Source organism: Sphingomonas sp. RIT328 (assembly GCF_000632225.1).
Classification (GTDB): Bacteria; Pseudomonadota; Alphaproteobacteria; order Sphingomonadales; family Sphingomonadaceae; genus Sphingomonas; species Sphingomonas kyungheensis.
Genome location: NZ_JFYV01000055.1, coordinates 1 through 57,671, shown reverse-complemented (window position 1 = coordinate 57,671; position 57,671 = coordinate 1). Strand labels below are relative to the sequence as shown.

45 protein-coding genes and 2 tRNA genes (1 of these 47 running past the window's edge) are annotated in these 57,671 nt (G+C 67.4%); 22 read left to right on the top strand and 25 right to left on the bottom strand.

The annotated features are described in order from the left end of the window. Window positions 1-840, bottom strand: the 5' portion of a protein-coding gene (gene rnd / locus BW41_RS18730; protein WP_037536590.1) for a ribonuclease D. It extends 336 nt beyond the left edge of the window; only the first 840 of its 1,176 coding nucleotides appear in the window; it begins with the start codon at window positions 838-840; its stop codon lies beyond the left edge, outside the window. Between the two features lie 100 nt (window positions 841-940). On the opposite strand from rnd, the gene aspS reads away from it, so the two are divergent. From aspS to BW41_RS18700, 6 genes are all read left to right on the top strand, one after another. Next, window positions 941-2,773: an aspartate--tRNA ligase gene (gene aspS / locus BW41_RS18725; RefSeq protein ID WP_037536588.1), complete on the top strand. Its 1,833-nt coding sequence runs from the start codon at window positions 941-943 to the stop codon at window positions 2,771-2,773. A 377-nt stretch (window positions 2,774-3,150) separates the two neighbouring features. Continuing rightward, window positions 3,151-5,880, top strand: a complete 2,730-nt coding sequence (locus BW41_RS18720; protein ID WP_037536586.1) for a TonB-dependent receptor — start codon at window positions 3,151-3,153, stop codon at window positions 5,878-5,880. Between the two features lie 206 nt (window positions 5,881-6,086). Then, window positions 6,087-8,810, top strand: coding sequence for a TonB-dependent receptor (locus BW41_RS18715; protein WP_037536584.1), 2,724 nt, complete (start codon window positions 6,087-6,089; stop codon window positions 8,808-8,810). Window positions 8,811-9,126: 316 nt separating this feature from the next. Then, window positions 9,127-10,956, top strand: a complete 1,830-nt coding sequence (locus tag BW41_RS18710; RefSeq protein ID WP_037536582.1) for a methyl-accepting chemotaxis protein — start codon at window positions 9,127-9,129, stop codon at window positions 10,954-10,956. A gap of 38 nt (window positions 10,957-10,994) precedes the next feature. Beyond that, a complete protein-coding gene (locus BW41_RS18705; RefSeq protein ID WP_037536579.1) occupies window positions 10,995-12,026 on the top strand; it encodes a DUF2332 domain-containing protein in 1,032 nt (343 codons plus the stop codon). A gap of 57 nt (window positions 12,027-12,083) precedes the next feature. After that, on the top strand, window positions 12,084-12,857 hold the full coding sequence (locus BW41_RS18700) for a polyphosphate kinase 2 family protein (RefSeq protein ID WP_037536578.1): 774 nt from the start codon (window positions 12,084-12,086) through the stop codon (window positions 12,855-12,857). A 6-nt stretch (window positions 12,858-12,863) separates the two neighbouring features. Here the strand turns inward: BW41_RS18700 and BW41_RS18695 are convergent, their stop codons facing one another. From BW41_RS18695 to BW41_RS21665, 3 genes are read right to left on the bottom strand one after another with little or no spacing between them, the layout of a single operon-like run. Then, window positions 12,864-14,237 (bottom strand): glutamate--cysteine ligase, encoded by a 1,374-nt coding sequence (locus BW41_RS18695; RefSeq protein ID WP_037536576.1) that lies wholly within the window; start codon window positions 14,235-14,237, stop codon window positions 12,864-12,866. A 36-nt stretch (window positions 14,238-14,273) separates the two neighbouring features. Then, window positions 14,274-15,023 carry a 16S rRNA (uracil(1498)-N(3))-methyltransferase gene (locus BW41_RS18690; RefSeq protein ID WP_037536574.1) on the bottom strand — a complete coding sequence of 250 codons (750 nt, stop codon included), beginning with the start codon at window positions 15,021-15,023 and terminating at the stop codon, window positions 14,274-14,276. Further along, entirely contained in the window at window positions 15,020-15,193 is a 174-nt protein-coding gene (locus tag BW41_RS21665) for a hypothetical protein (RefSeq protein WP_037536571.1), read from the bottom strand. The genes BW41_RS18690 and BW41_RS21665 overlap by 4 nt, the downstream gene beginning before the upstream one ends. Before the next feature lie 93 nt (window positions 15,194-15,286). Here BW41_RS21665 and ubiA point away from each other — a divergent pair, with 93 nt between their 5' ends. After that, window positions 15,287-16,198 carry a 4-hydroxybenzoate octaprenyltransferase gene (ubiA, locus tag BW41_RS18680; RefSeq protein WP_037536568.1) on the top strand — a complete coding sequence of 304 codons (912 nt, stop codon included), beginning with the start codon at window positions 15,287-15,289 and terminating at the stop codon, window positions 16,196-16,198. A gap of 46 nt (window positions 16,199-16,244) precedes the next feature. On the opposite strand, the gene BW41_RS18675 is transcribed toward ubiA, so the two are convergent. After that, a complete protein-coding gene (locus tag BW41_RS18675; RefSeq protein ID WP_037536566.1) occupies window positions 16,245-17,144 on the bottom strand; it encodes a LysR substrate-binding domain-containing protein in 900 nt (299 codons plus the stop codon). Window positions 17,145-17,242: 98 nt separating this feature from the next. On the opposite strand from BW41_RS18675, the gene BW41_RS18670 reads away from it, so the two are divergent. From BW41_RS18670 to BW41_RS21130, 5 genes are all read left to right on the top strand, one after another. After that, on the top strand, window positions 17,243-17,950 hold the full coding sequence (locus BW41_RS18670) for an FMN-dependent NADH-azoreductase (protein ID WP_037536564.1): 708 nt from the start codon (window positions 17,243-17,245) through the stop codon (window positions 17,948-17,950). Between the two features lie 217 nt (window positions 17,951-18,167). Beyond that, window positions 18,168-19,517 (top strand): TldD/PmbA family protein, encoded by a 1,350-nt coding sequence (locus BW41_RS18665; RefSeq protein WP_037536745.1) that lies wholly within the window; start codon window positions 18,168-18,170, stop codon window positions 19,515-19,517. Then, on the top strand, window positions 19,510-20,298 hold the full coding sequence (locus BW41_RS18660; RefSeq protein ID WP_037536562.1) for a 3'(2'),5'-bisphosphate nucleotidase CysQ: 789 nt from the start codon (window positions 19,510-19,512) through the stop codon (window positions 20,296-20,298). Before BW41_RS18665 ends, BW41_RS18660 begins: the two co-directional genes overlap by 8 nt. A 74-nt stretch (window positions 20,299-20,372) precedes the next feature. Then, on the top strand, window positions 20,373-20,519 hold the full coding sequence (locus BW41_RS21135) for a lmo0937 family membrane protein (RefSeq protein ID WP_152542416.1): 147 nt from the start codon (window positions 20,373-20,375) through the stop codon (window positions 20,517-20,519). A 124-nt stretch (window positions 20,520-20,643) separates the two neighbouring features. Continuing rightward, window positions 20,644-20,790: a lmo0937 family membrane protein gene (locus tag BW41_RS21130; RefSeq protein WP_017978775.1), complete on the top strand. Its 147-nt coding sequence runs from the start codon at window positions 20,644-20,646 to the stop codon at window positions 20,788-20,790. Window positions 20,791-20,832: 42 nt separating this feature from the next. Here the strand turns inward: BW41_RS21130 and BW41_RS18655 are convergent, their stop codons facing one another. The 4 genes from BW41_RS18655 to ligA form a co-directional block, all read right to left on the bottom strand. Continuing rightward, window positions 20,833-21,630: a LytR/AlgR family response regulator transcription factor gene (locus BW41_RS18655; protein WP_037536559.1), complete on the bottom strand. Its 798-nt coding sequence runs from the start codon at window positions 21,628-21,630 to the stop codon at window positions 20,833-20,835. Continuing rightward, window positions 21,627-22,739, bottom strand: a complete 1,113-nt coding sequence (locus BW41_RS18650) for a sensor histidine kinase (RefSeq protein ID WP_037536556.1) — start codon at window positions 22,737-22,739, stop codon at window positions 21,627-21,629. The genes BW41_RS18655 and BW41_RS18650 overlap by 4 nt, the downstream gene beginning before the upstream one ends. 103 nt (window positions 22,740-22,842) lie before the next feature. Next, window positions 22,843-26,187 (bottom strand): TonB-dependent receptor, encoded by a 3,345-nt coding sequence (locus BW41_RS18645; protein WP_037536555.1) that lies wholly within the window; start codon window positions 26,185-26,187, stop codon window positions 22,843-22,845. 168 nt (window positions 26,188-26,355) lie between these two features. Further along, window positions 26,356-28,506 carry an NAD-dependent DNA ligase LigA gene (gene ligA, locus BW41_RS18640; protein WP_037536553.1) on the bottom strand — a complete coding sequence of 717 codons (2,151 nt, stop codon included), beginning with the start codon at window positions 28,504-28,506 and terminating at the stop codon, window positions 26,356-26,358. Between the two features lie 160 nt (window positions 28,507-28,666). On the opposite strand from ligA, the gene BW41_RS18635 reads away from it, so the two are divergent. Further along, the gene (locus BW41_RS18635; protein WP_037536551.1) at window positions 28,667-29,644 is read left to right on the top strand and encodes an SDR family oxidoreductase; all 978 of its coding nucleotides are present in this window, start codon (window positions 28,667-28,669) and stop codon (window positions 29,642-29,644) included. An 11-nt stretch (window positions 29,645-29,655) separates the two neighbouring features. On the opposite strand, the gene recN is transcribed toward BW41_RS18635, so the two are convergent. Together recN and BW41_RS18625 are read right to left on the bottom strand one after the other, a co-directional pair. Then, complete coding sequence (gene recN, locus BW41_RS18630) at window positions 29,656-31,314, bottom strand: DNA repair protein RecN (protein WP_037536550.1); 1,659 nt, start codon at window positions 31,312-31,314, stop codon at window positions 29,656-29,658. A 154-nt stretch (window positions 31,315-31,468) separates the two neighbouring features. Next, window positions 31,469-32,419: an outer membrane protein assembly factor BamD gene (locus BW41_RS18625; RefSeq protein ID WP_037536547.1), complete on the bottom strand. Its 951-nt coding sequence runs from the start codon at window positions 32,417-32,419 to the stop codon at window positions 31,469-31,471. A gap of 91 nt (window positions 32,420-32,510) precedes the next feature. On the opposite strand from BW41_RS18625, the gene BW41_RS18620 reads away from it, so the two are divergent. Both BW41_RS18620 and BW41_RS18615 read left to right on the top strand, forming a co-directional pair. Then, on the top strand, window positions 32,511-33,335 hold the full coding sequence (locus BW41_RS18620) for a class I mannose-6-phosphate isomerase (RefSeq protein ID WP_037536545.1): 825 nt from the start codon (window positions 32,511-32,513) through the stop codon (window positions 33,333-33,335). Between the two features lie 49 nt (window positions 33,336-33,384). Then, window positions 33,385-34,593, top strand: coding sequence for a glycosyltransferase (locus BW41_RS18615; RefSeq protein ID WP_051583680.1), 1,209 nt, complete (start codon window positions 33,385-33,387; stop codon window positions 34,591-34,593). Here the strand turns inward: BW41_RS18615 and BW41_RS18610 are convergent. The 4 genes from BW41_RS18610 to yajC are packed head-to-tail and all read right to left on the bottom strand — an operon-like array spanning window position 34,575 to window position 37,874. Beyond that, window positions 34,575-34,943 (bottom strand): MTH938/NDUFAF3 family protein, encoded by a 369-nt coding sequence (locus BW41_RS18610; RefSeq protein ID WP_037536544.1) that lies wholly within the window; start codon window positions 34,941-34,943, stop codon window positions 34,575-34,577. The genes BW41_RS18615 and BW41_RS18610 overlap by 19 nt on opposite strands. Window positions 34,944-34,952: 9 nt before the next feature. Next, a complete protein-coding gene (gene secF, locus BW41_RS18605) occupies window positions 34,953-35,927 on the bottom strand; it encodes a protein translocase subunit SecF (RefSeq protein ID WP_037536541.1) in 975 nt (324 codons plus the stop codon). 16 nt (window positions 35,928-35,943) lie between these two features. Further along, window positions 35,944-37,536 (bottom strand): protein translocase subunit SecD, encoded by a 1,593-nt coding sequence (gene secD / locus BW41_RS18600; RefSeq protein WP_037536539.1) that lies wholly within the window; start codon window positions 37,534-37,536, stop codon window positions 35,944-35,946. Next, window positions 37,536-37,874, bottom strand: coding sequence for a preprotein translocase subunit YajC (gene yajC, locus BW41_RS18595; RefSeq protein ID WP_037536538.1), 339 nt, complete (start codon window positions 37,872-37,874; stop codon window positions 37,536-37,538). Before yajC ends, secD begins: the two co-directional genes overlap by 1 nt. Window positions 37,875-38,079: 205 nt before the next feature. On the opposite strand from yajC, the gene BW41_RS18590 reads away from it, so the two are divergent. Continuing rightward, window positions 38,080-38,156: transfer RNA gene (locus tag BW41_RS18590), tRNA-Pro, on the top strand. An 82-nt stretch (window positions 38,157-38,238) separates the two neighbouring features. Here the strand turns inward: BW41_RS18590 and BW41_RS18585 are convergent. From BW41_RS18585 to BW41_RS18570, 4 genes are all read right to left on the bottom strand, one after another. Then, a complete protein-coding gene (locus BW41_RS18585) occupies window positions 38,239-38,895 on the bottom strand; it encodes a GntR family transcriptional regulator (RefSeq protein ID WP_037536534.1) in 657 nt (218 codons plus the stop codon). Window positions 38,896-38,979: 84 nt separating this feature from the next. After that, complete coding sequence (locus tag BW41_RS18580) at window positions 38,980-40,419, bottom strand: efflux transporter outer membrane subunit (RefSeq protein ID WP_037536742.1); 1,440 nt, start codon at window positions 40,417-40,419, stop codon at window positions 38,980-38,982. Window positions 40,420-40,426: 7 nt separating this feature from the next. Further along, on the bottom strand, window positions 40,427-41,989 hold the full coding sequence (locus tag BW41_RS18575; RefSeq protein ID WP_037536532.1) for an MDR family MFS transporter: 1,563 nt from the start codon (window positions 41,987-41,989) through the stop codon (window positions 40,427-40,429). Continuing rightward, window positions 41,986-43,164, bottom strand: coding sequence for an HlyD family secretion protein (locus tag BW41_RS18570; protein WP_037536740.1), 1,179 nt, complete (start codon window positions 43,162-43,164; stop codon window positions 41,986-41,988). The genes BW41_RS18575 and BW41_RS18570 overlap by 4 nt, the downstream gene beginning before the upstream one ends. 161 nt (window positions 43,165-43,325) lie before the next feature. Between BW41_RS18570 and BW41_RS18565 the strand changes: the two genes are divergently transcribed. Further along, a complete protein-coding gene (locus tag BW41_RS18565; protein WP_235199830.1) occupies window positions 43,326-43,700 on the top strand; it encodes a MarR family winged helix-turn-helix transcriptional regulator in 375 nt (124 codons plus the stop codon). Window positions 43,701-43,883: 183 nt separating this feature from the next. On the opposite strand, the gene BW41_RS18560 is transcribed toward BW41_RS18565, so the two are convergent. From BW41_RS18560 to BW41_RS18545, 4 genes are all read right to left on the bottom strand, one after another. Further along, a complete protein-coding gene (locus BW41_RS18560; RefSeq protein WP_037536738.1) occupies window positions 43,884-44,075 on the bottom strand; it encodes a YbdD/YjiX family protein in 192 nt (63 codons plus the stop codon). Beyond that, the gene (locus BW41_RS18555; protein WP_037536528.1) at window positions 44,072-46,123 is read right to left on the bottom strand and encodes a carbon starvation CstA family protein; all 2,052 of its coding nucleotides are present in this window, start codon (window positions 46,121-46,123) and stop codon (window positions 44,072-44,074) included. Before BW41_RS18555 ends, BW41_RS18560 begins: the two co-directional genes overlap by 4 nt. 77 nt (window positions 46,124-46,200) lie before the next feature. Further along, the gene (gene acs, locus BW41_RS18550) at window positions 46,201-48,138 is read right to left on the bottom strand and encodes an acetate--CoA ligase (protein WP_037536526.1); all 1,938 of its coding nucleotides are present in this window, start codon (window positions 48,136-48,138) and stop codon (window positions 46,201-46,203) included. A 120-nt stretch (window positions 48,139-48,258) separates the two neighbouring features. Next, entirely contained in the window at window positions 48,259-49,086 is an 828-nt protein-coding gene (locus tag BW41_RS18545) for an alpha/beta fold hydrolase (protein WP_037536524.1), read from the bottom strand. Between the two features lie 119 nt (window positions 49,087-49,205). Between BW41_RS18545 and BW41_RS18540 the strand changes: the two genes are divergently transcribed. Beyond that, window positions 49,206-50,936 (top strand): DUF885 domain-containing protein, encoded by a 1,731-nt coding sequence (locus BW41_RS18540; protein ID WP_037536522.1) that lies wholly within the window; start codon window positions 49,206-49,208, stop codon window positions 50,934-50,936. Window positions 50,937-50,964: 28 nt separating this feature from the next. Here the strand turns inward: BW41_RS18540 and BW41_RS18535 are convergent, their stop codons facing one another. Next, window positions 50,965-52,362: an MFS transporter gene (locus tag BW41_RS18535; protein WP_037536520.1), complete on the bottom strand. Its 1,398-nt coding sequence runs from the start codon at window positions 52,360-52,362 to the stop codon at window positions 50,965-50,967. Window positions 52,363-52,446: 84 nt separating this feature from the next. On the opposite strand from BW41_RS18535, the gene BW41_RS18530 reads away from it, so the two are divergent. Beyond that, window positions 52,447-54,555, top strand: coding sequence for a prolyl oligopeptidase family serine peptidase (locus BW41_RS18530; protein ID WP_037536518.1), 2,109 nt, complete (start codon window positions 52,447-52,449; stop codon window positions 54,553-54,555). Between the two features lie 20 nt (window positions 54,556-54,575). Here BW41_RS18530 and BW41_RS18525 read toward each other — a convergent pair. Then, window positions 54,576-54,665 (bottom strand) — tRNA-Ser (locus tag BW41_RS18525). A 142-nt stretch (window positions 54,666-54,807) separates the two neighbouring features. Here BW41_RS18525 and BW41_RS18520 point away from each other — a divergent pair. The 3 genes from BW41_RS18520 to BW41_RS18510 all read left to right on the top strand — a co-directional run. Further along, complete coding sequence (locus BW41_RS18520; protein ID WP_235199829.1) at window positions 54,808-55,803, top strand: lytic murein transglycosylase; 996 nt, start codon at window positions 54,808-54,810, stop codon at window positions 55,801-55,803. Between the two features lie 67 nt (window positions 55,804-55,870). Then, window positions 55,871-57,037 (top strand): D-alanyl-D-alanine carboxypeptidase family protein, encoded by a 1,167-nt coding sequence (locus BW41_RS18515; protein ID WP_037536736.1) that lies wholly within the window; start codon window positions 55,871-55,873, stop codon window positions 57,035-57,037. 10 nt (window positions 57,038-57,047) lie between these two features. Continuing rightward, a partial coding sequence (locus BW41_RS18510) for an AAA family ATPase (RefSeq protein ID WP_037536512.1) occupies window positions 57,048-57,671 on the top strand: 624 nt, incomplete at its 3' end.

Genomic DNA, 57,671 nt, shown 5'->3' with positions numbered 1-57,671 from the left:
CATCAGCCGGCCGCCGATGTCGTTCGACGCCCAGGTCGCCGACAGGCCGCGCACCTTGGCGAGATCGGCCTGTTTGCGCGGCGGATGGCCGGCGAGGTCGCCCAACGTCTCGTCCTTGACGATGCGTCCGCGCGGCAGGTCCTTCGACTGCGCCTCCAGCTCGCGCCAGCGCGCCAGCGCCTTGAGCCGCCCGAGCACGTCGGGCTTGCGGCCGGAGATGCGGACGCGCTTCCACGCCTGATCGGGGTCGTTGGCATAATTGGCGGGATCGGCGAGCCGCTCCATCTCCTGGTCGAGCCACACCCCGCGCCCGGTCTTGCGCAGCCGTTCGAGCATCCTGGGGAAGATATCGGCGAGGTGGGTCACGTCGCCGATCGCATATTCGATCTGCCGCGCGTCGAGCGGCCGCCGCGCCCAGTCGGTGAAGCGCGCGCCCTTGTCGACCTGGATGCCGAGCCAGCTGTCGACGAGGTTGGAATAGCCGATCTGCTCGCCTTGCCCCAGCGCCATCGCCGCGACCTGCGTGTCGAACAGCGGCTGCGGCGTCTTGCCGGTGAGATTGTAGATGATCTCGATATCCTGCCCGCCGGCGTGGACGACCTTGAGCACGTCCTGATTCTCGGTGAGCAGGTCGAGCAGCGGCGTCATGTCGAGCCCCGGCGCCATCGGATCGATCGCCGCCGCCTCGTTCACGTCAGCGATCTGGATCAGGCACAATTCAGGGTAATAGGTGCTCTCGCGCATAAATTCGGTGTCGACGGTGACGAAGTCGGCATTGGCGAGGCGGGCACACAGATTGGCGAGGGTCGCGCTGTCTGTAATCAACGGGTGGATATGCATGGCCTTGCCATAGCCACACGCGGCCGGGTTGACAAAGCCAAGTGAGACGGGGAAGCGCCACGCTTCACCCACATGCCCTTGCCGGCCGGAAGAAACGATCATGCACGCCTATCGCTCCCACACCTGCGCCGCGCTGTCCGCGAGCAACGTCGGCGAGACCGTCCGCCTGTCGGGCTGGGTCCATCGCAAGCGCGATCATGGCGGCGTGCTCTTCGTCGATCTGCGCGACCATTACGGCATCACCCAGATCGTCGCCGACAGCGATTCACCGGCGCTGCCGACGCTGGAATCGCTGCGCGTCGAATCGGTGGTGACGATCGACGGCCTGGTCAAGGCGCGGTCCGAGGCGACGCAGAACCCCAATCTCGCCACCGGCGCGATCGAGGTGTTCGCGCGCGCCGCGACGGTGCAGAGCCATGCGCAGGAGCTGCCGATGCCGGTCGCGGGCGATGCCGAATATCCCGAGGACATCCGCCTGCGCTATCGCTTCCTCGACCTGCGCCGGGAGCGGCTGCACCAGAATATCATGCTGCGCTCGAAGGTGATCTCCTCGATCCGCCAGCGGATGATCGGGCAGGGGTTCACCGAATTCCAGACGCCGATCCTCACGGCTTCGTCGCCGGAGGGGGCGCGTGACTATCTCGTCCCCAGCCGCGTCCATCCCGGCAAATTCTACGCGCTGCCGCAGGCGCCGCAGATGTTCAAGCAGCTGCTGATGGTCGCCGGCTTCGACCGCTATTTCCAGATCGCGCCCTGTTTCCGCGACGAGGATGCACGCGCCGATCGCAGCCCCGGCGAATTCTACCAGCTCGATTTCGAGATGAGCTACGTCACGCAGGAGGACGTGTTCGCCGCGATCGAGCCGGTGCTGCACGGCGTGTTCGAGGAATTCGCCGACTGGCAAGGCAAGGGGCGCAGCGTCTCGGCGCTGCCGTTCCGCCGCATCCCCTATCGCGAATCGATGCTGAGATACGGCAACGACAAGCCCGACCTGCGCAACCCGATCCTGATCAGCGACGTGTCCGATCAGTTCGTCGGCTCGGGCTTCGGCCGCTTCGCCTCGATCGTCGAGGGCGGCGACGTCGTCCGCGCCATCCCCGCGCCGGGCACCGCCGACAAGAGCCGCAAGTTCTTCGACGACATGAACGCCTGGGCGCAGTCCGAAGGCTTCGCCGGCCTCGGCTATGCGACGCGCAAGGGCGGCGAATGGGGCGGCCCGATCGCCAAGAACCACGGCGAGGGCAAGATGAGCGCGATGGCCGATGCGCTCGGCCTCGGCCCCGACGACGGCCTGTTCTTCGCCGCCGGCAAGGAGGCGCAGGCCGCCAAGCTCGCCGGCCTCGCGCGCACCCGCGTCGGCGAGAGCCTTGGCCTGATCGATCAGAACCGCTTCGAATTCTGCTGGATCGTCGATTTCCCGATGTTCGAATATGACGAGGACAACAAGAAGATCGACTTCAGCCACAATCCCTTCTCGATGCCGCAGGGCGAGATGGACGCGCTGGAAACCAAGGACCCGCTCGACATCCTCGCCTATCAATATGACATCGTCTGCAACGGCGTCGAACTGTCGAGCGGGGCGATCCGCAACCATCGTCCGGAGATCATGTACAAGGCGTTCGAGATCGCCGGCTATTCGCAGGCCGAGGTCGACACCAACTTCGCCGGCATGATCAACGCCTTCAAGTTCGGTGCGCCGCCGCACGGCGGCTCGGCGCCGGGTATCGACCGCATCGTCATGCTGCTCGCCGACGAACCCAATATCCGCGAGGTGATCGTCTTCCCGATGACGCAGAAGGCCGAGGACCTGATGATGGGCGCGCCCAATTTCGCGACGCCCAAGCAGCTCAAGGAACTCAACCTGCGCATCGCGCCGCAGGCGGGAGTCGCCGCGACCGACGTCGACAAGGCGGTCGCCCCGAAGGCGGGCTGATCCGCCGTCGCCGGGCCGTCGCGACGGCCCGGCGGCGTGACTGAACCTTTTCCGGATTTTCGGGATGTCGCCATCCCCCGATCCGATGGGCGCGCCGAGCGACGCCACCGCCGATGCGCTGAGCGTCGCTTTCCTCGGCGAAGCGCGCACCTACGGCGCCACGTTGCGCTCGCGCTTTTAAAGATGAGGGCGATACTGGCGCGGATCCGTCCTGCCCTGCCGGCGGATGATGCGTAATCTCAAATCGATAGACCAGGCTGATCGATGCTGGCGGACATTGCAGGCTCGTTTCTGCAGACCGATACTATAATTGGATTTACCATTTATTAATGTAATTCGCTTCTTCGGACCCCGAACATTGCTGAGGGGGACCAGAATTGCGCAAATTAGGATATCTGCTGGCGGCAGTCGGCTGCGTCGGAACGATCGGCCAGGCGCAGGCGCAGGGCCTGCGCGCGATCGCGCCGGCGACCAAGAACGACAAGGCCGCGACCGACACGCCGGTCGCGGAGAACACCACCGACCTGATCGTCACGGCGACGCGGCGATCGCAACGCCAGTCGACCGTGCCGATCGCGGTCAGCGCCTATGACACGGTGACGCTGAGCCGCACCGGCGCGACCGACATCCGTCAGGTCACGCAGCTCGCGCCGTCGCTGATCGTCTCGTCGACCGATTCCGAGGTAAGCGCCACTGCGCGGCTGCGCGGGATCGGCACCGTCGGTCAGAATGCCGGTATCGAAAGCTCGGTCGCGGTGTTCATCGACGGCGTCTACCGCAACCGCGCCGGCATCGGCCTCAACGACATCGGCGAAATCGACCGGATCGAGATCCTGCGCGGGCCGCAGGGCACCCTGTCGGGGCGCAATTCGTCGGCGGGCTCGATCAGCATCTACACCAAATATCCCGAATTCACCTTCGGCGGCTATGGCGAGGCGAGCTACGGCAATTACAATGCGCTGCGCCTCGCCGGCTCGGTCACCGGTCCGCTGATCAAGGACACGCTCGCCTTCCGCATCGACGGTGCGACCACCCGGCGCGACGGCTTCAACCATGACGTGGTCAACGATATCGACTTCAACAATCGCCGCCGCGCCTTCGTCCGCGGCCAGCTGTTCTACAAACCGCAGGACGATCTCTCGCTGCGCGTGATCGGCGACTATACGGTGCGCCGGGAGCGGTGCTGCAGCACCGTCTATCTCGATACGCGCGAGAAATACGACCCGACGCCGGGTCGGCCGGGTGACGTCGCCTTCGCTCCGGAGAACCGCATCGTCAAGCTGATGGGAGACATGGGCGCGGTGCTGCCGAGCAACGGCGATCCCTATAACCGCCTCTCCGCCATCTCGCGTGGTCAGGCCTATACCAACATCGTCAAGGATTACGGCGTCTCGTCGCGGATCGGCTGGACGATGGGGGCGGTGCAGCTCGTCTCGATCGACGCCTATCGCGAATATAAGGCCGGCACTGCCGGGGATTTCGACTTCGGCAGCCTCAATCTCGTCAATTACGACAAGGAGGCGACGCGTCAGTTCCACACCTTCTCGCACGAAACGCGGGTGAGCGGCGCGGCGTTGGGCAACCGGCTCGACTGGCTGCTTGGCGGCTATTACGCGCACGAGCGGCTGAACCTGTCCGACTCGCTGCGCTACGGGTCCGACTATGGTGCCTTCGCCGCGTGCAGCATGCTCGCCGCCTTCGATCCCAGCGGCGCGTTCCGCGATCCTGCCGCGCCCGCCTGCCTCAAGCCGATGGTCCACGACCTCGCCGTGGCGGCGGTCGGGCCGACGCTGATGGGCGGGCTCGACCGGCTGACGCTGCTGCACGATACGTCCAACGTCCATGACGTCTACCGGCAGACGAGCGACAATTTCGCCGTCTTCACGCACGATATCTATCGCCTCACCGATACGCTGAGCGTCACCGGCGGCCTGCGTTATACCAACGAACGCAAGACGATGCGCGCCGCCTTTGACAGCGGCAATACGATCTGCGGCGCGCAGCAGACCGCTCTGGCCGGCCTTTTGACCGACCCCAATCCGCAGATGCGTCAGGCGGCGATGATCATCATCCGGCAAAGCTGCCCGGGCAATTCGACCTCCGCCTACAATGGGACCCGGATCAGCGATTCGATGCGGGAGGGCCGGTTGAGCGGCACCGCGGTACTGTCCTGGCAGGCCCGGCCGAGCACGCTCTTCTATGCCTCCTACGCGCATGGCTATAAGGCGGGCGGATATAATCTGACCCGCGCCGGCTTCGCCGACAATGCGTTCGTCACGGCGCCGGCGGTGGCCAGCAGCCTGCGCTTCGATCCGGAGACGGTGCGGGCGATCGAGGTCGGCGCCAAGTACAATGCGCCGACCTTCAATGCGAGCATCGCGGCTTTCCGGTCGGATTTCAGCAGCTTCCAGCTCAACACCTTTAACGGGGCGGCGCTGGTCGTGCAGAATATCGGTGCCTGTCGCGATTCGCTGCACGGTGCCGACAGCGATCGGTCGCTGGGCAGCGGGCGGTGCACCGGGGACGTCGGCGCCGGCGTCGTGACCCGCGGGTTCGAGGTCGAGGCCGGTGTCTATCCCGTCAGGGATGTCACCTTCCGCGTCGGCTATACCTATGCGCGGGCGCGCTATGGCCACAATCTGGTCGGCAATGCGCAGGGCGCGCCGCTGAGCACCAGCCTGTTCCTGCTGCCGGGCAATCAGATGTCCAACGCGCCGACCCATGTCGTCACCGAGTCCCTGGCCTGGACGCCGGCCCTCGGCCGCAGCGGCCTGTCGGGGCTGTTCTACGTCGATAGCCGCCTGTCGAGCGACTATTCCACCGGCTCCGATCTGATGGCGGAGAAGCAGCAGCCGGCCTATGTCCTGGTCAATGCGCGCATCGGCCTGCGCGGCCGCGACGAGCGCTGGGCGGTCGAATTCTGGAGCCAGAACCTGCTCGACAGCCATTATGCGCAGATCGCGGTGGCCGCCTATCTGCAGGGGAATGGCAGCCTGTCGCAGGTCCAGCGGTTCGGATACCCACGCTACGCCGTCGGTAATGCGCTGACCGTCGGCGTGCCCGGCGAACCGCGCACCTATGGGCTGACCGTGCGTTCGCGGTTCTGACACCGGCGACGGGGTGGCGCCGGAGGCCCGGCGCCACCTCGTCGTCCCCGTTCGACGACCGCGGCATCACGCGGTCGAAGCCCCAAAACTTTAAACCGTCTTATTTCCGAGATATGGTATCATTCGGCCAATATCCTGTTCCGGGATTAACTTTTCATTAGCGATGTCGCGGCCAATCGCTCCCGGCAAACAGTCAGGGGGCGAATATGCGGACATTGGGATATCTATTGGCGGCGGTCGGCTGTGTCGGCGTGACCGCGCCGGTCGCGGCGCAGGGGCTGCGCGGGCTGCCGCCCACCGCCAGGAGCGATGCGGACAAGGCGCCCGTCGCCGAGAATACGTCGGACATCATCGTCACCGCGACCCGCCGGTCGCAGCGCCTGTCCGACGTGCCGATCGCGGTGAGCGCTTATGGCACCACCGCCCTGCAGAATTCCGGCGCGACCGATATCCGCCAGACCGCGCAGCTCGCACCGTCGCTGATGGTCGCGTCGTCGGGGTCGGAGGCGAATGCGACCGCCCGGCTGCGCGGCATCGGCACCGTCGGCGACAATCCCGGGCTGGAAAGCTCGGTCGCGATGTTCATCGACGGCGTCTATCGCAACCGCACCGGCAACGGCCTCAACGACATCGGCGAGATCGAGCGGATCGAGGTGCTGCGCGGCCCGCAGGGGACGCTGTCGGGACGCAATTCGTCGGCGGGCGCGATCAGCATCTACACCAAATATCCCGAATTCACCTACGGCGGCTATGGCGAGGCGAGCTACGGCAATTATCAGGCGATAAGGCTCGCCGGCGCGATCACCGGCCCGTTGGTCAAGGACGTGCTCGCCTTCCGCATCGACGGCGTCACCGCCAGGCGCGACGGCTTCTATCACGACGTCGTCAACGACACCGACTATAACGATCGCCGCCGCGCCTTCGTCCGCGGCCAGCTGTTCTTCAAGCCGCAGGACGGGCTGTCGCTGCGCCTGATCGGCGACTATACCTACCGCAACGAGAAATGCTGCGGCGCGGTCTATGTCGACACGCGCGAGAAATATGATCCCACTCCCGGTCGGCCGGGCGATGTCGCCTTCGCGCCCCGCAACCGGATCGTCACGCTGATGAAGGACATGGGCGGCGTGCTGCCGAGCGACGGCGATCCCTACAATCGCCAGATCGCGATCACCCCCGGCCGCGCCTATGGCAATATCGTCAAGGACTATGGCCTGTCGTCACGCATCGGCTGGACGTCGGGCGACGTCCAGCTCATCTCGATCAGCGCCTATCGCGAATATAAGGCGGGGACGGCGGGAGACTTCGACGGCACCAATCTCGACATCGCCTATCGCGGCAAGGATGCGTACCGGCAATTCCACACCTTCACGCAGGAAACGCGGCTGAGCGGCACGGCCTTCGGCAATCGCCTCGACTGGCTGGTCGGCGGCTATTTCGCGCATGAGACGCTGCGTTCGGTCGAATCGCTGCACTTCGGATCGCACTATGGCGTCTTCGCCGCGTGCAGCATGCTCGCCGCCTTCGATCCGGCCGGGGCGGTGCGCGATGTCCGCGCGCCCGGCTGCATCAAGCCGGCGATCCGCTCCACCGCGATCGCCAATATCGGCAGGCCGCTGATCGCCGGGATCGATCGGCTGACCGCGTTGCACGACGTCACCAACGCGCACGATATCTTCCAGCAGACGAGCGACAATTTCGCTGTCTTCACCCATAATATCTATCGCATCACCGATAGGCTGAGCGTGACGGGCGGAATGCGCTATACCCATGAGCGCAAGACGCTGCATGCGGCGCTCAATAGCGACAACGTCACCTGCGGGGTCCAGCAGTCCAGCCTCGCCGGCCTGTTCTCGAACCGCGATCCACGCGTCCGGCGAGCGGCGGCGGCGATCATCCGGCAGAGCTGCGCGGGCAATTCGACCACGGCGTTCAACGACACGCCGATCGCCGATGCGAAGCGCGAGGGGCAGGTGACCGGCACGGCGGTCCTGTCCTGGCAGGCGCGGCCGCACACACTGTTCTACGCATCCTATGCGCATGGCTATAAGGCAGGCGGCTACAATCTTGCCCGCGCAGGGCTGGCCGACGACGCCTATACGACGCCGGCGGCGGCGGGCAGCAGCCTGCGCTTCGATCCCGAGACGGTGCGCGCGGTGGAGGTCGGCGCCAAGTACAGCGGCGCCGCCTTCAGCGCGAACATCGCCGCCTTCCGGTCGGATTTCAGCAACTTCCAGCTTAACACCTTCAATGGCGCGGCATTCGTCGTGCAGAATATCGGCGCGTGCAGCGAATCGCTTCACGGTACCGACATCGATCGGCTCAGGGGTTCGGGGCGCTGCACCGGCACCGTCGGCGCCGGCGTGGTGACGCGGGGTATCGAGATCGAGGCCGGGCTCTATCCCCGCCGCGATGTGACGGTCACCGCCGGCTACACCTATGCCTATACGCAATACCGGCATAATCTGGTCGGCAGCGCCGAGGGCGCCCCGCTTAGCACCAGCCTGTTCCTGCTGCCGGGCAATCAGCTCTCCAATGCGCCGCGTCACGTCGTCACCGAATCGGCGAGCTGGACACCGGCGTTGGGCGACACGGGCCTGTCGGCGCTCTTCTACGTCGATAGCCGGCTGAGCAGCGACTATAGCGCCGGCTCCGACCTGTTCGTCGAGAAGCGGCAGCCGGCCTATCTGCTGGTCAATGCCCGGATCGGCGTGCGGGGACGCGACCAGCGCTGGTCGGTCGAGCTGTGGGGACAGAATGTCCTCAACGCGCGCTACGAACAGGTCGCCTCCTCCGCCTATCTGCAAGGCAACGGCAGCCTCTCGCAGGTCGAGCGGTTCGGTTACCCGCGCTACGCGGTCGGCAATGCGCTGACCATCGCCATGCTGGCCGAACCCCGCACCTACGGCCTGACGCTCCGCTCGCGCTTCTAGCGCGCGTCCGCGGCGGCGCCGGATCGGCCAGGCGCCGCCGCTCCGTCGAAAGAATGGGGTTGTGAGACGCATGAGCGTCGGATCGGACCTATAATGCGAACACCGACCTTCGCGGGGGCGGCCGGCGCCCCGACGAGTGGGGCGACGCCGTCACTGCAGCGTATGCCGGGGGTAAGATGAACGCATTACTGGCCGATCCGACCGAGCGGTCGGCGATCCACCCGGCATATCGGTACGCCGAGCCGTGCATGGAGCGTTCCAGCACCGCCCGGTCGCGACGCCACCCCTGTTTACCGCTTCTGGAGGTCCGACGACCATGAAGATCCCGCGCAAGCTCGGCTTGTCGTTCCTCGCCATCAACGCCACCGCGGCGATCGTCATGCTGGTGTTCTTCCTGAACATCCAGTCGATCGAGCGGTCCACCGCGCGCAACAACATCAGCCAGACGATCTATGCCAAGGCGCTGACGCTCGAAACCTCGATGCTGCGGCAGAACAGCCAGTTCCGCGGCTTTCTCGTCACCGGCGACCCGTCCTACCTCAAATCCTACAACGAGGGCGCCAAGGCCTATGACGATACCGCGGCCGAGCTCGAGGACCTGCTGCGCGGTGACGCCGATAAGCTGGACCGGCTGCATATCGCCAATCGCGAGGCGCTGGCGTGGCGCCGCGACTGGGGCGACCGGCTGATCCAATGGGTCAGGGACGGCCGGCGCGAGGCTGCCGAGGCGGCGGTGCGCGCCGCGGGCGAGAAGGTGCTGGTCAGCAAGGTCGCGCTGCCGCTGCGCGACCTGCGCAACGTCGAGACCAAGGAGATGGAGGCCAATGCCGCGCAGCAGGACCGCGCGATCCATCATGCCGTGGTGGTGCTCATCATCGGTTCGATCGCACTGATGGGACTGGCGTTCACCCTCGCCAACGTGCTCGGCCGCCAGATCGCCCGGCCGATCACCGCGCTGACCGGCGTGATGACCGACCTCGTCGCCGGCCGCAACGATGTCGATGTACCCGCGACCGATCGCGACGACGAGCTCGGCGCCATGGCGCAGGCGGTCACCGTGTTCCGCGATACCGCCAAGGCCAAGGTCGCGGCGACGATCGAGCGCGACGCGGCGGCGGCGAAGATCGGTGACGGTCTACGGCGGCTCGCCGCGGCGGATCTCACCGTCCGCATCGAGGGCATGCCCGACAGCTATCTGAGCTTCGCGGACGATCTCAACCACGCCGCCGAAAGCCTGTCGCGCACCGTCGCCGAGGTGCGCGCCGGCGCCACGGCGATCCTGCACAATACGGACGAGATCAGCCGCGCCACCCAGCATCTCTCGCAACGCACCGAGCAGCAGGCGGCGGCGATCGAGCAATCCGCCGCGGCGCTCGACGAGGTCACCCGCTCGATCCATGACGGTGCCGGCGCCGCGATCGGCGCGAGCCGCTCGATGAGCGAGGCGAAGGGCGAGGCGGAGCAGGGCGGTACGGTGGTGCGCGAGGCGATCGCCGCGATGCAGGGGATCGACAAGGCGAGCAAGGAGATCGCCGATATCATCGCGCTGATCGACGGCATCGCCTTCCAGACCAACCTGCTCGCGCTCAACGCCGGTGTCGAGGCGGCGCGGGCGGGGGAGGCCGGGCGCGGCTTCGCGGTCGTGGCGCAGGAGGTGCGCGCGCTCGCGCAACGCTCCGCCAATGCCGCCACCGAGGTCAAGCAGATGGTCAATTCCGCCGCGGCGCATATCCGCACCGGGGTCACCCGCGTCGACGAGACGGGGCAGGCGCTCGCACGGATCATCGATCGCGTCGCCGCGGTCAGCGTCGCGATCGAGGCGATCGCTCAATCCTCCGACCAGCAGGCGCGCAGCCTCGCGCAGGTCAACACCGCGATCGGCGAAATGGATACGATGACGCAGGAAAATGCCGCGATGGTCGAACAGACCTCGGCGGCGGCGCGTCAGCTCGCGGACAAGGCGGAGGCGCTCGATCGATCCGTCGATTCGTTCAGGATCGATGCCGCGGCCGCGGTACCGCCACCGCCGCCGGCACCGCCGTCGCGCCCGGTGCGCGTGCTCACCCCGACCAAGACGGAGGCGGACATGCCGAAGGAGCCGGGACGGCCGCGGCTCGTCGCCAATGGGGATTGGGATACGTTTTGACCCTGTCAGCGTCGGCGCGGATCACGGCTGATCGATCGTTGCCCCAGCCGGGTCCGCTCGCCTCCCATGCCGAGGTCGTGCGCGCCCTCGGCTCGACCTTCGTCCCGGCGGTGCTCGAGGCCACGGAGCGGCAATTGCACCATGCGCCGCGCACCGCCGCGCTGATCGCGGCATGGCCGCGCGATGTCGCCGCCGATGCGCTGGCGATGCGCGTCAATGCGGCGCTGCACGCGCTCGCCCGCAGCGAGGCGATCCCGGCGCTCACCGCGCTCTACCGGACGCAGCGCGGCGATTTCGACGCGGCGATCGGCGAGGCGCTGGCGCAGGGCGATGCGATGATCGTCGACTGGCTGCGCGATCCGCCGCAGACCAACGAAGTCGGCCGCACCGCCTCGATCGTCGCGGCGCTGATGGTCGCCCGCCGGCGCTTCGACATGCCGTGCGAGCTGCTCGAACTCGGCGCGAGCGCCGGGCTCGCGCTCAACCTCGATCGGTATGCCTATACGCTCGGCGGGCGCGAAATCGGCTGTCCGGGATCGCCGGTGCGGGTGGCGCCGGACTGGCATGGCCCGCCGCCGCCGGTGCGGCCGATCGCGATCCGGTCGGCGCGGGGCGTCGATCTGCGGCCGGTCGACATCGCCGATCCGGCGGCGCGGGCGCGGCTGATGGCGTTCATCTGGGCGGACCAGCAGGAGCGGCTGCAACGCCTCTCCGCCGCGATCGCCATCGCGCTGGCGCGACCGCCGCAGGTCGACCAGGGCGACATCACGACCTGGCTGCCCGCGCGCCTCGCCCTGCCGCAGGCGGAGCGATGCTGCCGCGTCGTCGTCCATTCGATGGCGCTGCAATATCTCGATCCGGCGGGTCGGCGTGCCGTCGAGGCGGCGTTCCGCGACGCGGGCGTCCGCGCCGATGCGCACCGGCCGCTGGCGCGGATCGCCTTCGAATGGACCGCGGCGCGCGACGCGGTGCACCTCAGCCTGACGCTCTGGCCCGACGGCAGCACGCAGCATCTCGCCACCTGCCACGCTTATGGCGCCTGGGTCGAATGGCACGGACCGAGCGACTGATGCGACGCGGACGCGGCTGATGCGTTCTCGCCTCCCCAGCACAGGAGGACGCCGCGGATGATCGCTCTCGCCGATTACGAAACCGACAAGCCGTACAAGGGCCATTACAAGCGCGATCTCGCCGACTTGCAGGACCGGCTCGAACAGATCCTCGTCGCCTATATCGTCCGTGGCGGGCGCGCGGTGATCATGTTCGAAGGCTGGGACGCGGCGGGCAAGGGCGGCATCATCCAGCGGCTGACCACCAGTTGGGACCCGCGCCATTTCGACGTCCACCCGATCGCCGCGCCGACCGAGGAGGAGAAGGCGCACGACTTCCTCTGGCGCTTCCGCCGCGCCTTGCCCGCGCCGGGCGATATCGCGGTGTTCGACCGCAGCTGGTACGGGCGCGTCCTCGTCGAGCGGGTAGAAGGCTATGCGAGCGAAGCGGAATGGCAGCGCGGCTATGAGGAGATCAACGCCTTCGAGGCGGAGATGATGGCGGACGGCATCACCCTCATCAAGCTGTTCGTCCACATCAGCCAGGCCGAGCAGGACCATCGGCTCGAACGACGGCTCGACGATCCGTGGAAGCGGTGGAAGACCGGCCTCGACGATTATCGCAACCGCGGCCGCCGCGGCGACTATCTGCTGGCGATGCACGATATGTTCGCGCGCACCGATACCGGCGGCGCGCCCTGGACGGTGATCGCCGGCGACGACAAGAAGGCGGCGCGGATCGCCGCGCTGCGCCTCATCGCCGACCGGCTCGCGGCGGGCGTCGACATGAGCCCGCCGCCGCTCGACCCGGAGGTGAAGCGCGTCGCCCGCGCCGCCCTCGGCCTTGATTAGCCGCGGCTAGAAGCTCGCCTCGGCATAGATGCGCGACAGGTCGCCCGCCCAGTCGCCGTGATAGCGGTCGAGCAGCACCTGCGCCGGCACCTTGCCCGATCGCACCACCTCGCGCAGCGGATCGAGGAAGCCGGTCTCATTGTCGCCCATCGCATTGGTGCGGGCACGCGCGGCGAGGCCGGCATGGGCGATGTCGAGCACCGGCCCGGCAATGTCCCCTAGCCGCCCGCCGCCGGGCAGCGGCGCGTCGAGCGCGAGCCGCGGCACCGCGCTGCGCAACGCCTCGCGATCCTCCATCGACCAGTCCTTGACGAGCTCCCACGCCGCGTCGAGCGCCGCATCGTCGTAGAGCAGCCCGACCCAGAAGGCGGGCAGCGCGCAGATCCGGTTCCACGGCCCGCCGTCGGCGCCGCGCATCTCGAGGAAGGTCTTGAGCCGCACCTCGGGGAAGGCGGTGGAGAGATGGTCGTTCCAGTCGTCGATCGTCGGCTTCTCGCCGGGCAGCACGCTCAGCTCGCCGCGCAGGAAGTCGCGGAACGACAGGCCTGCGGCATCGATGTAGCGGCCGTCGCGATAGACGAAGTACATCGGCACATCGAGCATATAGTCGGCATAGCGTTCGTAGCCGAAACCCTCCTCGAACACGAACGGCAGCATGCCGGTGCGCGCCGGATCGGTATCCGACCAGATGTGGCTGCGATAGGAGAGGAAGCCGTTGGGCTTGCCCTCGGTGAACGGCGAATTGGCAAATAGAGCGGTGGCGAGCGGCTGCAACGCCAGCCCGACGCGGAACTTCTTCACCATATCGGCTTCGCTGGCGTAATCGAGATTGACCTGGATCGTGCAGGTCCGCAGCATCATGTCGAGCCCCATGCTGCCGACGCGCGGCATATGGCGCAGCATGATCGCATAGCGGCCCTTGGGCATGATCGGCAGCTCGTCGCGCCGTTTGTCGGGCCACATGCCGAGCCCGAGGAAACCGATCCCCAGCGCATCGCCCGCCGCCTTGACCTGTTCGAGGTGCCGACCCGTCTCCGCGCAGGTCTGGTGCAGCGATTCGAGCGGCGCGCCGGACAGCTCGAACTGCCCGGCGGGTTCGAGGCTGACGCTGCCGTCGGCACCGGTCAGCGCGATGATCTTGCCGCCCTCCTCGACCGGCTGCCAGCCGTGCGGTTGCAGCGCGTGGAGCAGGTCGCGGATGCCGCCCGGCTCGTCCCAGGCGGGGGCGCGGTGATCGTCCAGCCGATAGACGAATTTCTCATGTTCGGTGCCGATCCGCCACCGGTCGCGCGGCTTCTCGCCACGCGCGAAATGGGCGATCAGCTGGTCGCGCGATTCGATGATCGGTGCGCCCGCGGCGCTCTCGGTCTTGGTCGTCATGCCGCGGCCTTACGCGGGGATGAACGCACGCGCCAGTCAGCTTTCCTGCCAGTCTCCGCATGCCGCCATCCAGAGCGAAACCGCCGCCGCCGCGGCGGTATCGGCGCGCAGGATGCGGGGGCCGAGGCTGACCGCCACCGCCTGCGGCAAGGCGCGGATCGCGCTGCGTTCCTCGTCGGTGAAGCCGCCTTCCGGGCCGATCAGGATCGCCGCCGGCCCGGGCCGTTCGCGCATCGCCGCCAAGGCCGGCGCACCACCCGATTCGTCGGCGAAGAACAAGGCGCGCTCCGCCGGCCAGTCGCGCAGCAGCGCCGCCAATTTGGTCGACTCGGCGAGCACCGGCAGCGCGGTGCGCGCGCATTGCTCCGCCGCCTCGACGATATGGCTGCGCAGCCGGTCGAGCTTGGGGCGGTCGACGATCGTCCGCTGCGTCACCACCGGCACCAGCCGGTCGACGCCGAGCTCGCAGGCTTTCTCCACCAGCCAGTCGATCCGCCCCTTCTTGAGCGGCGCGGCGCACAGCCACAGGTCGGGCACCGGCTCGCGCGGTCGCAGCCGTGTCGACACGTCGACAGTGAGGTCGCGCTTGCCGACCTGCGTCGCGGTGGCGAGCCATTCGCCGGTGACGTCGTCGCACAGCTTCACCGGATCGCCGGGGGTAATGCGCATCACCGCGATCAGATAATGCGCGGCCGGGCCGTCGATCCGGCGCGGCCCCGGCGCGAGCTCGCTGTCGACGAACAGCCGCGGCGTCGATTGCGGCGGCCAGGCGGGGGTGGCGGTCATGATTGTCCCTTGCGGCGCTGCCGCGCCCATAATTTGCGCGCGACGATCCAGCCGAGCAGCAGCGCCACCGCGAGCCCGGCCACCGCGAAGGCGACGACGCCCGCGACGCGGAGGATCGCCCAGAACAGCGCCTCGACGAACCGTCCCACCGCTACCGACAAACCGATCATCCTGACGCGCCTGCCGCACTTTCGTGGCCGGAGCGAGGCAAAAGCGGCGCTGGGCCTTGCCGCCGGCGGCGATTGCACGGCAAGAGCGGCGCCATGTCAGCCGAGATCGTCCCCGACAGCGAACACCGCGGCCTCGTCGGGCGGCTGCCGCCGACGCTGCGCGGCCTTGCCCTGCTCGCCCGGCTCGACCGGCCGATCGGCTGGTGGCTGCTGTTCTGGCCGGGGGCCTGGGCGGTCGCGCTCGCCGGCGGCGCGTCGACGCGCTGGCCGCTGATCCTGTGGATTCTCGCCGGCAGTATCGCGATGCGCGGCGCCGGCTGTGTCTATAACGACATCGTCGACCGCGATCTCGACGCGCAGGTCGCGCGCACCCGCGCGCGGCCGATCCCGAGCGGACTGGTGTCGCTCAAGCTCGCCTGGCTGTGGCTGCTCGCGCTCTGCCTCGTCGGCCTCGTCGTGCTGCTGCAACTGCGCCCGCTCGCCGCCGGCGTCGCGCTCGCCAGCCTCGCGCCGGTCGCCGCCTATCCCTTCATGAAGCGGATCACCTGGTGGCCGCAGGCGTGGCTCGGCCTCGTCTTCTCCTGGGCGGCGCTGGTCGGCTGGGCCGAGGTGGCGGGCGCGCTGTCGCTGCCGATGCTGCTGCTCTACGCCGGCTGCATCGCCTGGACGATCGGCTACGACACGATCTACGCCTTGCAGGACCGCGAGGATGACGCGCTGATCGGCGTGCGCTCGTCGGCGCTGCGGATGGGCAGGCGGGTGCGCAGCGGCACCGCGCTCTTCTATGTCGCGGCGCTGGCCGGATGGGGCGCGGCGATCTGGTGCGTCCGTCCCGATCCGCTCGCGCTGCTGTCGCTGCTGCCGGTGGCGCTCCATTTCTGCTGGCAGATCGCGACGCTCCGCCCCGACGACGGCACCAACGCGCTCGCCCGCTTCCGCAGCAACCGCTTCGCCGGCCTGCTGATGTTCCTCGCCTGCGCGGTGGTGGGGTCGTCCGCGGGGTAGGGGCGGGCCTCGCTTGCTATCGGCGAACCGAAGGCCGGCGCCTCGACTACGGTCCTGACGGTGCGTCGACCAGGGATACGAGCCAGTCGCGCACGGCCGCGACGTCGGGCCGGTCTGCCGCGGTCGCCGTCGTGACGATGACATAGCCGCCTTTCGTGATGACCGGCCCGAACGGATGGACCAGCAAACCGGTCTCGATGTCCGGTGCTGCGAGGATCAGACTGCTGAGGACCGCTCCGTGGCCGGCGATCGCGGCCTGCAACGCATGGCCGTCGTCGGTGAATCGTGGTCCGCTCTCCACCGCAAGGTCGTCCATCCCGGCGAGGCGTGCCCAGGTCGCCCAGTCCGGTCCGGCCACCGGGTGGGTCCATTCGGAATGGAGCAACGACGTGCGACGCAGGTCCGCCGGGGTCGCGATCATGAGGCTCGGGCTGCAGAGGACGCCGACCCGCTCCGCCGCCAGCGGGGTGGCGATGAGCGGGTCGAACGGCCCCGTGCCGTAACGGACGGCGATATCCGCTGCTCCGGCGGCAAGATCGACCGGGGTGTCGCTCGCGTGGAGATGAAGGTCGATGTCGGGATGGGCCCGGGTAAAGCCGCCGAGCGCCGGCACCAGCAGGCGGGCGGTGAACAGCCGCGTCGCCGTCAGCACGACGGTCGCCCGCGCGGCGGGCTTGCGCAATTGCGCCAACGTATCGGCGAAAGCGTCGAAGCCCGTCCGCAACACGGGGTAGAGCGTCGCCGCCGCCGGAGTCAGTGACACGCGCCGGACGTGACGGACGAACATCGGTTGGCCGAGCATGGCTTCCAGCAAGCGTATCTGGTGACTGATCGCCGTCGGCGTCACGCCAAGCTCGCTCGCGGCCTGACGAAAGCTGAGGTGCCGTGCCGCTGCCTCGAACGCGCGTAGCGTCGCCAGGGGCGGCAGCTGGCGTCGTGCCGTCACGGATGAACTCACGTCAGCTATCTCCTGAGCAATTCGCGTTCGTCAGAGCCATAGCATCACGCCAAAACGGTCGGGAGACAGATGAGGGATCCATTGTCATGCTGACCGATCGCACCGCCGTTCGCCGCCTGCTGCACATCGACGCAAGTGCCCGTCTTGGCCGTTCCGACGAGGTGGCGCACGGGTCGCACAGCCGACGCCTCTCGCACCGGTTCGTGACACGCCGGCAGACCCTGCGACCGGACGACGGCGTGATCCGGCGCGACGTTTCGGCATGCCCGCCGGCGATGATCGATCAGGCCTGGATCGATGCCAGCTTCACGCCGCCGGACCGACGTACCTCTATCCAGTCGGCCCGCCTCGTCGAAAGTGACGCGCTGACAGCCGAGCTGCTCGCTGCCGATCTGCTTGTGATCGGTGTGCCGATGTACAATTTCGGCATCCCATCGCAGTTGAAAGCGTGGATCGACAACGTGGTACGGGTGGGGCTGACGTTCGGTTTCGATCGCCGCCGCCGGCCCGAACCCTATTGGCCGATGCTTCCCGCCGGCAGGAGTGTTGTGATTTTGACCGCACGCGGCGATTATGGGTACGATCCGGGCGGCCGTCTGGCGCATCGCAACGTCGTCGAAGCTGGCGTGACGATACCCCTCAATTATATCGGGTTGTCGGACAGTCATACGATCGCTGTCGAATATGACGAATTTGGCGACGAGCGCCTTGCCGCATCAATCGACTCGGCCGAGCGCGCGATCGACGCTCTGGTCGATCGGTTGACGGGCGCAGCGCCCGACCATCCCGCCTGAACCACCAGACATCGCCTCGACGTTCCCCTAATGTCCTACACGCCGCCGACGCGCTATGTCCGCGCACATGACACCGATCCTCCGCCACGATCATCGCCAGAATCGAAACGATGGCAGCGGATCGTTTCGATCAAGGTGTCCATCTTGTCCATGTTGCCACAATTCGCCACAATCGCGGGGCCTAGCATCGCGCCGCCGCCGCCCCTAAGTCGTGGCGATGCTGACCCCTGATCAGGCGCGGGACCGCGCCGCCGATATCGTCGCCCGTGCCGTCACCGCCGGGGCCGATGCCGCCGACGCTGTCTTCGCCGCCGATGCCGCGCTCGAACTGTCCGTCCGACTGGGCGCGCTTGAGGATGTAGGCCGCTCGGAGAGCGAGGAGCTGGGTCTGCGGGTGTTCGTCGGCCAGCGTTCGGCGAGCGTGTCGACCTCCGATCTGTCCGCCGATGCGGTCGCCGCGCTGGTCGAGCGCGCGGTGGCGATGGCGCGCGAGGCGCCGGAGGATCGCTGGGCGGGGCTCGCGCCGCAGGAGCGGCTGATGCACGGCGCGCCGCCGCTGCTCGACCTCGACGACGGCGGCACGCTCAGTCCGGCCGACCTGCGCGAGGCGGCGCTCGCCGCGGAAGACGCGGCGCGCGCGGTGCCCGGCGTCACCAACAGCGAAGGCGGCGGCGCGAGCAACTCGCGATCGGTCTGGGCGCTCGCCACCAGCCACGGCTTCGCCGGCGCCTATGCCGCGACCGGCTACAGCCTGTCGGCCAGCGTCCTCGCCGGCGATGCGGCGAGCGGGATGGAGCGTGACTATGCGCATCACAGCGCCCGCCGCCACGCCCACCTCGATTCGCCCGAGGAGATCGGCCGCCGCGCCGGTGAGCGAGCGGTCGCGCGCCGCAATCCCGGCCGTGTCGCGAGCGGCGCGATGCCGGTGGTGTTCGACCCGCGCGTCGGCTCGTCGCTGCTCGGCCATCTCACCGCGGCGATCTCCGGTCAGTCGATCGCGCGCAAGACCAGCTTTCTGCTCGACGCGCTCGGCACGCAGGTATTCGACAGCGGCGTGTCGATCCACGACGATCCGCATCGCCCGCACGGCCTGCGCTCGCGGCCGTTCGACGGCGAGGGGCTGCCGGTGTCGCCGGTCGCGCTGATCGCCGAGGGGATGCTCGAAACCTGGCTGCTCGACAGCGGTTCGGCGCGGCAGCTCGGGCTCGAACCGACCGGCCATGCCGCGCGCGGCGTCGGTGGCGGTCCGGGCGTTTCGCCGAGCAACCTCTATATGGCGGCGGGGCACGTGCCGGTCGAGACGCTGATCGCCGACATCGCCGACGGCGTCTATGTCACCGAATTGATCGGGCAGGGGGTCAATGGCGTCACCGGCGACTATAGCCGCGGCGCGGCGGGCTTCCGCATCGTCGGCGGCCAGATCGCCGGACCGGTGGCGGAGTTTACCGTCGCTGGCAATCTCAAGGACATGTTCCGCGCGCTGACCCCGGCCAACGATCTCGTCTTCCGCCACGGCTATAATGTGCCGACGGTGCGGATCGACGGCATGACGGTCGCGGGTGGCTGATCCGCGCGGCGAGCTCGCCGCTGCGGTCGCCGCGGTCGCGCAGGAGGCGGGGGCGCTCGCCTTTGCGCGCTGGCGCACCGACTTCGACCGGTGGGAAAAGACGCCGGGCAGCCCGGTGTGCGAGGTCGATCTCGACGTCGACCGGATGCTGCGCGCGCGGCTGTCGTCCTTGCTCCCGGATGCCGGCTGGCTGTCGGAGGAGACGGTCGACAATCCCGACCGGCTGCGCCACGCGCGCGTCTGGGTGGTCGATCCGATCGACGGCACCCGCGACTATATCCGCGGGCGCGAGGGCTGGGCGGTATCGGTCGCCTTGGTCGAGGACGGTCGCGTCGTGATCGGCGTGCTCGACGCGCCGGCACGGGGCGAACGCTGGCTGGCGGCGCTCGGCGCGGGGGCGACGCGCAACGGCGTGACACTCCACGCGGGCGATCGCCAGGTGCTGGCCGGTGCGCGCGTGCCGACCGATGCTCTGCCCAAGGTCGATCGCCACCTTGTCGCGGTCGCCAAGCCCAATTCGATCGCGTTGCGCATGGCGATGGTCGCCGCCGATGAGGCCGATCTGCTCGCGACATTGCGCTGGGGCAATGAATGGGACATCGCCGCCGCGACGCTGATCGCGGCGGAGGCGGGGGCGGGGGTGAGCGACGCGCTCGGCGCACGGCTGCGGTACAACAAGCCCGATCCCAAGGCGTTCGGCGTGATGGTCACCGCTCCCGGCATCCACGCCGAAGCGATCGCCTGGATCGAGGACCGGGCACGGGCGGCGCTGCTCGGCTAAAGCCGTGCGGGATCGCCCCGTCCCCTCGGCTTTGCGTCTATAAGAGAGAGACCGAGGCATAGGAGGACACGGCCATGTTGGGGACGATCGCCGCCATTCTGTTGATCCTCTGGCTGCTCGGCTTTTCCTTCCATATTGCCGGCGGTCTGATCCATGCGGTGCTGGTGATCGCGCTGATCCTCGGGCTGATCCAGCTGTTCACCGGCCGCCGGATGCTGTGAGCGACCGCGTCTACCCGCTATCCATCTGATACCGTTTCGGTTCTTCTGGAACTCGAACCGCGTCCGTAACATTTTGTGTCCCGCAAGGCGGCCATCCGGCCGTCAGTCGCGAAGGGACAAACCAATGTTGTGGACGATCGCCGTCATCCTGCTCATCCTCTGGCTGCTGGGCTTCTCGCTCCATATCGCCGGTGGTCTGATCCACATCCTGCTGGTCATCGCGATCATCGTCGGCCTGATCCAGCTGTTCACCGGTCGCCGCGCCTTGTGACCCCTTGCGACGGCCCCCGGACGGGGGCCGTCGTCGTCACGATCAGTGCACGAAGCGCGCAACGACGTCGCGGTAGCTCCGGCTGACCTTCACGTTCGCGCCGGAGTTGAGCACGAGAAAACATTCGCCGTTGGTGTGCGGCTTCACCTGCTTGACCAGATCGAGGTTGACGATCGTCGAACGGTGCACGCGCTGGAACCGGCGCGGATCGAGCCGCTTCTCCAGGTCCTTCATCGTCTCGCGCAGGATCAGCGTATTGTCGGCGGTATAGATGCACATGTAATCGCCCGCCGCATCGATCCGCTCGATCGTGTCGACATCGACGCGGAAGATCTGGCCGCGATCCTTGATGTTGATCAGCTTCTCGAAGCGATTGGCGCTGACCGCGTCACCCTCGACCATATCGGCGGCAGCCTCCGGCGCATGTTCGGCGAGCACCTCCTTGAGCTTCTCGACCTCCTCGACGCCGCGCTTCTCGCTCAGTCGCTGACGGACACGTTCGATCGTATCGGCGAGTCGCGCCTCCTCGACCGGCTTCATCAGATAATCGACCGCCTGCGCCTCGAACGCGCGCAGCGCATGGTCCGAATAAGCGGTGACAAAGACGAACAAAGGCGGCTCGACCTCCATCAGCCCCTGCACCACCGAAAAGCCGTCGAAGCCGGGCATCTGGATATCGAGGAAGACGAGGTCGGGCTTGTGCGTCTTGATCGCGCGGATCGCCTCGCGGCCGTTGGAGCATTTCTCGATGATCTCGATATCATCATGCGCCTGGAGCCGAAGCTCCAATCCCTGGATCGCGAGCGGTTCGTCGTCCACCAGGATGGTTCTGATCGTCATGCGGCCTCTCTACTCAGATCGTCGAGCTGGAAGGGAATTTCGATCTCCACCGAAAACCCGCCAGCCGGCGCGGTACGCGTCTCGAAACGGTGGTCCGGGCCATAGGCCTGGATCAGCCGTTCCCTAATATTGGGGAGACCTACGCCGGTTGAAAGGCTTGGCATTGTCCGACCGTCGAGCAAACCCGGCCCGGTGTCGGATACGCCGATCTGCACGCGATCCCCGGCGAGCCGCACGCGGACGCAGATTTCGGCGCCTTCCTCCTGCGTGCTGACCGCATATTTGATCGCATTCTCGACCAGCGGCTGGAGCAGCAGCGACGGCAGCCGCGCGCGTTCGGCGGCCTGATCGATCTCGAACACCGGCCGCAACCGCTCCTCGAACCGCATCTTCTCGATCTCGAGATAGAGTTTGAGCGTCTCGACCTCCTGCGCGACCGTGACGTGCGCGGTCGGCTCGTTGGCGAGCGTGTAGCGCAGGAAGGACGACAGCCGGCTGAGCATCGCATTGGCGCGCTCGGTCTGCTTGAGCAGCACCAGGGTCGAGATCGAATTGAGCGTGTTGAAGAGGAAATGCGGGTTGAGCTGGTAGCGCAGCATCGCCAGCTGCGCGGAGGACGCCTGATTTTCGAGATGCTGCATCTCGTCGATCTGCTGCTCAACGATCAGGTAGAAGTTGATCCCGAAGTATAACGCCGACCAGCCGGCCATCACCGTGAAGGCGACGTAGAAGGAGACGAGCAGCCGTGGCAGCGTGACGCCGGGCTGTCCGTTCTGGATCAACGACCAGGTGAAGGTATCAAGGAAGGCGAAAACCAGCGTTGCGGCGACGAAGGCGACGACGGTCAGCGCCAGTCCCGGCGCTCGCGGCAGACCACGGAAATAGCCGTAGAAGGTCGAGAGCAGCAGGGTGATGCAATAGCCGACGATCGCCTCGACGATCACCGGGATGATCGCTTCCAACGAGACGTTGGTCAGCGTCGACGCGCCGCGCAGCAGCAGATAGCCGGTCCAGCCGACCGCCTGCAACGTCCAGAAGGCGCGGCTTTTGTTCTCGAAGAACGGACGCACGTTGAGCGCCGGGCGGGATGGGGCGGGAAGGGTCGCCATGTTGCCGCGTCTCTACACGGCTGATGCGGCCGGTGCAAAACAGAAGGCCGCCGCTCCCGGTGGGGAGCGGCGGCCTTGAGGTAGTTGTCCGGTCTTTGCGCGATCAGAAGGTGAAGCGCGCACCGAGACGGATCGCATAGAGCGAGTTGTTGACCACCGTTGCGGTCTGAGGCTGTGCGTACGTCGAGTAGCGATACTGCGCACACGTTTGCGTCGGGGCGGTGTTCACAACCCCGGCGCCCGGCGTCGTCCCCGTCGGCGTAGCGACCGTCAGGCATTGCACCTGAACAGTTGCCGCAGTCTGAGGGAAGCCGAGCTGACGCAGGCCCGCCCAGTTATGATTGATCAAGTTCGGCAGGTTGCTGATGTCCGCGAAGATCGAGAAACGCGATTCGCCGAGGAAGGTCGGAATCTCCTGCTCAAGATGGAGATCGATCCGCGTGTTGACGCGGCTGCGGCCGATGTTCTTGCCCGCGATCTTGCCGCGATAGTCCTTCAGCGCAGAGTTGTTGATCAAGCTGTCAAGCGCGTTTTGCGTCGCCGTCGAGTCATAGCTGACGATCGGGTCGGACGTGCTCGTCGGCACGTACAGCAGGTAGCGATCGGTGTTCGACAGCGTGCCGAACACAGGCGAGCGGGTGCTGCCGGCGTTCTGCATCGTGTAGCTGAACGCACGTCCAGCTCGGGTTTCGCCAAACAACTGCACGATCGTACGATAGTCGCCGAAGAACGCATGATCGTAGCCGACGTTGTACTTGAACGAGAATTTGATCTGATCGTTCGAGGTACCGTAAGCCGGATAGTTGGGATCGTTGACCGGCTGGTTGCCATAATTCGACAGGATCGTCGACGAAGTGGCCGCTGCCACGTCCTTGACGATCTGCCGGGTATAGCTGCCGCCGAGCGACAGGCCCCAGTCAAACTGCTTGTCGAAGCGGATGACGCCGACATGGCTGTGACCGCGATCGGTGTTGGTCAGCAGGATGTCGTAGTTATTGTCGCTCGACACGCGCGTGCCGTTGATCACGGTGCCGATCGTCCGGGCGTTGTAGCGCGGACGTCCGTCCGGCAGCACGCCGATCACTGCCGATCGGATGTCGGTGAAGACGACGCCGTCACGAACCTTCGAGAAATAATAGTCCGCACCGACGTTGAAGCCGAACAGTTTATAGTCTGCCGACAGCGTCGCCTTCCACGACGACGGCAGGCGGAAGTTGGGCGCGAGGGCAGCGGTGGTCGTCAGCTGTGCGCTACCGTTGGCGCCGAGCGCAAAGTCGCGAACTGCCGACGGGATCTGCCCGGTGACGTTGTTGAGCGCGGCATTGCACAAGGCGGTCAGCTGGGCGCCCGTCGCGCCAGTGAAGCCCGAGCAGGTCGCCGTTCCACCCGCCACGGCGGCGGCGGTGCGGTTGATCGTCAGCGTGTTGGCAAGGATCGTGTTCGAGAAGCTGTTGGACAGATAGATGTCCGGCGATCCGCCACCGAAGATGCCGCCACCGCCGCGGATGCGGAGCTTGTCGGTCACGTCATAATTGAAGCTGATGCGCGGCTGGAACAGCGCCAGGCCCTTGTAGGTCTTGGTATTGGGGTAGCCGTAACGCGCCTGGAAGAACTGATTGTAGGTCGGGGCGTCCGCTTCTCCGAACACGTCCCAGCGGAATCCGTAGCTGACGCGCAGCTTGTCGGTGATACGCCAGTCGTCCTGGATACCGAAGTTCCACTGATCGTAGTGGAAGTTTGCCGACGCGCCGTTGGCGGCACCGTTGAGCGGTACGGCGTAGACGAGCTGATCAGCCTGCCGATTTTGGAAATTAGCGAGCGAGTCGAAATAATAGTTGCCGGCACTGTTCTGAAGGAAGTTGTTGAACGTCCGGTTCTCGTTCATTTCCGCGAGGAACTTAAGGTCGTGGCCGGCATTGCGGTAGCGCAGCAAGAACGAACCACCCCAGGTGTCGGTGAACAGTTCGTTGGTCTGACGCGAATTATCCGGTCCGAATGCGAGCGTCGGCGTGCCAAGCGTGCCGGTCGCGCCTTGCGAGCATTGCGTCAGGCTGGCGAGGCTGGTCGGATCGTTACACACGCGGAACTGGGCAAAGTTATTGCCGAGCAGCGGGTTCTGACCACGCGTATAGTAACGATACAGGCCGCGAATTTCCGTCGACAGCTTGTCGGTCCAGTCCGAATTCAACTGGACGATGCCGGCGCGGAGCAGCTCGGTCAGCGTATAGGCATTGGACGACAGGCCGTAGCTCGGCGAGGTCGTGCTGACGCTGGTGTTATTCTGGCTGCCTTGCGAGTCGTAGGCATTGATATACGAAAGGCTCAGCCGCTGGCCGGTCGTAATATTGGCGTCGATGCGGCCGACGATCTTCTCGTCCTTACGCGCATTGATGCCAAGCACACCGCCTGGATTATAGTTATACGTCTGGTTAGAGATCGTGGAGACATTGTCGATCTGCGACTGCGTCAGGTTCGGGATTTGCGATAGCAGCGTATCGAACGGACGCGGATCGGTGTTGCGCTCGGCCGACACCATGAAGAACAGCTTGTCCTTGATCAGTGGACCGCGCAGCGTCGCGCCATAGGTCTCGGACTTAAACTTCGGGATGACGTACGTGTTTGATCCCAGCCGGCTACCCGACAGGCCATCCGTGTTCTGCGAATAGAAGCCGGTGCCGTGGAAATCGTTGGTACCCGACAGCAGCACGGCGTCGATCACGCCGCCCTGGAAGTTGCCCTGTCGAAAATCATAGGGCGCGATCGAAACCGAAACCTGACCGATTGCATCATAGGGAATCGGACCGCGGCCGGTCGGCGAAGCGTCTTGATTGAGACCGAACTGATCGCCGACTTGGACACCGTTGATCGTAAAGCGATTGAAGCGGGGATTGACGCCGGCAAAGGAAACCGCGCCGCCGGTGCGCGAACCATTCGACAGATCGAGCGTCGCGAAGGGGTCGCGCCGCTGGATGTCACGGATATCGCGATTGACCGACGCGACCTTACGAACGTCCGCCTGCGTCAGCACCGTCGCCGGACCGTTCGATGCGACACCAGCGCCGCGGATCGAACGTGCCGTCACGACGATCTCGCCACCTGCGTCCGCGGGGGCGTCAGCGGTCGCGCCGAGTTCGACGGGCAGGGTGAAATCCTGCTGGAGAACGGTGTAAATGTCGGTGACGGTCTTGCTGCCGGCGTCGCTTGCGACCTCGACCGTGTAGGGGCCACCGACCCGCAGACCAGGGAGCGAGAACGAACCGGTCGCGTCGGTGCTCGTCTGCGACTTGGTGCCCGAGTTGACATCGGTCGCCGTCACGGTCGCCCCGGCAACCGGAGTGCCAGCGTTCGTAACGGTGCCACGAATGACCGATGTCGTCTCCTGCGCCGACGCGGCGGCGGGTGCGATCAGCGCAACCGCAGCCACACCCAGGAAAAGGTTGTTTCGCATATCAATGTCCCCTTGGAGCCCTGCTCGAATCGCGGCTCTATCGTTCGCCGTTGCCGCGCCCCTGCACGCGCAATATTTCTGTTACGTGACATATGCGAGTCACCAGACACATCGCGGTGAAGTGATTGATCGCGCGTTGCAAAAAAGACACGCGGGGACTGCTTTATGTCAGCCTGAGGCCTGCACAATCTCAACCCACTGCGCCTCGCTGATCACCGTCACGCCAAGGTCGGCCGCCTTCTTGAGCTTCGATCCGGCATCGGCGCCGGCGACGACGAGATCGGTCTTCGCCGACACCGATCCGGAGACGCGCGCACCAAGCGCTTCCGCCTGTGCCTTGGCCTCGTCACGCGACAATGTTTCGAGTTTGCCGGTGAACACCACGGTCTTGCCGCTGACTTCGGACGCGCGCGTCTCCCAGATGATGTCGGTGGGGCGGACCTCGCGCAACAAATCGAAGACGACGTCGCGATTGTGCTTTTCCGCGCAGAAGCCGATCAGGGCGCCGGCGACTTCCGGGCCGATGCCGGGCGTCTCGATCGCCGCGACCAGAAGGCGGTCGCGGCGCAGCACGAACTTGCGTTCGGTTTCGCCGACCACCGGCTCGAGCCGATGATGGAGGAAGACCGCGTGGCGCAGCATCGCGCCCAGGGCACGGATCGAACGGTAGCGGCGCGCGAGGTCGCGCGCGGTGATTTCGCCGACATGACGGATGCCGAGCGCGAACAGGAATCGGTCGAGCGGGATCTCGCGCCGTGCCGCGATCGCCGCGACGAGGTTCGCGGCCCACACCTTGCCGTCCTTCTTGCGCGCGGCGAGCTGTTCCTCGGTCAAACGGAAGATGTCGGCAGGTGATTGGATCAGCCCGTCGGTAAAGAACGCCTCGATCAACGTCGCGCCGAGGCCGGTTATGTCGAACGCATGGCGTGAGACGAAGTGGATCAGTCGCTCGACCCGCTGCGCCGGGCAGATCAGGCCGCCGGTGCATCGATAGACGACCTCGCCTTCCTCGCGCTCGACCGCCGAGCCGCATTCGGGGCAGCAGCGCGGGAAGGGCCAGGCGGGCCGCTCGACATCGGGGGTGAGGTTGCGGACGATCTGCGGGATGACGTCGCCGGCGCGCTGCAGGACGACGCGGTCGCCTTCGCGCACGCCGAGCCGTTCGATCTCGTCGGCATTGTGCAGGGTCGCGTTGGTGACGACGACGCCCCCGACGGTCACCGGCGCGAGCCTCGCCACCGGGGTGAGCGCACCGGTGCGGCCGACCTGGATATTGATCCGCTCCAGCGTCGTCTGCGCCTGTTCGGCGGGGAATTTGTGCGCGATCGCCCAGCGCGGTACGCGGCCGACGACGCCGAGCCGCTCCTGCCAGTCGAGCCTGTCGAGCTTGTAGACGACGCCGTCGATATCGAACGGCAGATCCGCGCGCTGGGCCTCGATACCGGCATAGGTTTGGAGCACCGCCTCGCCATCGCCAGCCTCTGCGATATTGGGGGAAAGCGGGACCATGAGGTCGTCGTCGGCGACGCGGAACCCCCAGCGCCGGATATGCTGGATCATCGCCGATTGCGTCGTCTCCGGCAGCTCCGTCGCCTCCCCCCAGCCCCAGGCGAAGAAGCGCAGCGGTCGTGTCGCGGTCACCTCGGCATCCTTCTGGCGCAGCGAACCGGCAGCGGCATTGCGGGGATTGGCGAACTGGCGAGCCTTTGCCGGATCCTCCGCCTCGTCGAGCAGACGGCGGTTGAGCGCGGTGAAATCGTTCTTGGCCATATAGACCTCGCCCCGCACCTCGAAGCCAGCCGGCGCATCGTCGGGCAGCCGTTGCGGGATGTCCGCGATATGGCGCACGTTGGCGGTGACGTCCTCGCCGATCCGGCCGTCGCCCCGGGTCAGCGCCTGGACGAGCATCCGATCGACATAGCGGAGCGAGCAGGACAGGCCATCGATCTTGGGTTCGGCGGTGAGCAGCACCGGCTCATCGTCGCCGAGCCGCAGGAAGCGACGGATGCGGGCGATGAACTCCTCGACGTCGGCGGGCGCGAAGGCATTGTCGAGGCTGGTCATCGGCCGGGCGTGCGGCGCCTTGGCGAGATGCGCGGCGGGGGCGGCGCCGACCTGGCGATTGGGCGAATCGGCGCGGACGAGATCGGGGAAGGCGGCTTCGATCGCGGCGTTGCGACGGACCAGCGCATCATAAGCGGCGTCGCTGATCTCGGGCGCATCGTCGGTGTGATAGCGCTGGTTGTGATAGGCGATCTCGGCGGCGAGCGTGGCGAGCTCGGCTGCGGCCTCGGGCGCGGTCTGGGGCAGGTCGGTCATCGCGGATGGGTAGGGGAAGCGCCCCCGATCCGGCAAGCGCACTTCGGCGTCGTCGGATCAAGTGGCGGACGGACGCGGATAAACCTCGCATTTCGGATCGGCCTCGGTGAACCAATCGGCGTGGCGGGCGATTGGCCTTCACCCTTTCGGGAGTTGTGCCATGACCGATCAAACCAGTCGCCGCGACCTCTTCAAAGGCGCTGCCGTCGCCGGCGCCGCGGCCGTTGCCGCACCGGCATTCGCGCAAGCCGGCGCCGCGCCGGCCGGCGATCCGCGCACCAAATATCCTGCGCAGCCCTTTCCCGAGCAGAAGCAGAAATGGCCGGCGTTGCAGCGCGACATGAAACCGGTGCCCGATTGCGGTGAGGCGAGCTATCGCGGCTCCGGCCGGCTGGCCGGGCGCAAGGCGCTGGTCACCGGCGGCGATTCGGGGATCGGCCGCGCCGCGGTGATCGCCTTCGCGCGGGAAGGTGCGGATGTCGCAATCAACTATTTCCCGACCGAGGAGCCCGACGCGCAGGACGTCGCCCGGCTGCTGCGCGCCGAGGGGCGCAAGGTGGTGCTGATCCCTGGGGACCTGACCGACGAGGCCTTCTGCCGGAACCTCGTCGCCCGTGCCAATCGCGAACTCGGCGGGCTCGACATCCTGGTCAACAATGCCGCGTATCAGCAGTCGAAGGAGTCGATATTCGAGATCACCACCGAACAATTCGACCGGACGATGAAGACCAACGTCTATGCGATGTTCCACCTGTGCAAGGCGGCGATCCCATTGATGAAGCCCGGCGCAGCGATCATCAACACCGGCTCGGTCAATTCGGTCGCGCCGGAAGTGGAATTGCTCGACTATGCCTCGACCAAGGGGGCGATCCTGATCTTCACCAAAGCGCTCGCCAAGCAGCTCGGCAAACAGGGTATCCGCGTCAACATGGTCGCGCCGGGACCGATCTGGACGCCGTTGCAGGTGGCCGGCGGGCAATTGCCCGGCAAGATGCATGAATTCGGGCAGGACACGCCGCTCGGCCGTGCCGGACAACCCGCAGAACTCGCCGGCCTCTACGTTGCACTCGCCGACGGCGGCAACAGCTTCACCACCGGCAGCGCCTTCGGCGCCAATGGCGGGACGGGCGCGATCTGATCAGGCTCGGCTCAGGCGGTTTCGAGCAGCCGCTCCGCCTGAGCCCGCGCCTCGTCGGTGACGGTGGCGCCGGACAGCATGCGGGCGATCTCCTCGCGCCGCTCCGCCTCGCTGAGGACGCGGACGCCGGTTCGGGTGACGGTGCCGTCATGGCTCTTGGCGATCAGCAGATGCTCGGCACCGCGCGCCGCCACCTGCGGCGAGTGGGTCACGACCAGCAGCTGGGTATGTTCGGCAAGCCGTGCGAGCCGCTCGCCGATCGCGCTCGCCACCGCGCCGCCGACGCCGCGATCGATCTCGTCGAAGATCATCGTCGCCGCGCCACCCTCTTCGGCGAGCGCGACCTTGAGCGCGAGGATGAAGCGCGACAGCTCGCCGCCCGAGGCGATCTTGGCGAGTGGGGCGAAGGGCGCTCCGGGATTGGTCGAGATTTCGAACTCGACGCGATCCTTGCCGTGCGACGACCAGCCGTCCTTGGCGTAGGGTATGACGACGGTCCGGAAGCGGGCCGCATCGAGCTTGAGGGGCGCAAGCTCGCCCGCCACCGCCACGTCGAGCCGTTCGGCGGCCGCACGGCGGCGTTCCGACAGCAGATCGGCCGCGGCGTCGTATTTCACCTGCGCCGCGGCGACGTTCGCTTCCAGCCGCGCGATCCCGCCTTCGCCGGCCTCGAGCCGTTCGAGCTTGCTCCGCAACTCCTCCGTCAGCGCGGCAAGATCGTCGGGCTGGACGCGATGCTTGCGCGCCATGCCGCGCAGCTCGAACAATCTCGCCTCATCTTCTTCGAGCGCCCGCGGATCGAACGCGAGATCGCGGCGCGCCTCGGCGAGCTGCTCCTCCGCGACCCCCGCTTCGATCACCGCACGATCGATCGCCGCGAGGGCTTCGCCGAGCGCGTCATGATCGCCGGCGATCCGTTCGAGCACGCGCGCCGCCTGCCGCAATTGCGCGAGGCCGCCGTTCGATCCTTCGAGATAGTCTTCGATAGCGGCGAGATCGTCGGCGATCTTCTCGGCACGCTGCATGCCGCGACGCTTGTCGGCGAGCGCTTCCTCTTCCCCCGGCTCGGCGGCCAGCGCGGCAAGCTCGCCGACCGCATGTTCGAGCCATTCGCGATCACGCGCGGCGGTCTCGATCTCGGCACGCGCGGCGGCGAGATCGGTCTCGGCGCCTCGCAATGTCGCCCAGGCACGTGCGGTGTCGCCGGGATCGACGCGGCCGAAGGCATCGAGCAACGCACGATGGCCGCGCGGGTTGAGCAGGCCGCGGTCGTCATGCTGGCCGTGGATCTCGACCAGCATTGGCGCCATCTCGCGCAGCAGCGCCGCGGCGGCCGGCTGGTTGTTCACGAAGCCGCGGCTGCCGCCGTCCGCCTTGACGATGCGGCGGACGAGCAGGGGCTCGCCCGGTTCGATATCGACGCCGTTGTTCTCCAGCACCGCCGCGAGCGCACCGGTCGGCGGATCGAACGTGGCGGTCACCACCGCCTGAGTCGCGCCGTGGCGCACCAGGCCAGTTTCCCCGCGACCGCCGAGTGCAAGGCCGAGTGCGTCGAGCAGGATCGACTTGCCGGCACCGGTTTCCCCGGTCAGCACGTCGAGCCCCGCCCCGAATTCCAGGTCGAGCGCCTCGATCAGCACCACATCGCGAATGGACAGCGCAGTCAACATTGTGACGGCGATATAGCGCGCGTCGGCGGCAATGTTGATCCTTAAATGTTCTCTATTTTCGCAGCGGCGGTGACCCAGTCAGCGTGCGCAGACAGGATGTGCATCGCGTGCCGATCCGTCCCCGCGCAAGCCGAAGGGGGAAGGGGCCAGCCGCTCAGTTCGTCGGACGACCCGCGCTGGTGCTTCCTGCGGGGCCGACGGGGCTCGGCCCGGTCGCCGCCGCGCTCGGCGCGGCGCCACCCTTGGTGGACTGTCCGGGCATCGTCGGCGCGGCGCCCGGCGTGCCTGCCGGGATGATCGGCTGACCCGGCGGGATCGGCGCGACTGCCTGGACCGGATGCTTCTGCATCAGCTTATAGGCGTGATCGTACCAGTCGCTGCCCGGATAATTGGCGCCGAGCACCGCGGTCGCCTTGCGCGCCTCTTCGGGGAGGCCGTCCGCGAGATAGCTTTCGGTCAGTCGCATCAGCGCCTCGGGCGTGTGCGTCGTCGTCTGGTATTTGTCGATGACGGTCCGGAAGCGCAGCGTCGCCGCGAGCCACTGGCCGCGCGTCTCGTAGAAGCGCCCGATCTCCATCTCCTTGCCGGCAAGGTGATCGTTGACGAGGTCGATCTTCAGCCGCGCATCGGAGGCGTAGCGAGTGTTCGGATAACGGCGGACGAGCTCGCCGAGCGCGTCGAGCGCCTGTCGCGTGATCTTCTGATCCCGGGTGACGTCGCGGATCTGTTCGTAATAGCTCAGCGCGACGAGATAATAGGCATAAGGCGCGTCGCGGTTGCCGGGATGGACCGACAGGAAGCGCTGCGCCGACTGGATGCTCTGCGTATAGTCGCGGTTGAGATAGTAACTGAACGCGCTCATCAGCTGCGCGCGGCGGGCCCAGATCGAATAGGGATGCTGCCGCTCGACCTCGTCGAACAGCACCGCCGCTTCCTTGTAACGCCCTTGATCGAGCCGCTTCTTGGCGGTCGAATAAAGCGTGCCGACGTCGCGTGCGACATAGGGCAGGTCGGACTTCGCACGGTTGCGGGCACAGCCTGCAACGGGAAGCGCGACGACGGCGATCAGCGCTGCGGCAAGCGCCTTGGACTGGGGGATACGCATCGGCTAAGGCTCTTAGCTCAAGCTCGCGGTTGCGAACAATCCCCCGCGTCGCACGTTGGCGGCACATTGATACGATCACGAAAGGACCCGCATGCCTGCTACCCTGCTCCACACCCATCGCGTCGAAAAGCCGTGGGGTCGGCATGATCTGGGCTTCGGGTTCGAAGATGCGCCGGCGGACGGCGAACCGATCGGCGAAATCTGGTTTCAGGAGCCTGGCGACACCTCGCCCGACCTGCTGATCAAATATCTGTTCACCGGCCAGAAATTGTCGGTGCAGGTCCATCCGGACGACGAGCAGGCGCATGCCCGCGGCCTGCCGCGCGGCAAGGACGAATGCTGGACGATCCTCGCCGCGCGGCCTGATTCGACGATCGCGCTCGGCCCCAAGCAGACGATCACGCCGGAGACGCTGCGCGCCGACGCGCAGGACGGCAGCATCGAAGACGATCTCGACTGGGTGCCGGTCAAGGCGGGCGACTTCTATTACGCACCGTCGGGCACGATCCATGCGATCGGTGGCGGGCTGACGCTGATCGAGGTGCAGCAGAACAGCGAGACGACCTACCGCCTCTATGATTACGGCAGCGACCGTGAACTCCACCTCGAGGACGGCGTCGCGGTGTCGCACCTGACGCCCTATCAGCCGATCACCTCGCCGGGCGCGGCGGGCGAGGGGCGGACGATCCTGGTCGAGGGGCCGAAGTTCGTGCTCGAACGCTGGTCGGCGGGGGAGCATGCGGTTGTTCTGCCGGAAGGGCGGACGGCCTGGCTGGTGCCGATCACCGGAACCGGCGAGGTCGGCGGTGTCGCGTTCAAGGCGGGCGAATGCCTGACCGTCACCGGCCGCGAGACGGTGACGACGAGCGCCGACGCCGACCTGCTGTTCGCCTATCCGGGCACGCAGCGGATCTGAATGCGTCTCAGGCGTAAAGTCTTAACGCGTAAGGCGTAGCACGCGGACGATGCTCCGCGTGCTGACGCTCTCGACCCTGTTCCCGGACGCGACGCGACCCAATTTCGGCGTGTTCGTGGAGCGGCAGACCGCCGGTCTGGCGGCGACGGCGGATGTGTCGGTCCGCGTGGTCGCGCCGATCGGGCTGCCGCCGGGGCCGCTCGCGCTGATCCACCACCGCGACAAGCTCACGCTGCCATGCCGCGAACTGTGGCGCGGGCTCGATGTCTACCGGCCGCGCTTCCTGTCGGTGCCCGGAGCCCGTGGACGGTGGCATGCGCGGCATCTCACCGGCGCGTTGATCCCGCTGCTCGATGCGATTCGTGCCGACTTTCCCTTCGACGTCATCGATGCTTCTTTCTTCTTCCCGGATGGACCGGCAGCGGTGGCGCTCGGCGCGCGCTACGGCATCCCGGTGTCGATCAAGGCGCGCGGCGCGGATATCCATCATTGGGGGACGGCGGGGGCGACCGGGGGGCAGGTTCTCGCCGCGGCGCAGGCGGCAGACGGTCTGCTCGCGGTCAGCGCCGCGATGCGCGCCGATATGGTCGCGCTCGGCATGCCGGAGGATCATATCCGCGTCCATCACACGGGCGTCGACCTCGACCGCTTCGTGCCGATGGCGGATCGCCGCAGCGCCAAGGCGACTGCGGGCGTGGATGGACCGCTGGTGCTGTCGCTCGGCGCCCTGATCCCACGCAAGGGACATGACATCGTGCTGCGTGCCGTGGCGGCGCTACCCGGCGTCGCGCTGGCGATTGCAGGCGAGGGGAGCGAGCGGGCCGGACTGCTGGCGCTCGCGAGCGAATTGGGGATGCGCGATCGGCTGCATCTGCTCGGCAGCGTGCCGCATGCCGATCTGCCGGCATTCTGCGCGGCGGCGGATGTGATGGCGCTCGCCTCGGCGTCCGAGGGACTGGCGAATGCCTGGCTTGAGGCACTCGCCTGCGGCACACCGATCGTGATCAGCGATGCTGGCGGCGCACGCGAGGTCGTCACCACCCGGAGTGCCGGTCGGATCGTCGCGCGCAGCCCTGCCGCCTTTGCGACGGCGATCAAAGCCTTGCTCGCCGACCCGCCTGCGCCCGAAGCGGTACGGGCAGCCGCGACCGGTTTCACATGGGAGGCGAATAGTGCCGCGCTTGTCGCCCATCTCCGCGCGCTCGTTGATCAAGGCCCGCGTCGAGCGATCCGCGCACGTCAGGCGTCGAGCGGGTAGAGCGCCGCGCCGATTACCCGACCTTCGCCGCGCAGCACACCCCAGGCACGCGCCGCGGCGCGGCTATCCATCGCCTCGACACCGATCCCCTGCGCCTCCAGCGCATTGACCAAGGTCACCGGCGGCCGCACCAACGTCGCGCCGGTGCCGATCAAGACGAACTCCGGCTGCGCGTCGACCAATATCGCGAGCGACGCCATGTCGAGCGAGGCGATCGGCGGCGGTGACCATTCCGTCGCCGTCTCGTGCGTCATCAACACCGCAGCGACGACCCGCTCCTCGTCGAGACGGAAGCCGCTGCCGACGAAGCCGCGAACGATCGGCCCGCCGGACTGGGGATCGGCTTGCATCCGCATCGCTTAGCGCTCGCGCGGGGCGACGCGCTCCGCCTGATCGATCGCGCCACGCTGCGGCTTGCCCCCGGCATTGGGATCGGCGCGCAGGCCGAGCGTGATGAGCAGCGACGACGACACGTAGATCGACGAATAGGTGCCGACGATGATGCCGAGGATCATCGCGGCGGTGAAGCCGCGCAGCACATGGCCGCCGAGCAGCAGCATCGCGACCAGCGCGAGCAGGATCGTCACCGAGGTCATCACCGTCCGCGGCAGCGTCTCGTTGACCGACAGGTTGATGATCTCGCGCATGTCCATCTTGCGATAGCGGCGCATGTTCTCGCGGATGCGGTCGTCGATCACGATCTTGTCGTTAATCGAATAGCCGATGATCGTCAGCACCGCGGCGATGATGTTGAGATCGAATTCGAACCGCGACAGCGCGAAGAAGCCGACCGTCATCAGCAGATCGTGGACGATCGCGACGATCGTCGAAACGCCGAACTGCCATTCGAACCGTACGATCGCGAACAGGCCGATGCCGAGCACCGCCAGCACGACGGCGAGGATGCCATGCTGGATCAGCTCGCCCGAGACCTTGCCCGACACGGTCGAATAGCGGCTGAACGTCGCGCCGGGGAAGGCCTGCGCGAGTGCGCCCTCGACCTTCTTCACGACGGCGTTGGTCGCGCCCTCGTCGGCGCCGTTCTGAACCGGGAGGCGGATGGTCAGCGTCTTGGGGTCACCGAACTGCTGCAAGGCCGCCTCGCCGACGCCGAGCCGGTCGATGACGGTGCGGACCTTGTCCTGGTCCGGCGCGGTCGGGAACTTCTCCTCGATCATCAGACCGCCGACGAAGTCGACGCCCAGGTTGAGACCGCGCAGGCCGGTGAGTCCCACCGCAATCACGCTGAGCAGCAGCGTCAGTCCGAACGCCCAGCCGCGCAGCCGGACGAAGTCGATGTTGGTGTTGTCGGGAACGATTTTCAGGAGGCGCATGTCTTGGCCTTTCGCCTCAGATGTTGATCGTCTTGGGCTTCTCGCGCCGGATCCACTGCGCGACGAGCATGCGCGTGAAGGTGACGGCGGTGAAGACCGAGGTGGCGATGCCGATCAGCAGCACGACCGCGAAGCCCTTGACCGGGCCGGAGCCGAGCGCGAACATGATGAAGCCGGAGATGGCGTGCGTCATGTTCGCTTCGAAGATCGTCCGGCTCGCTTCCTTATAGCCGAGTTCGACCGCCTGGACGACAGAGCGTCCGCGTCGGCGTTCCTCGCGGATGCGCTCGTTGATCAGCACGTTGGCGTCGACCGCGGTGCCGATCGTCAGCACGAAGCCCGCGATCCCCGGCAGCGTCAGCGTGCCCTTGAGCATCGCCAGCACGCCGAGGATGACGAAGACGTTGATGATGACGGCGATGTTCGCATAGAGGCCGAAGCGGCCGTAGGTCACGAACATGAAGGCGACGACCAGCGCGACGGCGACGGCGCAGGCCATGATGCCCGAGCGGATCGAATCGGCACCGAGGTCGGGACCGACGGTCGATTCCTCGATCACCTTGAGGTTGATCGCCAGCTTGCCCGACCGCAGTGCGATCGCCAGCTGATTGGCGCTGTCGGTGGTAAAGCTTCCACTGATCACCGCCGAACCGCCGAGAATCGCAGTTTCGATACGAGGCGCCGAGACCACCTTGTTGTCGATGATGATTGCGAAGGGCTTGCCGACATTCGCCTGCGTCACCCGCGCGAAGCGGTTGCCGCCGGTGGCGTTGAACGTGATCTGGATGTTTGGTGCGTTAGTCTGCTGATCGAACGCCTGGCGGGCGTCGGCGAGCTGATCGCCGGAGATGATCACCGAACGCTTGACCACCGTCGGCGGCAGGCCGGGAGTCACCGAGGGCAGGATCTGACTGCCGATCGGGGCGACGCCGCGCGCAGTGTCGGCGGGATTGGCGTTGGTGTCGACCAGCTTGAATTCGAGCTTGGCGGTCTTGCCGAGCAGGTCCTTGAGCGCCTGCGGGTTTTGCAGGCCGGGCACCTGCACGAGGATGCGATTGTCGCCCTGGCGGACGATGGTCGGCTCGCGCGTGCCGAGTTCGTCGATACGACGCCGCACGACGTCGGTGGCATCCTCCATCGCGACCTTGATCGCCTGTTGCAGGCCGGCCTGCGTCGGCGAGAGCACGAAGCGGCTCGAATCGACGACCTGGATGTCCCATTCGCGCTGCCCGGTCATGCCGGCGCCACCGCCGGTGATGCCGAGCAGCCGCTCGCGCGCCGCATCGACCTGACTGGGGTCGCGGAGCAGGAAGCTGATCTGGTTGTTGCGCGTCGAAATGTCACCGATCTCGATCCGCGGCGTACCGTTGCGCATCGTGCCCTGGATCTGCTCGCGCAGCGCCTCGATCCGCGTATTGGCGAGATCCTGCGTATCCGCCTCGAGCATCAGATAGCTGCCGCCGGCGAGATCGAGCCCCTTGTTGACGCGCGGGTGGATCGGCCAGTTGCTGGTGACGGATTCGGGCAGGAACGTCGGGATCGACAGCGCGCAGAGCAGCGCCAGCATCGCCCAGATCGTCGCCACCTTCCAGCGCGGAAAGTCGAGCATCAGTCGTTCGCCGGCTTGGTGTTGAGCCCGGTCACCTCGGCGAGCGTCGACTTGACGACGCGGATGCGGGTGTTCGGCGCGATCTCGACTTCGACGAAATTGTCCTCGACCTTGGTGACGCGGCCGACGATGCCGCCCGCGGTGACGACGCTGTCACCCTTCTTCACCGCGGCGACCGCCTGTTGCAGCGCCTTCATCCGCGTCTGCTGCGGCCGGATCATCAGGAAATAGAAGACGATGAAGATGAGCAGCAACGGCGCGAAGCTGATGAGCGAGGCGAGGCCGCCGGGCTCAGCGGCGCTGCCGGCGGTCTGGGCGTAAGCTGGAGAGATAAACATCGTATCCGTGCATGGCTGATCGGCGGAAGACATTCCCCGCGCAAGATGATCTGCGCGCTAGCATCGGTTCCCTCGTGGCGCAATGTTGCGCCGCTGCAACGGCACGCCACGGCGCGGCTTTGACAAAGGCCGCTTGCATCCCCCGCCGGACCCGCCTACAGGCCCCGCTCCGGGATCGGTCGCCGCATGGCAACGGTCCCTCGGTCGGGGCGTAGCGCAGCCTGGTAGCGCATCACACTGGGGGTGTGGGGGTCGCAGGTTCGAATCCTGTCGCCCCGACCAATTTCCCGCCAAGCGCGGGCAGGGCGGATCGATCCGCCGGGATCGCCGCAGCGATCCCTTTCTTACAGCAAGCGGAACGCGCTCAGCGAACGCGCAGGTGCTGGAGCTCGGCGTCCAGATCGGCGCGGGTCAGGTCGAGATGGCGGATCATTCCCTGTTCGACCGCATCGCCGTCACCATCCAGCCAGGCGTTGAGCAACTCACGATGCTCGCGATCGGCGCGGGCGAACCGGCCCTCCGGGGCAAGATGCGCGATGACATAACGCTCGGCGAGCATCGCCAGCCGCTCGATCAGCTGCGTCGTCAGCATCCGGTCGCCCGGCCGGACCAAGGCGACGTGGAAGCGACGGTGGCGGACCGCTATCTCGGTCGCCGCCGCGCCGCGCGCCTCTTCGAGTGCGTCGAGCGCCTCGCGGGCGTGGCGCCGATCCGCCTCGCTGGCTTCCGCCGCACCGATCGCAGCGGCGCGCGGTTCGATCGCGAGGCGCAGCGCGTAGATCTCATCCGCCTGTTCGGCCGACAAGGCCCGCACGGCATAGCCGCGGTTCGCCTGACTGTGGATCAGCCCCTCATGTTCGAGGCGGACCAATGCCTCGCGCAGCGGAATCTTGCTGACCCCGAGTTCGGCGGCAAGAGCGTCCTGCCGGATCGGCGCTTCGGCGCGAATCGATCCGTCGACGATCCGCTCGCGCACGATTTCAAATACCTGGTCGGACAATGTCCGGACGACGATGCTCATCGATGAATTCCCGGCGCAGCGGACGCGGCGCATAGTCTGTTCATTCCAGAATGAAGCCGTAAAATCAATATTTTGTATATCGGATCAGGCGGCGGGCGGCGGCTCTCCCCAGCCTAGCCCCAATGCTTTCTGCAACGCGATATAGTCGCCGGTCAAACTGGCGACTCCCGCGGACGTGTTCTGCTCGGCGGCAACGCGCTGACGTTCGGCGTCGAGCGTGTCGATCAGCGTCGCAGTGCCGGCACGGAAGCGCTGCTGCATCAGGTCGGCGGCGCGGTCGGCGCTCGCCTTGCTGCGCATCAGGCTGGCGACGGTGTCGCGGCGATGGCCGAAGCGGGACAAGGCATCCTCAGCATCACGCAGCGCGACCAGCACCGCCCCGCGATATTGCGCCTCCGCCTCGTCGCGTTGTCCTTCCGCCTGATGGATCCGCGCGCGGTTGCGACCGAAGTCGAGAAAATTCCATTGCAGCATCGGCGCACCGATGCCGACGAGCTTGTCGGGACTGATATCGGACAGCCGCGTGCCACCCAGCCCGATCAGGCCGAGCAGCGTCAGACGCGGGAAGCGCGCGGCATCGGCAACGCCGACCTGCGCGGTACGCTGCGCCAGCTGGCGCTCGGCGGCGCGAATGTCGGGGCGACGCTGCAACAGCGCGGCGGGATCGCCGATCGCCACCGCCGCGGGCGGTAGCGGCACCGCGCCTCCCGGCGTGAGCGTTGCATCGAGCGCACCGGGCTCGCGGCCGGTGAGCACCGCAATGGCGTTGAGGTAGCGCTCCGCCTCCGCCTGCAAGGGGACGATCTGGCCATTGGTCGTCTCGACCTGCCCCCGCAGCCGCTCGACATCGAGGTCCGACGCCGCACCCTGGGCGAAGCGCTGCTCGGTCAGCGTGAGCATCTGCTGCTGCATGCGCGCATTGTCGCGCGACAGGGTGATCCGGTGTTGCACGTCGCGCAAGCTGACATAGGCCTGCGCGACGTCGGCGGTCAGGCTGACCTGCGCGTCGGCGACATTCGCCTCGGCCGCCTCGGACTGCGCGCGCGCGGCTTCCACCGACCGGCGGCGACCGCCGAACAGGTCGACCTCCCAGCTCGCGTCGAAGCCGAGATTATAGACGTCGACCGCGCTCGCGCTGCCGTCGCTGCTGCCGCCGCCGAAGTCGAAGCCCGGAATGCGGGCATGGAGATAGGTGGCGGAGGCGTTGGCGCTCGGCGCCTGATTGGCACGCTCCAGCCGCAGCGACGCCCGCGCCTGCCGCAGCCGCGCGGTGGCGACCGCGATATTGGGATTGGCGGCGAGCGCCTGCGCCTCGAGCGTGTCGAGCAACGGGTCGTGGAGCTGGGTCCACCAGGCCGCGACCGTCGGTGCGGCAGGGCTGACCTGCGCGCCACCACGCACGAAGCGGGGAGCGCCATTGGCGTCGGACAAGGTCTTGGGCGGGCCGGCGTAGTTCGGCCCGACCGTGCAGGCGGCGAGCGCCAGCGCGGGCAGCAGCAGGATGGGGGTGCGGGAGAATTGCATCATCGCCTCAATGCATCGCCACGGCTTTGCCTTGCGGCAGCGGGCGGAGGAACAGGACGAGCGGCACCACGCAGCAGATGCCGACCGACAAGAGCCAGAACAGATCGTTATAGGTCATCACCAGCGCCTCGCGCTGGATCGTGCCGCCGAGTGAGCGGATCGCGGTCGCCGTGCTGCCGAGCGAACGCGCCGTCGCGGCGAGATAATCCTGCAACGCCACCGAATTGGCGTTGAGGACCTCGTCGATGCGACGGCTGTGCAGATAGCTGCGCTGATCCTGCAGGGTCGCGATCCCGGCGAGCGCGAAGGACCCGCCGATGTTGCGCGCGGCGCTGAACAATCCGGCGGCATCGCCCGCTTCCTCCGGCTTGACCGAGGCGATCGCCGCCTGGTTGAGGAAGACGAAGCCGAGGATCGTGCCGACGCCACGCAGCAATTGCGAGTCGGTGAAGGCGCTGCCGACCGATGCCGCGGTCAGCGTGGTATCGAGATGGCAGCTCAACGCCATCAGCAGCAGCCCCGACGCGACCGCGACGCGAATGTCGAGATGGCGGATCAGCAGCGGCACCAGCGGCATCATCAACAGACTGGGAATGCCGCTGAGCAGCACGACCTTGCCCGATTGCAACGCATTGTAATCGGAGATGGCGGCGAGGAACTGCGGGATGACGTAGCTGCTGCCGTACAGCACCATGCCGAGCACGAGGCCCATCGTCGCCACGCTGCCGAACTGGCGGTCGAGCAGCAGTCGGAGCTTGACCACCGGCTTCTTCGCGATGAACTGACCGGCGATCAGCATGACGAGCCCGACGATGGTGAGCGCGGTGAGCTTGAGGATCAGGGCGGACTGGAACCATTGCTCGCGCTGCCCCTCTTCGAGCACGACGGTCAGTCCGCCGAGTCCCAGAGCGAGGCCGGCGATGCCGAGCCAGTCCGCCTTGAGCAATTCGGTGAGGTGCGGCTTCTGATAGGGCAGGCCGACGAGCAGCAGCACGAGCAGCACCGCACCGACCGGGATGTTGAGAAAGAAGGCGTAATGCCAGCTGACGTTCTCGGTCAGATAGCCGCCGATCAGCGGCCCCAGCACCGGGCCGAGGATCGCGGTGACACCAAACAGCGCGGTGCCAATCGGTTGCTGGCTGCGCGGCAGCCGCGTCGCGATGATCGTCATCGCCGTCGGGATCAGCGCGCCGCCGGTGATGCCTTGCCCGGCGCGGCCGATGATCATCATCGTCAGCGTCGTCGACAGGCCGCAGACCACCGAGAAGGCGGTGAACAGCACCGAGGCGATCAGCAGGAAGGTGCGCAGGCCGAGCACGCGCTCCAGCCATGCGGAGAGCGGAATGATGATGATCTCGGCGACCAGATAGGAGGTGGCGATCCACGTTCCCTCGGTGCCGCTCGCGCCGATCTCGCCCTGGATGACCGGCAGCGCCGAGTTGACGATCGAGATATCGAGCGTCGCCATCAGCGCGCCGAGACTGCCCGCCGCGACGGCCAGCCACGCGGCGAGATCGGCGCGCTCGGGCGGCGATGCCGCCGCCGTTTCAGCCGGGACGGCGGCGCTCATTTCCCGCGCCGCTCGTTATGCTGGTCCTGCTCGTCGCGGATGCGCTGGACGCTGCCCTTCGCCGAGCGGGTGTCGACCGTGACGTCGACCGACATGCCGGGCACCAGCAGCTTGCGCGTCTCCGGCCCCGCGTCGAGCGCGATGCGCACCGGCACGCGCTGAACGATCTTGGTGAAATTGCCGGTCGCATTCTGCGGCGGCAGCAACGAGAATTGCGCGCCGGTGCCGGGCGAGACGCTTTCGACGCGGCCGTGGATCTCGACACCGGGCAGGGCATCGACCTCCAGCGTCACCGGCTGGCCGACGCGCATCAGGCCGAGCTGCGTTTCCTTGAAATTGGCCTCGACATACAATTGCTGGACGGGGACGATCGACATCAGCCGCGTGCCCGCCTGCGTATACTGGCCGACGCGCACCGTCTTGTCGCCGACCCGGCCGTCGATGCTGGCGCGCAGGATGGTGGCGCCGAGATTGACCTGCGCCGCGGCAAGCTGGGCGCGGCTCGCCTCACCCTGTGCCTGCGCCTGCTGGACCTGCGCCTGGAGCGTGCCGACCCGACGCGTCGCGCTGACCAGCGCGGCATTGGCCGCGGCGACCTGCGCATCCGCCTGCCGCGCCTGGTTCTGCAAGGTCGACAGCTTCTCGCGCGTTTCCGCTCCCGACGCGGCGAGCGGCTGGTAGCGGCGCACCTCGCTATGCGCGAAGGCGGCATCGCTGCGCGCGGCGGCAAGGTCGGACCGGGCCTTGTCGATCGCCGCCTGCTGCTCGCGGATCTGCGCGCGCACGCCTTCGGCGTTGGCGCGGGCCACGTCGATCTGCGCGGTGACCTGCGCCGCCTGCGCGCGATAGTCGCGCGAATCGATGCGGACGAGGGGGGTGCCCGCCTTGACCTGCTGATTGTCCGCGACGAAGACCTGATCGACATAGCCCGACACCTTGGGCGAGACGGTCACCGCATCGGCCTGCACATAGGCATCGTCGGTATTCTGCATGAACTTGCCGACGCTCTGGTAGCGGACGAACCACAGCACGCCGCCGATTACCACGACCAGCGCGACGATCAGCAGGATCAGCCGGATGCGACGCTTCTTCTCGGGTGACGCCGCGGCGGCGGGCGCTTCCGGTTCGTCGTGCGATTCGGCAGTGTCCGCAACAGGATGCTCGTTCTGGGCCATCACATTCATCTTCTTGGTTCGTCGTTGCCGTTTAAATGCTCGCACTTGCAGCATAGTGCAAGACCATTTAATGAGGGTCCTCACATATGGCTTGCAACGAACCCCTCGCGTCGGACCTGTTCCGCCTCTTCCTGCGCATGCAGCGTCTGATGAACCGCCGGATGGCAGAACAAGGCGCGTCACTGGCCCGCACCAAGCTGCTGCTGTTCCTGCACAAGCGCGGTCCGGCGCGGGCGGCCGACATCGCCGACTTCTTCGACAACGCGCCGCGCACGGTGACCGAGGCGATCGATGGACTGGAGCGCGACGGCCTCGTCGCGCGGACCCCCGACGCGCATGACCGACGCGTCAAACAGGTTTCGATCACCGACGAGGGACGACGGGTGCTCGGCGAGACCGAGCCGTTGCGGCAGGACTTGATCGACGCGGTCTTCGGTGCGCTCGACGCAGACGAGCGCGCGCAACTCTCGTCGACCTTGGCCAAGCTGCTCACCGCGCTCGATGGGCTCGACGGCGGCGATACCCGCACGCGCTAGCCTATTGCTTCCGATCCGGGCTTTGTTAAGCTCTCTGTCGCCGCCGGGAGAGCGGCATGGAGGATGCCATGGACCGGTACGAACCGACCTTGTGCCAATGCGGCTTCGGCCTGTTGTGCTGCGCGAGCGGCGCGGCGCTGTCGATATGCGCGGTGACCTTGCTGCTGCTCGGCTGAGCCGCGCTCAGCAGCACCGCCCGCCGCCGCGACCGCCGTACCGCGCCTGCTGCCGATCGCGGAAGAAGGCGGTCGCGCTCAGCACCGGCCGATCGGGATGCGCCTCCGCCATATGGGCGCAATAGGCCTGGTAGGAGGGTACGCCGACCATCAGCCTGCCGGTATCGGCGAGGCCGCGCCAGAGGGCCTTGAGGCTCATTCGGCCGGCGCCGGCCATGCCGGGATTTCAATGACGCTAGGCGCGTCGCTTCTGCGCGCGATCAGACAGGTGCGGATGCCATAGCCGATGATCGATGCCACCACGGCGAGGAACAGCGCGCAGAGTATCGCGTCGATCCGGTCGTTGAGCACGATCCGCCGCATCTCGGCGAGCGTCTTCGCCGGGGCGAGCATCTGCCCCCGCGCGGCGGCATCCGCGAAGCGGTTGGCATGGGCGAGGAAGCCGACGCGGGGATCGCTGGCGAACAGCTTGAGCAGGCTGGCGGTGACGGTGCACAGCACCAGCCAGATCGCCGGCAGGATCGTCACCCAGGCGTAGCGCTGCCGTTTCATCCGGAACAGCACCACCGTCGCGAGCACGAGCGCGACCGCCGCGAGCATCTGGTTGGAGATGCCGAACAGCGGCCAGAGCGTGTTGACGCCGCCGAGCGGGTCGGTGACGCCCTGGTACAGAAAGAAGCCCCAGGCCGCGACGCACAGCCCGGTGCCGATCAGGCCGGGCAGGAAGCTCGTCGCGTTACGGAATGACGGCACCGCCAGCCCGATCAGATCCTGCAGCATGAACCGCCCGGCCCGCGTGCCGGCGTCGACCGCGGTGAGGATGAACAAGGCCTCGAACAGGATCGCGAAATGATACCAGAAGGCCATCATCGCCCGGCCGCCGACCACTGCGCTGAAGATATGCGCCATGCCGACCGCCAGCGTCGGCGCGCCGCCGGCGCGGCTGATGATCGTCGTTTCGCCGACATCGCGGGCGGTGGTGGCGATCGTCTCGGGCGTGATCGGAAAGCCCATCGCGGTAACGGCGACCGCGGCGCTGGCCGCGTCGGTGCCGACGACCGCGGCGGGGCTGTTCATCGCGAAATAGACGCCGGGATCAATGATCGACGCACCGACCAGCGCCATGATCGCGACGAAGCTCTCCATCAGCATCGCACCATAGCCGATGAAGCGCGCATCGCCCTCGCTCGCGATCAGCTTGGGCGTGGTGCCGCTTGCGATCAGCGCGTGGAAGCCCGAAACCGCGCCGCAGGCGATGGTGATGAACAGGAAGGGGAAGAGCGAGCCCGACCAGACCGGTCCGCTGCCGTCGACGAAGGCGGTCAGCGCCGGCATCCGCAACGGCGGCGCGACGACGACGATGCCGATCGCCAGCGTGGCGATCGCGCCGATCTTGAGGAAGGTCGACAGATAGTCGCGCGGTGCGAGCAGCAGCCAGACCGGCAGCAACGACGCGATCGCGCCATAGCCGATCAGGATCCAGCACAGGGCGACCGGCGAATAGGTGAACCACGGCGCGAGCGTCGCGGAGGCGGCGACGTCGCGCCCGTAGACGATGGCCAGGATCAGCCCGACGAAGCCGAGCAACGACACCTCTCCGACCCGCCCCGGCCGGATCCAGCGGGTATAGACGCCCATCAGCACCGCGAGCGGGATGGTCGCGGCGACGGTGAACAGGCCCCAGGGACTGCCCGCCAGCGCCCGCACGACGATCAGCGCGAGCACCGCGAGGATGATGATCATGATCATGAAAGCGCCGAACAACGCGATCGTCCCCGGCACCGCGCCCATCTCGAGCCGGATCATCTCGCCGAGCGAGCGACCGTCGCGGCGCATCGACAGGAACAGCACCATGAAGTCCTGCACCGCGCCGGCGAGCACGACCCCGGCGAGGATCCACAACATGCCTGGCAGATACCCCATTTGCGCGGCGAGCACCGGCCCGACCAACGGTCCGGCGCCGGCGATCGCGGCGAAATGGTGGCCGAACAGCACGCGCCGGTCGGTGGCAACGAAATCGAGGCCGTCGGGATGGCGCATCGCAGGCGTCGGTCGCGCCGGATCGATCCCGACGATCCGGGCGAGGTAGCGCGCGTAGAAGCGATAGGCGATCAGGTAGACGCACAAGGCCGCGATCACCACCCAGACGGCGTTGATCGCTTCGCCGCGCGCATTGGCGATGACGCCGAGCGCCCCGGCGCCGATCAGCGCGACGACGCCCCAGCCGATCCTGTTCGCGCTGCGCATCGCTCTCGTCTCCCTCGCGCGCGGCTTACTCCGGGCGGTGGCGGGAGGGCAAGACCAGCCTCCCGCCGCTCACGGGGTCAGACGACGCGGTTGGCGATCAGATCGTCGACCACCGCCGGATCGGCGAGCGTCGACGTGTCGCCGAGGCTCGACGTATCCCCTTCGGCGATCTTGCGCAGGATGCGGCGCATGATCTTGCCGGATCGGGTCTTCGGCAAGGCCGGCGCGAACTGCAATTTGTCGGGCGTGGCGATCGGGCCGATCTCGTGCCGCACCCAGGCGATCAACGCCCGCCGCAGTTCGTCATCGCCCGTCACGCCGGCGTTGAGCGTGACATAGGCGTAGATGCCCTGTCCCTTCACGTCGTGCGGCATGCCGACCACCGCGGCCTCTGCCACCGCTTCGTGCAGCACGAGCGCGCTCTCGACTTCGGCGGTCCCCATCCGATGACCGGAGACGTTGATCACGTCGTCGACGCGTCCGGTGATCCAGTAATAACCGTCGGCATCGCGGCGGCAGCCGTCGCCGGTGAAATATTTGCCTTCATAGGTGGTGAAATAGGTCTGGAAGAACCGCTCGTCGTCACCCCACACGCCGCGCATCTGCCCCGGCCAGCTCTGCGTGATGCAGAGATTGCCCGAGGCCGGCCCGGTCAGCGGCGTGCCCTGGTCGTCGACGAGCTGCGGCATTACGCCCGGCAATGGCTTGGCGGCCGAGCCCGGCTTCATCGGCACGGCACCGGGCAGGGGGGCGATCATGATGCCGCCCGTTTCGGTCTGCCACCAGGCATCGACGATCGGCGCGCGGCCCTCGCCGACGACGTCGTGATACCAGCGCCAGGCCTCCGGATTGATCGGCTCGCCGACCGAGCCGAGCAGCTTGAGCGATGACCGATCGGTCCGACGGACGAAGTCGTCGCCTTCCTTCATCAGTGCACGCAGCGCCGTGGGAGCGGTGAACAGCGTGTGCACCTTGTGGCGATCGACCACCTGCCAGATGCGGCTCGCATCGGGCCAGGTCGGCAGGCCTTCGAACATCAGCGTCGTCGCGCCGTTCGAGAGCGGGCCGTAGAGGATGTAGCTGTGCCCGGTGACCCAGCCGATGTCGGCGGCGCACCAGAAGACCTGCCCGGGCTTATAATCGAAGGCGATCTTGAAGGTGAAATCGGCCCACAGCAGATAGCCTGCGGAGCTGTGCAGCACGCCCTTCGGCTTGCCGGTCGACCCGCTGGTGTAGAGGATGAACAGCGGATCCTCCGCCGCCATCGGCTCGGGCGGGCAGATGTCACTCACCGTGGCCAGCGCGTCGTGATACCAGATATCGCGCTCCCCCATCGGCACGTCGGCACCGGTCGCGCGCACGACGATGACCCGCTCCAGCGACGGGGCACGGCTCGCCGCTTCGTCGACACAGGCCTTGAGCGTGATGCGCTTGCCGCCGCGGCGGCCCTCGTCGGCGGTGATGACGATCTTCGATCCGCAATCCTCGATCCGGCCGGCGAGCGCATCGGCGGAGAAGCCGCCGAACACCACCGAATGGATCGCGCCGATCCGGGCGCAGGCGAGGGCGGCATAGGCCGCTTCCGGGATCATCGGCATGTAGAGCGTGACGCGGTCGCCCTTGGCGACGCCTTGCGCCTTCAGCACGTTGGCGAAGCGGCAGACCTCGGCATGCAATTGGCGATAGGTGATGTGGCGCGCCGCCTCACCGGGCTCGTCCGGCTCCCAGATGATCGCGACGGTATCGCCGTTCTTGGTGAGATGACGGTCGAGGCAGTTGGCGGCGACATTGAGCTGACCATCGGCGAACCAGCGGATATGGAAGTCGGCCTTGGCAAACGACCAGTCGCCGGCGATCGTCGGTGGTTCGATCCAGTCGAGGCGCTTGGTCGCCTGATCCAGCCAGAAGCTGCCCGGGCTGCTCGCGGCGGCTTCGTACAGGTCTTCGTAGCGTTTGGGGTTGAGGCTGGCGTTGGTCCAATCGCCGGTGATCGGGTAGATTTCAGGGTCGGTCACTCAAGGCATCCCCGCTGTGCAGGCCGCGGACGCCGGCCGGCGCCCGCCGGTGGGATAGGGGAGCCGATCGCCCGGCGCCAGTCGTCTGACGCGCGGGCGATACGGTCCGGTTATCAGGCCTCAGCGGCCGAGGAAGGTGAGCAGATCGTTGGTCAGGCGATCGCCATGCGTCGCGAACAGGCCATGCGGGGCACCGTCATATTCGACGAGCTGGCTGTTTGCGATGCCCTCCGCGGCGGCGCGACCGGCGGCGTCGATCGGCACCGTCTGGTCGCTGGTGCCGTGGATGATCAGCGTCGGGACGCGGAAGGCGGCCAGGTCCGGGCGGAAGTCGGTATGGCCGAACGCCTCGGCGCAGGCGAGCGTCGGCTTGAGCCCCGCCTGCAAGGCCGTCGCCGTCGCTGCGTCGAGCACGTCGTCGCTGACCGGATGGCTGATCACGCCGACGCCGAAGAACTGCTTGAAGAAGGTGTCGCGGAAGAAATGGGCGCGGTCCTTCTGGATATTCTCTCCGATCTCGGCGAGCTTGTCCTCGGGCGTGCCATAGGGATTGTCGTCGGTCTTCAGCATATAGGGTACGACCGACGAGACCAGCGCCGCGGCGATCACGCCCTTGCCGCCGTGCCGGCTCATGTAGCGGGCGACCTCGCCGCCGCCCATCGAAAAACCGACCAGCGTCGCGTCGCTGTCGGCACCGGTCGCCGCCATCACGTCGGCGAGATCATCGGCGAGCGTGTCATACTCATATCCGCTCCACGGCTGCCCCGACCGGCCGAAGCCGCGCCGGTCATAAGCGATCGCGCGGAAGCCGGCATCGGCCAGCGCCATCATCTGCGGATCCCAGCTGTCCGCCGACAACGGCCAGCCGTGCAGCAGGATCACCGGCCGGCCGGATCCCCAATCCTTGACATAGATGTCGGTACCGTCGCGCGTCTTCACATAAGGCATGGCCGATCCTCTCGTAATCCGTTGGCGACAACGTGGCTTCCGGCGCGCTGTTCCTCGCTGGCGTTCGCCGCGTGGCAGTGCCAGCATGACGTATACCAAACGAATCAGGGGACATAGTCATGCGGATCATCGCGGCGGCATCGCTGCTCGCCATCGCCACGGCAGCAGGATTCGGCGGAACGCCGGCGCCGGCACAGAGCCAGGCGCGGACTGCTGCGACGCAGGGCTTCGCCGCCTTTCGCGACGGGTTCATCGAAGGCTGGTTCAAGCTCGATCCAGCCACTGCGGTCTATCAGGGCCGTCACGATTTCGACGGCCAACTGCCGGACTGGAGCGCGGCCGGGCTGAAACGCCAGTCGGCCTTCCTCCGCCAGGCGATCGACCGCGCGCGCGGCTTCAAGGATGCCGACCTCACTCTCGACGAGCGGTTCGAGCGCGACTATCTGATCCGCGTCGCCGAAGGGAAATTGTTCTGGCTCGACGATGCCGATCAGCCGCACACCAACCCGGCCTATTATGTCGGGGGCGGGCTCGATCCCAACGTTTATATCGCGCGGCCCTATGCCGACGCACCGACGCGGATGAAGGCGCTGGTCGCCTTCTTCGGCCGGGTGCCGGCGGCGGCGCAGGCGATCCGCGCCAATCTGAAGACGCCGATGCCGCGATCGTTCATCGATTATGGCGTCGCCGGCTTCAACGGCTTCGCCGATTACTACACGGGCGATGCCAAGGCCGCCTTCGCGGAGGTGCGCGACCCGGCCTTGCAGAAACAGCTCGCCACGTCCGCCGCGGCGGCGAGCGCGGCCGTGCGGGCGCTCGGCACCTGGCTCGAGGGACAGCGCGGCACCGCCACCGGTGATTTCGCACTCGGCGCCGATCGATTCCAGCGGATGGTCCGCGCGACGGAAGGCGTCGATACCCCGCTCGCGACGCTCGAAGCGGCGGGACGCGCCGACCTCAAGCGCAACCAGGATGCGCTCGCCGCCGCCTGCCGGCAATTCGCGCCCGGCCAGACGATCCCCGCCTGCATCGACAAGATGAACGCCAACAAGTCGCCCGACGGCCCGGTCGCCGAGGCGCGCCGTCAGATCCCGGAGCTGCGGGCGTTCGTCATCGCCAAGGATCTCGTCACCATCCCCGGCACCGAGGAAGCGAAGGTCGAGGAAAGTCCGCCCTACAACCGGCAGAACTCCGCCTATATCGATCCCGCCGGGCCGTATGAGAAGAACGTCCCCTCGGTCTATTATATCTCGCCGCCCGATCCCGCCTGGGACAAGAAGACGCAGGATGCCTTCGTGCCGGGCAAGAAGGATCTGCTGTTCACCTCGGTCCACGAGGTGATGCCGGGGCACTTCCTGCAATTCCTCCACGCCAACCGCTCGCCGTCGATGTTCGGCCGGGTCTTCGTCGGCTATGCCTTCGCCGAAGGCTGGGCGCATTATGCCGAGGAGATGATGTGGGACGCCGGCCTCGGCAATGGCGATGCCGAGACGCATGTCGGCCAGATCAGCAACGCGCTGCTGCGCGACTGCCGCTTCCTGTCGGCGATCGGCCTGCACGCCCGCGGCATGACGCAGGCGCAGAGCCTGCAGATGTTCCGCGAGCAATGCTATCAGGACGAAGGCAATTCGCGCCAGCAGGCGGCGCGCGGCACCTACGATCCCGCCTATCTCAACTACACGCTCGGCAAGCTGATGATCCGCAAGCTGCGCGACGACTGGACTGCGACGCGGGGCGGCCGCACGGCGTGGAAGGCCTTCCACGACCAGTTCCTGAGCTACGGCGGCCCGGCGATCCCGCTCGTCCGTCAGCGCATGATGGGCGAGCCGACCGCGCGGGCGGTGTTCTGACGGTGCGCTGAGACCGACCGGGTGCGGGTCAGCGCGAGACCTGCGTTCCCGGCTGTTGGTCTTCCGCCTCGTCGCTGCGCGGGTTGCGGATCGACGGGCGCAGGCGGGCGAGGCTGCATATCCCCGCCACCGCCGCAAGGCCGGCGGCGACCAGCGGCGGCGCCATGCCGGCGCCGACGTTGATCGCGAGCAGCGCCGCGATCAAAGTCGCGCCGGTCGTCTGCCCGACGAGCCGGACCGTGCCGACCAGTCCACCGGCGGCGGCGGCCCGCTCCCGCGGGGCCGAGCCGATGATGAGGCGGGCGTTGGGCGGCAGGAAGAGACCGAAACCGGAGCCGCACAAGGCCATACGCCAGGCGATGTCGACATAGGCCGCGTCCGCGGGCAGCGTGGCGATCAGCAGCAGCGCGACGATCGACACCGCCATGCCGATCCCGCCGAGCACGCCCGCAGGCACCCGGTCGGACAGCCAGCCGGCGAGCGGTGCGACGATCATATTGGTGAGCGGCCATGGCGCGATCGCCGCGCCAACCTCGGCGGCGGAGAAGCCGAAGCCATGCTGCAAGCGGAACGGCGTCGACAGCAGCAGGGTCATCGACGCGGTGAAGGCGGTATAGGCGCCGATCGCCGACAGCGCGATCACCGGCCGCGCGAGCAGGTCGATCGGCAGGATCGGCTTCGCCTCGCCACGCTCGCGCCGCACGAAGATCCAGCCGATCGCGGCGCCGACCGCGACGATCGCCGCCGACACCACGGGACTGTCGCCGTGGACGGCGCTCTCCGCCCCCGAGATGACGAGGCCGATCATGCTCGCGCACATGACCGCGCCGAGCACGTCGAACGGCTCGTCGCGCGGCTGCGGCGCCGGCAGGGCCCGACCGAGGACGAGGCTGAGCAAGGCGAACGGCACGGCGCTCGCAAAGACCCAGGGCCAGGGCGCGATGCCGAGCACCAGGCCGCCGAGCGTCGGTGCCAGCGCCGCCGAACTCGACACCACGACGGAGTTGATGCCGAGCCCGCGCCCCAGCTGCTTCGCCGGGTAGATCGAGCGGATCAGCGCCGACGAGACGCTGAGCGCCGCCGCCGCGCCCAGCGCCTGCGCGGCCCGCACGACGAGCAGGAAGGGCAGGCTCTTGGCGAAGAAGCACAGCATCGTCGCCACGGTGAAGACGAGCTGGCCGAACTGATAGGTGCGCTTCAACCCGAATTTGTCGCCCAGCCCGGCGAAGGGCAGGATCATCATCGCCAGGATCAGCTGGTAGACGGTGACCACCGCCACCACCGCGCTGTTGCCGACGTGCAGGTCGCGCGCGATCGTCGGCAGCGCCACCGTGGCGATGCCGCCGTCGATGATGACCAGCGCCGTCCCCGCGGAAATGGCGCCGATAGCGACATAGCGGCGGGGCAGGGGCAGGCCATCGGTCATCGCGTGTCTCCTGATCGTCGCGGCGGATTGCGCGGCAACGCTTTGCCCGGCAAGACCGGTCCAACGACAGGGAGACTAGCGCCGATGATCCTCCGAAGCCTGCTGATCGCCTCGACGATCCTTGCCGCCGCGCCCGCGCTCGCGCAAAGCACCGCCATGACGACCAGCACCCAGACCGATCCCTATCTCTGGCTCGAGGACAAGGACGGCGCCAAGCCGCTCGCCTGGGTCGAGGCGGAGAATGCGCGCACGCTGCCGCGGTTGCAGAACGATCCGCGCTACGGGACCTTCTATGCCGAAGCGCTGGCGATCGCCTCGGCAAAGGACCGTATTCCGATGCCGAGCCAGCTGTTCGGCCGGATCTACAATTTCTGGCGCGACGCCGATCATCCGCAGGGCATCTGGCGCTGGACCAGCGAGGCGGACTATGCCCGGCCGCAGCCGAAGTGGACGACGGTGCTCGATCTCGATGCGCTGTCGAAGGCGGAAGGCAAGAAGTGGGTGTGGAAGGGCGCGACCTGCCTCCAGCCCGAAGAGCGGCTGTGCCTCGTCGCGCTGTCCGAAGGCGGCGAGGACGCGATCAGCTATCGGGAGTTCGATCTCGCCAGCGGCCAGTTCGTCGCCGGCGGCTTCGCGCTGCCCAAGTCGAAACAGGGCGCGAGCTGGCTCGACAAGGATACGCTGCTGGTCAGCCGCGACTGGGGCGAGGGCACGATGACCGCGTCGAGCTATCCCTTCGTCGTCAAGACGGTGAAGCGGGGCCAGCCGCTGGCCGGCGCGCAGGAGATCTTCCGCGGCCAGCCGACCGACCAGCTCGGCACCTATGCCGGCGTAATCACCGACGGCCAGGGCAATCGGCTGGTGACGATCGAGCGGCGGGTGACCTTCTTCGGCGGCGAGACCCACGTCTGGACGCCGGCGGGAACGAAGAAGCTCGACATTCCGGCGCGGACCAGCCCGGTCGGCATGGTCGCCGGCCAGGTGCTGTTCCAGACCAGCGATCCGTGGGGCGCGATCACCGCCGGCTCGGTCGCCTCGGCGCCGCTCGCCGAGGTGCAGGCGAATGCGATCCGCCCGACCGTGGTGTTCGCGCCCAACCCGCGTCAGTCGGTCGACGAGGTGGTGACGACCAAGGACCATGTCGTCCTGATCTACAACGACAATGTTCGCGGGCGTGCGGCTGTCTATACGCCGGGCGCGGGCGGGTGGACGGCGCGGCCGATCGCGCTGCCCGACAACGTCTCGCTCGGTGTCGCCAGCGCTGACGACAAGAGCGATCACGGCTATCTCACCGTCACCGGCTTCCTGACGCCGACGACCCTGCTGCCGATCGACGCCGCGAGCGGCCGCGTCGCCGCACCGGTCAAGACGCTGCCCGCCAAGTTCGACGCGAGCAACCTCGTCGTCGAACAGCATGAGGCGACCTCGACCGACGGTACCAAGGTGCCCTATTTCATCGTCCACAGGAAGGGCATCGCGCTCGACGGCAGCACGCCGACGATCATGACCGCTTATGGCGGGTTCGAGCTGCCGATGCTGCCCGGCTATTCGGCGATCACCGGCAAATTGTGGCTCGAGCGCGGCGGCTCCTACGTCCTCGCCAACATCCGCGGCGGCGGCGAGTTCGGGCCGAAGTGGCACGATGCCGGGCGCAAGACCAAGCGGCAGGTGATCTACGACGATTTCGCCAGCGTCGCCAAGGACCTGTTCACGCGCAAGCTGACCAGTCCGGCCAAGCTCGGCATCTATGGCGGATCGAACGGCGGCCTGCTGATGGGCGTCGAGTTCAACCAGCATCCCGACCTCTGGAAGGCGGTGACGATCCAGGTGCCGCTGCTCGACATGCTCCGCTACGAACAGATCGCCGCGGGCGCGTCATGGGTCGACGAATATGGCTCGGTATCGGTGCCCGAGGAGCGCGCCTTCCTCGCAACCATCTCGCCCTATCAGAACATCAAGCGCGGCGTCGCCTATCCCGAACCCTATATCTGGACGACGACCAAGGACGACCGCGTCGGCCCGCAGCACGCGCGCAAGTTCGCCGCGCGGCTGAAGGAATACGGCCTGCCGTACCTCTTCTACGAGGACACCGCCGGCGGCCATTCCGGCGACGCCGATATCGAACAGGGCGCGCGCTTGCAGGCGCTGCAGATGACCTATTTCGCGCAGAAGCTGCTCGGCCCGGCGAAATAGGGAAGGGCGCTGGTGCCGGGTGGCGGAGGGAGTGGGATTCGAACCCACGGTAGGCTTCCACCTACGGCGGTTTTCAAGACCGCTGCCTTAAACCACTCGGCCATCCCTCCGGCGGACCCCGGATAGTCGCACCGCGGCTGCCCGTGCAAGCCCTGCGACGATAAGAGGTTCACGCGCCGCGCCGGCTGTGGCACCACCGCCGGCATGTGGGGGCAAGGATTGCGACGCGCGCTGACGACCGGCGCTTTGGCCATGAGCTTGGCGCTGGCCGCCGCGGCGCCGGTCGCCGCGCAGGACGAGGCGGGGTTTCAGGCCTATCTTCAGACGCTGCGGCAGCAGGCGCTGGCCGCCGGCGTGACGCAGCGGACGGTGGACTCGGTCTTCCCGACGCTGACGCTCAGCGACCGCACGATCCAGCTCGATCGGGCCCAGCCGGGCAATCCGGGCAGCACCGCGACCCCGCCCTTTGCGCCGTACAAGACGAGCCACGTCGATGCGGCGCGAATCGGTCGTGGCCGTTCGACCTATCAGGCGCAACGCGCCCGGCTGGCGCGGGTCGAGCGCGAGACCGGCGTGCCCGAATCGATCATGGTCGCAATCTGGGGGCATGAAACCAACTACGGCGCCTATACCGGCAATTTCGACCTGCTGCGCAGTCTCGCCAGCCTCGCCTATGAAGGGCGGCGGCGCGAATTGTTTGCGGGCGAATTCATCGCCGGACTCAAGATCCTCGATCGGGGCATTCCGCGCGAACAGCTGAAAGGCAGCTGGGCAGGGGCGACCGGCAATCCGCAATTCCTCCCCTCCGTCTATCTGCGGCTCGCACGCGACGGCGATGGCGACGGGCGCGCGGATATCTGGACCAGCCCGGCCGATACGCTCGCCTCGATCGGCAATTACTTCGCCAATGCCGGCTGGCGACCGGGTCAGCCGTGGGGTGTCGCGGTCAGCGTGCCGGCGTCGCTCGACCGGCGCAGCATCACCAACCGGATGGTCAGCCCGCGCTGCCCGCGCGTGTTCGAACGGCACAGCCGCTGGCGGACGATGGCGGAGTGGCGCGCGCTCGGACTTGTGCCGCAGGGGCGGCGCTGGCCCGCGGACACTGTGCAGGCGACGCTGATCGAGCCCGACGGTCCGGGCGCGACCGCCTATCTGCTCACCGGCAATTACCGCGTGATTCTCGATTACAATTGCTCGAATTTCTACGCTCTGTCGGTCGGGCTGCTCGCCGACGCGGTTGAGGGCTGACGTCGCCGCCGTGCGGCGCTATGCCGAGTTCGTCCCGCTTCATCTCCCGGAAAGCCTCACCATCGTCATGAACAAGCTGATTGCCGCTCCCCTCGCGATCGTCGCCGCCGCCGTTCCCTCGATCGCCGCTGCGCCCCAGTTCCAGGGGAGCGCGCCGATCGCCTATATGGAGGATCTGTCGTCGGGCGCGGTGCTGTACCAGCGGGATGCCGACCGGCGGATGCCGCCTGCGTCGATGGCGAAGATGATGACGGTCTATGTCGCGTTCGACATGATCAAGAAGGGCGAGCTCAAGCTCAACCAGACGTTCCAGGTCCGTCCCGAGACGTGGCAGCGCTGGCACGGGCCGCAGGCGGGGTCGACGATGTTCCTGTCGACCGGCGAGAATGTCAGCGTCGAGAATCTGCTCAAGGGCATCGTCACGCTGTCGGGCAACGACGCCTGCGTCGTCCTCGCCGAGGGGATCAGCGGCACCGAGCAGACCTTCACCGACCGGATGAACGCGGAGGCGAAGAAGCTCGGCCTGACCAACAGTCATTTCGGCACTTCGAACGGCTGGCCCGACAATGGCGTCACCTATGTCACCGCGCGCGACCTCGCCCATCTCGCCAGCGCGACGATCCGCGACTTCCCGGACCTGTACAAGCGCTTCTATTCGCTGCCGAGCTTCACCTGGGGCAAGACGCTCGGCGCGGGCGCCGACATCACCCAGGCGAACCGCGACCCGCTGCTCGGCCGCGTGGCGGGCGCCGACGGGCTGAAGACCGGCCATACCGAAGAGGCGGGTTACGGCTTCACCGGATCGGCCGAGCAGAACGGCCGCCGTCTGGTGATGGTCGTCGCCGGGCTGACCTCGTCCAACGGTCGCGCACAGGAATCGGTGCGGTTCATGGACTGGGGCTTCCGCGCCTGGCAGGCCAAGCCGATCGTCGCGCAGGGCAAGCAGGTCTCGACCGCCGAGGTGCAGATGGGCGGCGCGAGCAGCGTCGGCCTCGTTGCGCCGCGCAACCTGACCGTCACGCTGCCGGCCGGCGCGGTGCCGGAGATGCACGCCAAGGTCGTCTACGAAGGCCCGATCCGCGCGCCGATCAAGGCGGGCCAGCATATCGCCGATCTCGTCGTCACCGCGCCGGACCTGCCCGAGCAGCGCCTGCCGCTGGTCGCGGACAAGGACGTCGGCGAAGCCGGTTTCTTCGGTCGCGCCTGGGCGGGGCTGACCTCGCTGTTCGGCTGATCCGACGCCGGTGAGCGAGCTGTTCGGCAATAGCGACGCGCAGGCCGCCTTCGCCGCGGCCTTGCGCGGCGGCTCGCTGCATCATGCGTGGCTGATCGTCGGCCCCGAAGGCGTCGGCAAGGCCAGCTTCGCGCATCGCGCGGCGCTGCGTCTGCTCGCCGAGGCGAGCGCCACGGGCGCCGTCGCGCCGGGCCTCGCCGTGCCGGAGGGCCATCCGACGCGGGCGCTGGTCGATGCCGGCTCGCATCCCGATCTGCGCGTGCTGCACCGCCTGCCCAAGGATGCCGACAAGCCGGATCAGGATCTCGCGCGCAGCATCACCATCGCGCAGGTGCGCAGCCTCCAGCCGATGTTCGCGACGACGCCGTCGATGGGCGCGCGCCGCGTCGTCATCATCGACGCGGCGGACGATCTCGAGCGCAACGGCGCCAACGCCTTGCTCAAGAACCTCGAGGAGCCGCCGGCGGGGACGATCTTCCTGCTGGTCAGCCACGCGCCGGGACGGCTGCTGCCGACGATCCGCTCGCGCTGCCGCGTGCTGCGCTTCGCCGCGCTCGACGACACCGACATGGCGGCGGCACTGCGGCAGGCGCTTCCCGAAACGTCCGAAGACGAGATCGCGACGCTGGTCGGC

Coding starts and splice junctions, on each gene's coding strand:
- aspS (WP_037536588.1), top strand. CDS start 941: ATGCACGCCTATCGCTCCCACACCTGCGCCGCGCTGTCCGCGAGCAAC.
- BW41_RS18715 (WP_037536584.1), top strand. CDS start 6,087: ATGCGGACATTGGGATATCTATTGGCGGCGGTCGGCTGTGTCGGCGTG.
- BW41_RS18710 (WP_037536582.1), top strand. CDS start 9,127: ATGAAGATCCCGCGCAAGCTCGGCTTGTCGTTCCTCGCCATCAACGCC.
- BW41_RS18700 (WP_037536578.1), top strand. CDS start 12,084: ATGATCGCTCTCGCCGATTACGAAACCGACAAGCCGTACAAGGGCCAT.
- BW41_RS18695 (WP_037536576.1), bottom strand. CDS start 14,237: ATGACGACCAAGACCGAGAGCGCCGCGGGCGCACCGATCATCGAATCG.
- BW41_RS18690 (WP_037536574.1), bottom strand. CDS start 15,023: ATGACCGCCACCCCCGCCTGGCCGCCGCAATCGACGCCGCGGCTGTTC.
- BW41_RS21665 (WP_037536571.1), bottom strand. CDS start 15,193: ATGATCGGTTTGTCGGTAGCGGTGGGACGGTTCGTCGAGGCGCTGTTC.
- ubiA (WP_037536568.1), top strand. CDS start 15,287: ATGTCAGCCGAGATCGTCCCCGACAGCGAACACCGCGGCCTCGTCGGG.
- BW41_RS18670 (WP_037536564.1), top strand. CDS start 17,243: ATGCTGACCGATCGCACCGCCGTTCGCCGCCTGCTGCACATCGACGCA.
- BW41_RS18665 (WP_037536745.1), top strand. CDS start 18,168: ATGCTGACCCCTGATCAGGCGCGGGACCGCGCCGCCGATATCGTCGCC.
- BW41_RS21135 (WP_152542416.1), top strand. CDS start 20,373: ATGTTGGGGACGATCGCCGCCATTCTGTTGATCCTCTGGCTGCTCGGC.
- BW41_RS21130 (WP_017978775.1), top strand. CDS start 20,644: ATGTTGTGGACGATCGCCGTCATCCTGCTCATCCTCTGGCTGCTGGGC.
- BW41_RS18655 (WP_037536559.1), bottom strand. CDS start 21,630: ATGACGATCAGAACCATCCTGGTGGACGACGAACCGCTCGCGATCCAG.
- BW41_RS18650 (WP_037536556.1), bottom strand. CDS start 22,739: ATGGCGACCCTTCCCGCCCCATCCCGCCCGGCGCTCAACGTGCGTCCG.
- BW41_RS18645 (WP_037536555.1), bottom strand. CDS start 26,187: ATGCGAAACAACCTTTTCCTGGGTGTGGCTGCGGTTGCGCTGATCGCA.
- ligA (WP_037536553.1), bottom strand. CDS start 28,506: ATGACCGACCTGCCCCAGACCGCGCCCGAGGCCGCAGCCGAGCTCGCC.
- BW41_RS18635 (WP_037536551.1), top strand. CDS start 28,667: ATGACCGATCAAACCAGTCGCCGCGACCTCTTCAAAGGCGCTGCCGTC.
- recN (WP_037536550.1), bottom strand. CDS start 31,314: ATGTTGACTGCGCTGTCCATTCGCGATGTGGTGCTGATCGAGGCGCTC.
- BW41_RS18625 (WP_037536547.1), bottom strand. CDS start 32,419: ATGCGTATCCCCCAGTCCAAGGCGCTTGCCGCAGCGCTGATCGCCGTC.
- BW41_RS18620 (WP_037536545.1), top strand. CDS start 32,511: ATGCCTGCTACCCTGCTCCACACCCATCGCGTCGAAAAGCCGTGGGGT.
- BW41_RS18615 (WP_051583680.1), top strand. CDS start 33,385: ATGCTCCGCGTGCTGACGCTCTCGACCCTGTTCCCGGACGCGACGCGA.
- BW41_RS18610 (WP_037536544.1), bottom strand. CDS start 34,943: ATGCAAGCCGATCCCCAGTCCGGCGGGCCGATCGTTCGCGGCTTCGTC.
- secF (WP_037536541.1), bottom strand. CDS start 35,927: ATGCGCCTCCTGAAAATCGTTCCCGACAACACCAACATCGACTTCGTC.
- secD (WP_037536539.1), bottom strand. CDS start 37,536: ATGCTCGACTTTCCGCGCTGGAAGGTGGCGACGATCTGGGCGATGCTG.
- yajC (WP_037536538.1), bottom strand. CDS start 37,874: ATGTTTATCTCTCCAGCTTACGCCCAGACCGCCGGCAGCGCCGCTGAG.
- BW41_RS18585 (WP_037536534.1), bottom strand. CDS start 38,895: ATGAGCATCGTCGTCCGGACATTGTCCGACCAGGTATTTGAAATCGTG.
- BW41_RS18580 (WP_037536742.1), bottom strand. CDS start 40,419: ATGCAATTCTCCCGCACCCCCATCCTGCTGCTGCCCGCGCTGGCGCTC.
- BW41_RS18575 (WP_037536532.1), bottom strand. CDS start 41,989: ATGAGCGCCGCCGTCCCGGCTGAAACGGCGGCGGCATCGCCGCCCGAG.
- BW41_RS18570 (WP_037536740.1), bottom strand. CDS start 43,164: ATGGCCCAGAACGAGCATCCTGTTGCGGACACTGCCGAATCGCACGAC.
- BW41_RS18565 (WP_235199830.1), top strand. CDS start 43,326: ATGGCAGAACAAGGCGCGTCACTGGCCCGCACCAAGCTGCTGCTGTTC.
- BW41_RS18560 (WP_037536738.1), bottom strand. CDS start 44,075: ATGAGCCTCAAGGCCCTCTGGCGCGGCCTCGCCGATACCGGCAGGCTG.
- BW41_RS18555 (WP_037536528.1), bottom strand. CDS start 46,123: ATGCGCAGCGCGAACAGGATCGGCTGGGGCGTCGTCGCGCTGATCGGC.
- BW41_RS18545 (WP_037536524.1), bottom strand. CDS start 49,086: ATGCCTTATGTGAAGACGCGCGACGGTACCGACATCTATGTCAAGGAT.
- BW41_RS18540 (WP_037536522.1), top strand. CDS start 49,206: ATGCGGATCATCGCGGCGGCATCGCTGCTCGCCATCGCCACGGCAGCA.
- BW41_RS18535 (WP_037536520.1), bottom strand. CDS start 52,362: ATGACCGATGGCCTGCCCCTGCCCCGCCGCTATGTCGCTATCGGCGCC.
- BW41_RS18530 (WP_037536518.1), top strand. CDS start 52,447: ATGATCCTCCGAAGCCTGCTGATCGCCTCGACGATCCTTGCCGCCGCG.
- BW41_RS18520 (WP_235199829.1), top strand. CDS start 54,808: ATGAGCTTGGCGCTGGCCGCCGCGGCGCCGGTCGCCGCGCAGGACGAG.
- BW41_RS18515 (WP_037536736.1), top strand. CDS start 55,871: ATGAACAAGCTGATTGCCGCTCCCCTCGCGATCGTCGCCGCCGCCGTT.